Genomic DNA, 57,671 nt, shown 5'->3' on the forward strand with positions numbered 1-57,671 from the left:
TACTATTCATATAAACAAACGTCGTATTTTGGAAAAAACCGTCATGCAAACATAGGTAAAACCAAATCGCGGAGTGCCGAAAAAGGGAACCGGGTACATACCAATTTACGACAATACCCAGTTATATAGACAGTCTCAGCCGGCCGAACTTATCCATAAGTGTAAACTTTTATACACTAATGAATAGGCTCGCCGGACCTCTTTCTATAAAATGTTATTTTCTGTTTTTTATTTCTTCACTGCTAAACTATTCAGTTCTTTCAGCACTTCCAGTACCTCAGGTCTCACTACCTGATTATTCATATCTACAAGTTCAAAATCCAGACATTTATAATTCCACATAGCATGGCCTATTTTCAGTCTGTTGCAAATAGTTATAAAATCCCGGATCCATTTAACAGCCTCTTCCTCCGGTGCAGAATCAATTACTCCGAATTCCCCGCAGTATAGTTCACAGCCGGAATATTCCATAAATTTCTCTGCGTCTGAAAGAAGTTTCTGCATCAGTTTTTTATCATTACAGACTGTATCTTTTGACATCAAAGGATGTTCCTTTTTGAATTCTTTATGTGTATCCAGAAAAGTAATATAGTCCGTCATATCACCAGGATAAGCAAGTGTCTGATTCCATGTGCGAAATTCCTCAGAAAAATGTGCTTTCTGATGGGTAAATACATTAGGTTCATAATAATGGAAATTGTAAAACACATAAGGTTCTTCCAGCAGATCAAGACGATCAAGATATCCCACACTATTAACAAAATTCGTACCCACCAATATCCAGCGTTCGGGATCTGCCTTATGGATCTCTTTAACAGCCTGCTTATATAGTTTATTCCACATGTATCCTGTGGAATCCGTAATTTCATTAAACAGCTCAAACATAAGCTCAATTTTATGACAGTCTTTAAAATGATCTGCCATCTTTCCCCAAAATCTGCAGAAATCATCTCTAAGTTCTGCTTCTGTCATAAGAGGTGTAGGGCGGTCCATTTCACCAAAGATATGTCCTTTTATATTATGCAGATCAATTACCGCATTCACACCATGCACTGCGCACCACTCCACACAGCGATCCAGATATTCCAATGGTTCTGTATTCAAATTCTTTTTCTCAGAATTATAAAACAAATAACCATCCATGGGGATTCTGACATGATCAAATCCCCATGAAGCAATTCGTCTGATATCGTCTTCCGTAATAAATGTTTCAAAATGATTATGCAGTGATTCTTCCGAACCGGCATCCGCTATTAATTCGTATTGTGACAGAAACCCTCCCAGATTAATACCTTGTTTAAAGCTTTCAAAAAGCATAATTATTTCCTCCTCTCTTCTTTTATTATTAGCCTTTTACGGATCCTACTACGATACCTCCGGAAAGGTATTGGGAAATAAACGGGAAAATTATCAACACCGGAATCGCTCCCAGAACGGCAATAGCCATTTTAAGTGTTGCAGTCGGCATGGAAGCGCCGATACTGCTGTTAACCGTCTTTGCCAGACCTTGCTGCATGTATAAAGTATCCAACAGCATTCTGTTCAGTAATACCTGTATCGTATACCTTTTATCATTGCTGATATAATACAGTCCATTCTGCCAGTCATTCCAATAATTCAGAGACACAAACAGGCCCAGGGTTGCCAGAATGGGTTTTGACATCGGCAGCACAATATCCCGCAGTATACGGAATTCCCCGGCACCATCTATTTTTGCTGATTCCAGCAATGCCACAGGTATGTTGGCGGTAAAAAAATTTCTGGCCATGATGACAAAAAAACCATTCATCAGCAGATTGGGTAAAATATAAGCCAAATAAGAATTCTTTATATGAAATGTATTCGTCCACATCATATATGTGGGAATAAGCCCTCCATTAAATAAGATTGTGAGAAACAGGAAAAAAGAAAAGAAGGTTCGCCCTTTTAAATCTCCCCGGGAAATAGGATATGCGTAAAGAATTGTAAGGAACAGATTACCCAGTGTCCCTACAATTGTAATTATGGCAGAAATGCCATAAGAACGTAATATCCCGCTTGAACCATTTAAAATGTACTTATAAGCTGTTAAGTCAAATTCTCTTGGAAGAATATGATACCCTTCGTGAAGAATCGCCGTTTCATTACTGAATGACGATGAAAAAAGCAATAGTAATGGCAGAATACAAAACAATGCCAATAAAAATAATATAATATGATCGGTTATCTGAAATACTTTATCTCTTTTTACCATTTTAACCTCTCTGAAAATAACAGACCTTTCCTGCAAATCAGAATATAGCACTGTCCTTGTCAATTTTTCTTACAATGCCGTTAGCCACTAATATCAATACAAAACCAACTACGGACTGGTACAGGCCTGCAGCTGATGACATTCCCAACGTACCTACGCTTTTGATTCCCCTGTAAACATATGTATCTATTGTATTTGTCACATTCATCAGTGCACTGCTGTCCATCGGCACCTGATAAAACAGACCGAAATCCGAACGGAATATGCTTCCCAACTGCAAAAGGGTCATTGTAATGATAGTAGACCGTATTAACGGGACAGTTATGTATCTGATTCGCTGAAATCTCGTCGCACCATCTATAGTTGCCGCTTCATAATAGCTTGAATCGATACCTATGACAGATGAATAATAAATTATGGAATTATATCCAAGCCATTTCCACTGATTCACAGCTACAAGAATAAATGGCCAGTAATTGGGCCGGGCATACCAGGAAATTCCTTTCTTCCCTAATGGTATAAGAATACTGTTATTTATAAATCCGGTATCTGTACTCAACAGCGCATAGACAATATAACTCACCACAGTTATGGATATCATATAAGGAATAAGATATGTCATCTGATAAAGGCGTTTCCCCTTTTTAGAGCTGAGTTCATCCAGCAAAATAGCAACAGCTAACCCCATAAACAAACTGACAGCAATAAAAATCAGATTATAGCCCACTGTATTACGCAGTATAATCCAGGAATCTCTTGTAGAAAAAAGAGACTTGAAATTATCCAGACCAATAAAATCACTTCCCCATATACCTTTCTGAAAATTAAATTTTTTAAAGGCAATCACAGTAAATGTCATTGGTATATAGTTATTAAACAGCAGATAAACAAACCCTGGTATCAGCATACAATATAATGCCAAATTCAAATGAATCCTTTTTTTCTTTTTTTTCATACTTACTCCGTTTACATTCACAATAAATATTCTGTATCTGGCATTACGTCATACCTACCAAAACATAGTGCCGTAATACCAGATACTAAATATATGGATTATTTATTATCAGCTAACCAGTTATCCAACTGTTTTTGCTTTTCCGTCAGGATTTTTTGAATACCAGCTTCCTCAAACTCCTGTTTCATCTGTTCCCACACAGTGTCAGGATCCACATCTCCTGTTTCCAGCCCTTTTTTATATTTATTTAGTACTGTTGTACATGCCACCACCTCATTGGTTACATCCATACTGTCCCATACAAATCCTTTAGCAGTCGACGGCTGGCAGTCTTTATTGAACTGAATGGTATCCGCCCATATATCAGGACCATCCGTAACCCACTTATGTGCAATTAACTCATTGGGGAAATGCCATGCAGCAACAGTCCAGCCAAGATCATCGGAGGTCACTCCTTCCGGATAACCAATAACACCATTTTCTTCATCTACGAATTCATAGTACTTACCTTCGATACCATAAATGAGAAGATTAGCCACATCCGGATTGGAATACATTTCGTTTAAAATCTGCATTGCTCTTTCCGGTTGTTCACTGGTATAAGGAATATACCAATAATTATTCAGATTACTTGTTGTTGTATAATATGGAACAATATTGATTATAGTTATATCTATTCCTGTATTTCTTTCCCATTGAGATTCTATGCCGGGTTTCGTTTCAGTAGTTGCACAAAAAGCTTTTCCTGCTCCGACAAGACTAGTAACCTGTTCCGTATTGATGCTTGCATCAGGCATAATCAGCCCATTTTGGGACCATTCATGTCTGCGTTTACACAGTTCATAGTATTCGTCCGATGTAAAAAAATTGACTACTGTAGTATCATCGCTGAATGAATCTATTAATACACCGAAGTCCCTTCCCAGCCAGTCTATTGCATACATATAATCACCCATAGAACCACTGTCGGAAGCAAGAGGGTATACATCCGGATATTTTTCTTTTACTGCCTGAAGAATAGGTTCCATATCAGCTTCTGTCATAATATTACTGTAATCAATGCCAAGAGATTCCAGCATTTCTGTATTACATGCAAACCCAAGCCCCAGTCCCAATTCTTTATTATTACGGACTGCATAAACCTGTCCATCGATAGATGTTGAAGCCAAATCCTCATCACTGATATCTGCAAGGATATCCTGCCCGTCTGATTCCAGCAGTTCATTCAGTGCAATAACCTGCCCCTGGCTTGCAGCACTGGGGATTGGAATTTGAGAGACACCACCCAGCAAATCAATTTTTTCACCGGAAGCCAACTCTGTCTGTACTTTATCCACATAGGTTGCAAAATCATAACGTACAATTTCAACCTCCGTATTAAACTTCGCTTTTGTAATCTCCGAAACAGCCGCCCCGATTTCCGCACAGGCTTCTTCCGAACCAAAGCCATCCGCTACAATTCTTACCGTATAAGGCTCCTGCCCTGATAAATCTGTTTCTTCTGCCTGTTCCCCTGAATCCCCGGCACTTTCTTCCCCAATCTGTTTTTCCGTACTCTCTCCGGCCATACTGCTTTCCACCGGATTCTTCTCTGCTGAACCACAGCCTGCCATAAGCCCGGTCAGCATTGCCGCTGTCAATAAGATACTAATCTTTTTCCGTAACATAATTCCCTCCTTGGTTTTTTGTGCGATTTATTTTACAACTAAAGTGTAATAAAAAAGCCGGCTTTGTCTCAACAACAAAACCGACCAAAGACTAGAACAATTTCGACTTTTGCTTTACCTGGAATCTATACTGTTATAATATTCATTGGGAGTCATATTCGTCCATTTTTTAAATACTTTTGCAAAATAGGAAGGCGTATCAAAACCCACCTTAGTCCCCGCCTCTGTAATCGTACACTTCTGTTCTGCCAGAAGGCGTTTGGAAACCAGTATCCGGTAATATTGGATATATTGAACCAGTGAATAGCCGGTTGCTTTTTTAAAAATACGGTTTAGATAATCACCGTTCAGATGGACGGAGGACTCAATATCCTGTCTGCTGATATCTTCCGCATAATGCTCATGAACATAATCCTTAACGTTTTCTACAACGGCCCATGCGGATGGATGCTGCTCTCCGTTTTCCGTGTCCATTACCGATTCAATTAAATCATCTACATCGTATATGAACTGCCCCACATTCCGATACTGCATGGCTGCATGTTTTAAGTCCTTCGATCGTTCCGATAATGTTTCCAGACTGATATGATAGATAAAATATGCGAAAATCTCTCCCGGAAACCGATCCTTCAGTTTGGACATAAATAATTCGCACATTTCGTACAGCTGTGTTCTGTCATGTTCCGTTTTTACGATCCAGAATATATTATCCCACAAATGCACTTCTGTTATATCGGGAAAAAGTTCTTCTGCAATATTGCTTAACGCAAACAATAAAATGCTGTTATTTTTCATTTCTACCTGAGCACCCGCAAGACGGATGTATACCAGCCCCTTCGGCTCCAGTTCCTCTCTGTTAAGACATCCCATCTTCAGAGCTTTGTCAATAAATTCCGGAAAGGGCAGAATATCTCCGGTAAGCAGATTGGTATAAAATATCTTTTCTTCTCTTTTAGGTTCCTGCTGCCGGCCGGAGGATATCTGAAGCTTTTCATTTTTCCTTTTATTAATTTCATCAGCAGCGAGCCTGACAGTCTCCGAAAGTTCTTCAAAACCGACAGGCTTTAATAAGTATTTTACAACGCCAATATTGATAGCATCCTGAGCATATTTAAAATCCGGATATCCCGTCAATATAATCTTCACGATATCAGGAAAGGATTCTCTCACCCATGCCAGAAAAAAAAGTCCGTTTTCCTGAGGCATTTCAATATCACAGACAATAATATCTATCTTATTTCCGGATACAATCTCTCTGGCATCCATCGCCGTATAAGCAGTAAACACCTCGTTCATACCCAGGCTCTGCCAGTCGATATGTTTTTTCAGCAGGTTAACCACTATCACTTCATCGTCAACAATTAATATATTCATAGCTCTGCATTTTCATCCTTCCTGAATCTCGGAATACTGATATCAACGCGGCAACCTTTCGATTCATTTTGTATTACGACTTCAGCATGTCTCGGGTACAGCACCTGAAGACGGTTTTTCACATTGACAATTCCGATATGGCTGCCATCCTCTTCAATATCTTCATCCCGGCTCAGCCTGTCCAGTATTTCCCCGGGAAATCCAAGACCATTATCTTTAACTGTGATATGGAGCAGATCTTCTGATTCTTCAATCAGCAAGGTAATTTCCAAATCATGCACCAGCATAATATTGTGCTTGATACTGTTTTCAACAAAGGTCTGGATCAGGAGCGGCGGTATTTTTTCCATATCTGCATCCACATTACAAGTTATTTTCAGCTGGAAATTATCCTGATATCTGATTTTCTGCACCTGCGCATATCGGGCTATGCACTGCAGTTCATCCTCCAGATATACAAAATCATCCTTTAAGGATAACAGGTACCGGAAATACTCTGCCATCTTTTTTGTAAGATCCTTTATCGTACTATAATCCTTAATGCTTGCCAGCGTGTAAATCAAATTCAATATGTTTGTATAAAAATGAGGCTGTATCTGTACTCGTAAAAACTGATTATATATCTTTTCTTTTTCAAGACTTGTCTTATATACATCGATTTTCAAATTGATAATCTGTTCCGCCATATGGTTGAAGGTATTATATAAAACGGTTATTTCATGATTTGATGTGCGATCCTTCAGTCTGACTTCCGTGTTGCCGCCGCTGAATTCTTCCATTGCATTTTTAAGCTTGGTCAAAGGCCTGAAAACCGACTGCTGCTGATAAAATAATGCAATACATATTAAAAGAATGGAAGCAATAATTGCGATAATAATGATGATAAACAGATAAGAACCACTGCTGACGAAATTGACATGAGGTATTTCAATACATATTTTCTTATTAATCATCCTTATTGCCCTTGAAAAAACGAAACAATTTTTATACTCTATCGCTACATTCGGCTCATAGAACACTGAGCCATCCATGTTTAAAAGGTAAACATTACTTTCCTGATCCTGAGGCATGATATCCCGCAGAACATTTTCACAGCTGATGTAACAGCCTCCGAATCCTCCCTTTCGCTCATAGAGATGAAGGAAATAATAATTGTCTCCCAATCTGATATCCTTCCATTCAGCTGAATTATTAACTTGTGTATTTAAAATGTATCTTTTTAATTCTTCATTTTCTTCTTCCTGAAAATAATCCAGATAGGAAATAGAAGACAGCATGATATCCTTATCCGGTATAAAGACAAAATAAACGATCTGATTATCATTGAGGATAGACAGATTGGTTAAATCCCTCTGTAAATCGGAACTTCTTTCTGCAATCACTGCAGCATCCTCAGAATCACAGATCAGGTTATAATCCGTATTGTCATTTTTATTGATCAGGGAAGTCAGCTCTCTGTTAGCCACATAAAATTGATCCGCCCAATAATTACTGGAATAATTCAGTGAATTTTTATAAATCTCTTCGATTCTCTGATTGAAACGTTTGATAGTAAAAATATTGAATACTGCAAATAAAAAGACTACGAAAAAAGAAGTTAACAAGATGAAATATCCCGATTGCATAAACTGCAGTTTTTTCATTTTACACCCGATTCCTTATCACTGAAAATTCTTACCTGGCATGTTATGTATTATTGGTTACAATCTATATACCAGTAGTAGCATATCTTCATTATAACATAAAAACAGATCCTGACAATGTAACTTGCCGATTGTTATGACATATCTGATTACCCGATATTTTTATCCGACAATCTGTAAAAGGCAATAAATAACGGCCCCTGCCATGGCAGAGGGCCGCACTATATAAATCAGCACTATATGAGTTAACCGTACTTTCATCGGAAATATCTTCTACTTATCAAACCACAAATGTCCATACCCCGCAAGGAGCTGTTCCGCTTCCTTCGGTCCGCTGCATCCCTGTTCATAGGAAAAGACGGGCTGTCCGTTTCGTCGGTACGCATCCTTCAATGCATCCACATATTTCCAGCTTAACCCCACCTGATCCCACTGGGAAAACCAGGAACGTTCTCCTTTAAAGCAGGCCCCTATCAGTCTTTCATAGGCTTCCGGGGTATTCAGATGGTGTTCCACGGAACAGCTCTGGCAGAAGTCCATTTTTGCCTGAATGATTTCCTCCGTTTCTCCCGGTCTCTTGATATTGAACTGCAGATATACTCCTTCCGTAGGCTGTATCCTGATGTTCAGGATATTGGATTCCGCCTCCGGTGACGGACTTTTGAACACAATTGCCACCTGCATTTCCCTTTCCCCGAGCTTCTTTCCTGTCCGGATATAAAAAGGCATCCCCTTCCATCTTTCGTTGTCCAACAAAAGGCGTACTGCCGCATAGGTTTCGGTATGGGAATCCGCCGCTACAGATGGCTCCCCGCGATAGCCTTCATACTGGCCCAGAACCATACTGCCGGAAATATCCTCCGGCATAACCAGCGCCGCAAGCACCTTCATCTGTTCCTGATGCATATCCTCCACTGCAGGGCTCCGGGGCTGTTCCATGGCAACAATGGAGAGGATTTGGAATAAATGGTTCTGCATCATGTCCTTCAAGGCTCCGCTGTGGTCATAATAGCCGCCGCGGGTTTCCACACCCACTTCTTCCAGCGCGGAAATCTGGATGCACTCAATATGCTCCGCATCCCATACGTTGCTGAAAATAGGGTTGGCAAAGCGGATTGTCTGGATATTGCGCACCATTTCTTTTCCCAGATAGTGGTCGATACGGTAAATATGATCCGGAGAAAAGAAAGCTTCCATTTTTTCATTCAGTGCTGCCGCCGCCTCCAGACTTTCTCCGAAAGGTTTCTCAAGAACGACCTTTCCGCCCTGAGCGTCTTCCACCTTTTTCAGTCCCTGTACGATCACCGGGAAAAACCTGGGTGCGACCGCGAAATAAAAGATATGATTCCCAGCGTTTATTTCATGGTAAAAATCATTGAGTTCTCCATAGGCTTCTTCTTTCGTGAAATCCATACGGTAATACACAATCCGTTCAGCCATTCGCTGGTACACATCTTCCCTGAAATGAAGCCTTGCGAATTTTTCCACCCAGTCCCTGGCCAGTTCCCGATAGGCTGTGCTGGTATAATCCCGCCGGCCTATTATCACGATTTGAGTATCAAATGGATTGCTGCCTGTCATTTCCATGTTATAGAGGGCCGGAAGCAGCTTACGGAAAGTCAGATCTCCGGTTCCTCCGAATATTGTAAATGTATTTTTATCACGCATCCGTCAGCCTCCATTCATGATGGAAATTTCCTTCCCGGTCAATCCGTTCATAGGTATGCGCCCCGAAGCAGTCCCTCTGGGCCTGAATCAGATTGGCTCCCACCGGCATTCCGCGGGAGGCATCCAGGTATGCTGCCGCCTGACTCATAGCAGGAACCGGAATACCGTTTATAATAGCCATAGTCAGAATGTGACGCAGACTTTCCTGTCCTGCATTGATTTTTTCCAGGAAAAATGGATCCAGCATCAGGTTTGTCAGGCCGGGATTTTTTTCATATGCACGGGTAATATCATCCAGGAAATCAGCCTGAATAATACAGCCTGCCCTGAAAATAGCCGCTATCCTGCCATAATCCAGATTCCACCCGTATTCCCCGGAAGCATGGGCAAGCAGCTCAAAGCCCTGTGCATAGGCGATTATTTTTGCTGTATACAGTCCGTTTCGCACCTGTTCGCCAAATGCTTTTTTATCTGCGGGCTTTTTCTTTTCAGGAGATACAAAAAGTGACTGCGCCGCTTTCCTTGCGTCCACGCGGTTTGACATGATTCTGGCGTTGCAGGCAGCCGTTATCATCGAAACATTAACTCCCTGCTTCAGGGATTCCAGGCTGGTCCAGCGGCCGGTGCCCTTCTGTCCGGCGCTGTCCAGAATCATATCCAGCAGTTCCTGATCGCTTAAGTCATCCTTCTCCCGGAAAATCCCTGCGGTAATCCCAATCAGATAGCTTTTCAGCTCCATCCGGTTCCATTCGTCAAAAATATCCGCCATTTCACGGTTGCTGTAGCCGCCCACATATTTAAGAAGAAGATAGGCCTCGGCAATCAGCTGCATATCCGCATATTCGATACCGTTATGCACCATTTTCACATAATGTCCGGCTCCGTCCGGTCCCATATAGGCACAGCATGGCTCTCCCTGGGCCTTTGCCGCAATGGCTTCCAGAACAGGCGCAACATGGCCGTAGGCCTCCCTGTCTCCGCCGGGCATAATAGACGGACCGAATCTGGCTCCTTTTTCTCCGCCCGACACCCCTGTACCGAAAAAATAAATCCCCTTTTCTTTCAGGCTTTTCTCCCTGCGGATGGTATCCTCGAAGAAAGAATTCCCTCCGTCCAGGATCATATCTCCCTCATCCAGCAGGGGAACCAGCTGATCAATAACCAAATCCACAGGTTTTCCGGCCTTTACCATGATCAGGAATTTTCTCGGACGTTCCTGGGAGCTCACCAGTTCTTCTAGTTCATAGAAGGGGATGAAATTCTCATGGGGATGCTCTTTCACCAAATCCTCCGTCACCATACGGCTCCGGTTATATCCTCCTACTTTAAATCCGTGATCCGCCATATTAAGCGCAAGGCTTCTGCCCATTACGGCCAGCCCTATAACACCAAAATCTGTTCTCTGCATTTGATATTCCTCCTCGTTTTTTCTATTACAAAACGTAATGTTACGTCTCATTCTCTTTTTTGGGAACATGGATAGCCAGCAGTACGCGGCATCCGCTGTTTATTCTTCCAGTATGACAGATACGGCTTCCGGCATAGTAATACGGCTTCTGACTTCTTTCACCCTGCCGCTCTCCGGCTCTGTTTCCCGGCAGACAATACCGCCTTCCTGCCGGTTGGCTATAAGCAGGAAACGACCATCCGGGCTTATGATAAAATCACGGGGATGTACGCCTGCGCTGGATACGGAATCGGCTACAGCCGCCTTTTCCTGTGTTAAGTCCACTGTTATCAGCTGATTTAAACCCCGTACAGATATATAGAGGAAATGTTCATCCCGGGACAGCCTTATCGCCGCAGCTGCTGCCCCTGTTACATTTCCCGGCAAAAGGGGCAGCGACTGAATCAGGCTGAAGATTCTGCCGTCAGCCCTAAAAACAAAAAGCTCATTGCTCCACTCGCTCACTACATACAGCTTTTTATGCGCCTTATCAAATACGCCATGCCTGGGTCCGCTTCCCTCCGGGAACATAATCTCTCCGGCCGGCGCATAATCGTCCTCTGTATCAAACAGCCTTATCCGGTTCTGTTCCAGGCACGGCACCAGCAGCAGGGAATCATGAAGAAGGATCTGATGGCAGCCGGCCTTTTCCCCGCAGGCGATCCTTTTAAGAATATGCATATTTTCATCATCCCGGCCGTATATCATAACCGTGCCGTCATGATAGTTGGCTGTATACACGAGCCCGCCGTCCTGCAGGATATAGCAGGGAGTATGTCTTTCCTCCAGAATTTTTATTTCATCTTTAATCTCTCCATTTTCAAGCCGGAGAAAGCAGGTTCCCGCTTTTCCCTCTTCTTCCATGGGAAAACAAAGACGGCCTTCGCTGCAGGAAACCCACTTGGCATCCTTTGCTTCATAGAACAGCTCCGGTTCTGCCAGTTCCCCGCTCTCCGGGTAAAAAGCAAAGCGGTACACACCCTTGCTGCTTTCCGAAAAATAGGTGCCTATATAACCATTAATCATCTGCTTCTTTTTATTCTCTGCTTTCCTGCATTTTTCCATCTGCTTGCTCCCTTTCAAATCTCACGTTTTTCTTCACCGGGTTCGGATTCACCAGTTCACGGACACCGTTTCCGGTACCAATGATAATCCTGCTGCAGATCCGATCGAAAATGCCCGTTTCCAGGACTCCCGGGATCTGCCGGATTTCTTTTGCCGCTTCCCGCAAGTCCGTATCCTCTTTCATTACCACATCCAATATCATATTGCCGTTATCTGTAAAAAATGTCCTTCCATCCTTCATCCGGCAGACCGCTTTACCTCCCATAGTCCGGATGGCTTCCGCCGCCCATTCGGCTCCGAATGGAAGCACCTCCACAGGGAGAGGGAATGTCCCCAGCCGTTTTACCGGTTTGCTTTCATCCATGATCCAGATTACCTGTTCTGCCTTTTGGGCTACAATCTTTTCCCGGAGAAGGGCTCCGCCTCCTCCCTTGACAGCACAGAAGGAGCCGTCAATTTCATCCACGCCGTCAATGGCCAGATCCACCCTTTCTGTTTCCTCCGGATGGATGACGGGAATTCCCAGGGATACGGCAAGCGTTTCCGCAGCCTCTGATGTTGCGACAGCCTGAAACCTTCTTCCTTCCCGGATCATGGAACCTGCTTCGTGGATAAGATACAACGCTGTTGAACCGGTCCCCAGACCAATGGTCATCTGATCCTGTATATATGATGCCGCCGCCATAGCTGCGGCTTTCTTCTGTTTTTCTTTATTCTCCATCCCGCTTCCGCCTTTCATGAATCTCTTTTGCATTACTGTAATTATAATTATTACAGTTAGTAATGTCAATCTCTTTTCTGATATTTCCCAAAATAGTTTTACCATTTAACCGGATTCTTAACAAAAAGACTGATATTATCAGGCAGTCTGTGAACTGCTTGACAATATCAGCCGTTAACTTTAGAGTATAAGAATAACTAATTAACCGGGAGTATTTAAACCCATTTTCACAAAAAGGAAATAGGAATGGAAGTGTACAACACAGACAAGCTATCTGAAGAATTTATATGGCAGGATTCCATGGGATTAATCACAACATCACTGGGTGCTGCCGCCGGTAGCCGGAAAATATATGTCAACGTGGATTCCGTTCCCCCGAATGCATACAGTACCAAATATCACAGCCACTCTCAGCAGGAAGAATTTTTTCTCATAATCTCCGGAACGGGCATGCTGCGGCTGAATGACGAGGAAATTCCGGTAAAACAGGGAGATTTCTTCGCCAAACCTGCCGCTCAGAATATAGCACATACTTTTTATAATTCAGGAACTGAGAATCTGCTTATTTTAGATGTGGGAACCATAGAAAAAGAAGATACCTGTTATTATCCGGATGAAGATATATATATGCAGAAGTCAAATGGAGAACGCCGCATTTTCCGTGGTTCGGCTCTGGATTCTTCCTGGTCTTCGGAACCGAACGAAAGTCTTTGACCGTTCCTGTTCACAGAGAATTTTCGTTTATTTACCATCGCTTCATATTTCTTTCATGCTTTTCCCGATATATTTGCGCAAGTTCTTCCGGTGAAATGGAATAGCAAAGCATAACATCGTTCAGATACATCAATACATCGCACAGTTCTTCTATAAAATGATTTCTGACCTGCTCATCACCTGTTATTTTGGCGTCTCCCTGCTTCTTGATGATATCGGCCACTTCTCCTGCTTCTATCATCATCCAAAGCAGGCTGTCACGTCCCTTCTCAGGAGAAAGCCCGCCCCATCGCTCTTTATATTTTTCCTGAAGTTCTTTCTGAATGTCCTGCATTTCCTGAAATCCAAATTCACTCATTTTTTTCTTTTTCTCCCTTTTGTTAATCAGCGGCTGTCTGAAAATTCATTTAGCATAAGACCATTTACCGCCTTATGAGAATCCCCTTCATATACTCTGTTTCATTATGTGTCTGACAGACGATTTCCTTTTCTTCTTCCGTACATCCAATCAATATTTTTATCTCCGAGTCACGTTTCATCAAATCCACAATGCACATTATAGCATCAATCTGTTTTCTCGAATCAGTCCCAACCCATACGTCAATTCCTCCCTGATCCATTGACGATGTATTCTCAAGATAACCGTAATCAATTTTATAAATAAAATCCGGGAATCTCGGGTGAGCCGTTCCCTTTGGCCTGTCAATTACAATATTTGAATCCCTTACCAGTTTTTCTATTGCTTTCCAGAATGCTTCCCTCTCCTCCATATATGTCCCTCCTCCATTTGAACCTACTTATTATTTTATACGAATTATATCATAACTGCAGTTTGATTTGCTGTTGATTAAAATAATTTTTTCATTTGATCTACAAACGATAGAAATATCACTCAATGAAATAAATTTTAAATACGACAGCTATATGTCATACCTGATGTGTTATAATTTCTTGTACAGGCACAGGAATAATATAAAAATCTGAAACGAGGTTACACATGGATATTAATTTTGTGAATTTAACTGCTGAAAATCTTGCCGACGAGCATTTAAGCTGCATTATCCGCAGCAAAAAGCCTCATCCGGGTGTTGAAGCGAAGCGTCTGTGGCTTTCCGACCGGCTGAAGGAAGGGCATGTATTCCGGAAACTGAATGTGAAGGCCCCGGTTTTTATTGAATACGCGCCTCTTGAAACAGCCTGGGTTCCCATAAATGGGGATAACTATTACTATATATACTGCCTGTGGGTTTCCGGCGGTTACAATGGGAAAGGTTACGGAAAAATGCTGATGGATTATTGCCTGGCTGATGCCAGAGAAAAGGGGAAATCCGGTATTTGTATGCTGGGATCAACGAAGCAGAAATCCTGGCTTTCCGACCAGTCCTTTGCGAAGAAATTCGGCTTTGAGGCTGTTGATGCCACTGATTACGGCTATGAGCTGCTCGCCCTTTCTTTTGACGGAACAAAGCCGGAATTTGCCCCCAATGTAAAAACCCCTAAAATAGAAAACAAAGAGCTGACAATTTATTATGATATGCAATGTCCATATATCTGTCAAAAAATCGGGATAATAAAACAATATTGTGAAGAGAAGAATATTCCCGTATCCTTAATTCAGGTGGATACGCTGCAGAAAGCGAAGGAGCTTCCCTGTGTTTTCAATAATTGGGGTGTATTTTACAAAGGTAACTTCGAAACAGTGAATTTAATAATGGATGTGTCCCATTTAGAGCGTATCCTTAAGAAATGAACATGAAAACTGCCATTATGGAAGGAGCCTGACCTGTTATGAACCTTGTACTCAATCAAAATAAATCCAGCTGGGATGCCATGGCCGATACCTGGTTCGGATCAACCGCATTGCCCGTTTATGGGTGTCTGGCGCCGACAGAGGATGAACTGCATCTGTTTCCTGATCTGTCCGGCAAAAAAGTTCTGGATATCGGCTGCGGCAGCGGCCATTCCCTGCGCTGGTGCGGACAAAAGGGGGCCGCAGAGCTTTGGGGGCTGGATCTGTCGGAGAAGCAAATCTCCAATGCACAAAGCTATCTGACAGAAAAAGGATATCATCCCAGGCTGTATAATGCCCCCATGGAACAGGAATGCGGTCTGCCAAAAGAATATTTTGATGTTGTTTATTCCATCTATGCAATCGGATGGACTACGGATTTAAAAGCCGCTTTCTGCAATATCGCTTCCTATCTGAAGCCGGGCGGTGTATTTATTTTTTCATGGGATCATCCGCTGATGTCCTGTGTTGATGTGATTGACGATAAGCTTGTTTTTTCCGGTTCGTATATAAAGGATGAGGCTTTTTCTTACATACAGAGGGGGCAGCCTGTTACTGTACAGAATCGCCGCATGTCTGCATATATTAATGAACTGGCAGACGCCGGATTTGTCACAGAACGTCTCATTGAAGAAACCGACAGCGATACCCTTTCCCGTGCGGCTGAATTCTCTTCCGGCTATTATTCTCCCTGGAGAGCGCAAAAACTTCCTCTTTCCTTCATTATCAAAGCCAGAAAATTATGATTTTCCATAAAAGGGCACAAACGGAAAAATTCCGCCCGTGCCCTTTATTATTATTTCCGTGTTTTCCTTCTTTTTCCATTCTTTGCCATGCTTTTTTTCCTGAAAAGAATTACCGCTCCTGCAAAGATACACACCGCTATTACTGCTGCGGCAGCCGTAACCATTGTCCTGGAGCCTGCCGTAAGCAGGCTGCCTTGCTTCTGCCCCTGCACGCCTCCGTGTTCCTTATCCAAAAGGATTTCATCGGAAACAGAACCGTCTTCGTTCCCATTCTCTCCTGTCCCTGCTTTACCGGTACCATCCGCCTGTCCGTTTTCCCCGGCAGCTGTATTCTCACCTGATACCAGAATGCTGGAGGGTCCGTCTTCCGGATCCACTATAGTTACTTTATTGCCTGACTGCGATGTCTGCGAGCCGTTTTTAGAGTTCAGCTTCACCGGAGTTGTACTGAATATACCGTTCTTTCCCAAATCAGGCAGGCCATTTATGTTTCCCATATCCTTAATGATGTAGGAAGGTATCTTCTCCGCAGCCTTGGGATCGTTGACTAACTGAGTTGTCTCATCGTACAGTCCTGAATTTATATTGTCACCGGAATCCTGATTGCCGTGATCCTGACTGCCGGGATTCTGTTCCTGGCTGTTATCCGGCTGGCCTTGACTGCCTCCGGGTTTTTCTTCTGCCTTCCCATCTACTATAACAGGTTCCAGTTCCTCGTAGGCGATATCCGGTATCTTGGATCCATAGGCCTTGTTTACGGTCTGGATAGAATTCTCTACAACACTCACCTCAGCCTTCAGGCTGTCCGCCGAGTCCGCCTTCTGAAATCTTACGGCGCCCAGATTCAGATTATCATTTTCATCAAATAAGCTGCTGCCGGATGCCACATAAATGCTCAGGACTCCTCTGTCCTTATCGTATCGGTAATCCTTTACGGCCTCTTCCAGTGCCTGTGAAAAAAGGAAGGAAACGTCCTCCTTGTTTCCGTCCTGAACCTCCACATTCAATGACATGGATATGGCCGTTATCTTTTCTTTGTTTGCATTGGCCATATTTACGGAAACAGCCACCTGCTCTCCCTGATTTTCCAGGGTTACGGTATCTGTCTGCGCCGCGTATATACGCTGGGGAAAAGCCAGGCTGAGCACCAGGCCTGCGGCCAATCCTAACATACTATATAATCGTTTCACTGCTGCTCCTATCTGCGCACTTGCGGTACGCATATGTATATCGGTTTCTTTTCCTGCGGGCGCAGATCCGGACTGTCTGGATCTGCTTCTCCATTTGCTGCCTGCATTCTATATCTCTTATTCCGTCTCTTGATCATTCTTCAAATAAATAGTATCCAGCTTCTCCGGTATTTCCAGAGGCAGGGTATCGCTGACAAGTCTCTGGCCTTCATTGGTCAGCGCATTGTCCACACGGTAAAGCTCCGCACGTATCTTTCCTTTTATGGAAGCCGCCAGATCAGGCTCTATCCAGTAAATCCAGATGCCGTCGCTCACTTCACCCAGCAGGCCGTTTTCCGGTACCCTGGCGAGGATAATCTGTTCGGCCTTCAGTGCGCCGTCCGTATCGGTGCCGCCGGCCACATTGCCCTGTTCGTCATAAAGAACCACCACGTTATAGGCAGGATTTCCTTTATAGCTTCCGGTAAATATCAGGGAACCTTCGGGGATGGATTTCTTTTCCTCTCCCTTTTGTTCATAAACATATTCTTCCCCTAATATCCCTACTGCCCCCGCGGTACTGTCCGCTTTGGTTCCGAAGGAAATGTTGTCACCGGCAGGCCCCAGAAGATCCAGCTCTGTCACCGTCATTTCCGGGCTGCTTGTTTTGAGGCGTACATAAGCCGCATCATACGTACAGATCCAGGGATCCTTCTGTTCATTCTCAAAATATACGGTCTGGCTTCCGGATTTATTTTCAAAGGCTCCTGTCTTTACGGTCGTCCAGGTGCTTCCGTCCGTGCTGATTTCAATGACATAATCCCGGATGGGCGTTCCTTCCGCCACAGTCATCTTCAGGCCGCTCACCTGCAGGACTTCATGGAGATTCAGCAGGATCGCCGCTCCGCCGGATGTGGTTTTTCCGGTATAGGTATTCTTTTTATAATCATTATCTATGACAAACTGTATGGCAGGCACCGCCTCCGGTTCACAGGGAAGCTCTTCCGTTGCCGTCTCTTTTTTATCCATATCGGAGGTCATATTCGTGGTGACCGTCCAGTCGGATTTATCATGGCTGCCATCGTGGGATATTTTGACCGTTCCCACTTTTTGGGGACTGGAACGGTAGCCGAACTGATCCACAGCAATTACTTCATAGGTCATCACTCTGTTATTGATGGTAGTGACATGATCCACAAACTGCGTATCCGTTGTGAATCCGATTACCCTGCGTATCGCTTTGCCTCCCGCATATTCATAACGAGCGATTTCATAACCGAGAATCACGCTTTGGTCGGAAGCCTTATTTTGTATGGCAATGGTCACTTCGTTAGGTATCTTGCTGCTGACTGCTGCGCTGCTTTCTCCGCTGATGATATCTTTTCCGCGGATTGTATTCTCCGTTCCATGCTCGATCTCATACACTCTGGCATCATCCGTAAGATAATAAACGGCTCTTTCTTCCCTGTCAAACTGTCCCGCATAGCTGATTGTGCCTTCATCAGGCTGCATTCCCCATCGTTCGAAGAATTCAAGCAGATTCTTTCCGGCAGCCGCACAGGCCAGCCTCATCAGCTTCTGATCCGTATCCCCATCCAGCTTCAGGGCGATTCCCTTCGGAGCGGGCGCACGGGATGTATTGCGGGCGTAAGAATCCACTCTTGCAAAAAAGAGATTCTTCTGCTGTTCTTCATAGGTATCGTAGGTCTTATAATTATAGCCTCTGTCATAAGCCAGGTGGAGCTGCCAGTACAGCGCCAGCTGCGTGAATACATCGGAGGATCTTCCCACCGTATTGGAGGTCACCTTCTGATAGACCTTATCGTATTGGAAACGGATGGAGTCATTGGTATCCTTCGCACTGCTAAGGAGCGCAAAATAGTTGTTGGTTATTTCCGCGATGGCATAGGTACCCTGGTTGATATTATGCCCGATTTCATGGGCAATTCCCCAGCCAAACAGGCTGCCGCTCTCATATTTCCCGTTGTCGGCACTCACCGGCACACCTTTGGCAAGCCCGGATACAGAACCCCATTCAATTCCCACATGATTACCGGAGGCATACATAAATGCGCCGGCAAACATTCTCATGTATCTGATATTCAGATGCTGAACCGGCATGCGGTCGGATGCAGGCGCACCGTCATCCGTACTCAGCCCCTTGTGCTGGTAGAACAGATGAAGCATCTGTTCCATGGCTTTCAGCGATTGATCCAGCCTCTCAGCCTTTTCCTCAGAGCTGCCTTTTCCAAGCCCTTTCAGAATCTGTTCTCCGGCCACGGAATACATCATCTGATCCAGCATAATATCCGTCGCGCCAAGAATACAGTTCTGTCTGTCGAAATCCCGGTTGACCTTATTGTCTTCCTCCACAGCATCCTGGTGAAGCTCTTTATGAAGCTTTTCCAGGTTCTCCGTCTGCTCTTCCAGCTCCTGCACATAGGTATTGATTCTTGCTTTCCGTTCTTCCTCGTCCGTAATGCCATACAGATTGAGGACGGGTTCTTTGGCTCCTCCGCTGACTCTCACGGCATAACGGTCGGAACTGTCATTTCCCGTATACTGAATATAAAGCGCTCCTCCGCCTTCAAAGGACAGGCTCTGTATGGGAGGCACTGTGATTTCGTTTCTTCCCACCTTCAGCGTCGCCACATTTACAGCCATGGCGCTCGCTTCCGCATGATACTGCGTGGCAACCAGCCTCAGGCTGGCATTGGATCCGGTCTTCAGCTTATTGTGTCCGACATAAATGACAAGCTGTTCTCCTTCATAGGCGGTTACTCCCAGAGGCTGCCATGCATTCAGGCCTCCGAAGCCAAGATGGCCGTCCTTCGCCGCCGTAATCGCAGGGTTAATCTGTACCACCTCGCGCAGCTCGGTATTCAGCAGACCCTTCGCATTGTCCAGTTCCTTCTGAAGAGCCGTTCTTTCGGGATGGTATTCCCCGCTTTTTTCATCTTTTGTATCCAGACGTTTCTGCAGCTGATCTATGGTATCTTCCGTTACATCAGCCTTCAGCACCGTATGCAGATCATCTGCATACAACGCCAGAATGTCGTCCTCCAGACTGTCATAATAATAGAAATTGACCTCTGCAATAACGATATTATGATAGTTTCCCGACCGGGTGAAGCCCAGACGGATTTTGTTGGCGGTTATGGCCTGGGACAGTTTAATTGCATAATATCTTCTTCCTTCAGGATCGGTTTTCTGCAGAAGGCTTACCCCCTTAGCCGCCGTACCGTCAGGATGAGCTTCGTCATAATAATAGACATATACTCCATTGTAATATCCCAGATCCTCTGCTTCGGCGAAGGTAATATAGTTCATTTTGTAGTAATCATCCAGCTTAAACAGCAGTCCTTTATCCGGACTGGGGTAGGACGCGCCGTCATCCCAGTCAAAAACCTGGTAATAGGAGCCGTAGTCTTTATCCGCCACGCCCAAAGCGCTGTTTTTGCTGCCTTCGTCCAGACTGCTTCCCACCATGCTTCCGCGTCCATGGGTAACCGATAAAATGTGTGTGCTCAGCTGACCCTTTCCGTCTGATTCATTCAGCAGCTTATAGCCCGGCATCTGTGCCGGCGTCAGTGTGGTAGTCCGCGCCTCCGAATGAATGGATGGACCGCTTTCCCCGAGTTCATTCACACCGGTCAGATATACTTCATATGTGGTTTTGTCCTTCAGTTCCGTAATCGTATATTCACTGCTCTGCACGCCTTCTATTTTCTGATAGGATGCCGCGCCTTTTTCCTTATAGAAAATATTATAGCTGTCGGTATCAGGCATGTTTTTCCAGGTGAGCCGGATTTTCCGGTACTCTCCTGTGGCTTTTATATTATCTGGCGGATCCGGTTTTTTGGTGGCCTTAGGTATGGCATCGATCCCCGGCTCGGTATATGGGCTGGCCCATGTCCCGTTCACAGAACGTACTTTTACATGATAAACCTGGTTGTTCACCAGCTTGTTATTCATGAAATTTTTTACCTGCAGTTCATTTCCGGCCACACGGATATTCTGTGTTTTGCCGTCATAAGTGATTTCCACCTCATATCCGGTGACATTCACACAGGCATTCCAGGTTAAGGTAAAGGACTTGTCCCCGGATTCTGCCTGCAGGTTCTCAGGGGTATCCCACTGCGTATCCGGAATACGTTTTTCCATATCATTTACAAATTCCACTTTGGAAATTTCCGCGAGGTATCCCTGGTTTGATGTACCGGTGATACGCAGAGTCACTTTCTTCACCGCTATCTGGCCTCCCAGGTTAATAACAATACTGCCTTCACCAGTCTGATCCGCTTCAGCCGCATACAGCCGCATCCGGCTTCTTGTCTGAGGCTGTTCCTTGCCTATCGGATAAACTTTATCACCATCCGTGGTTTCTACCACCACTTCACCGGAGGTAATCTGATGTTCTCCCATAGTGATGCGAATTTCTTCAAGCGGCACGCTCTTATCCTTTTCCTGCTGCTCACGGGTCAGAAGATTAAAGCCGATCTCCACAGGATTCTCTTCGGAAATAACCTCTCCGTCTTCCCGTGCCAGCTTTACATTGCCGCCGTCTTCCTGCAGCAGTTCCTCCGGATTTCCCTCTTCCACTTTGGTTCCGCCGGCCTCATTCAGATTGACGGCAACCGCATTGGGCGAAACCACGCTGCTTATGGAGGACAGCGTATCCCTGTCCGCTTTCAGATTGGCAAGGCTGTTTACAAAATACTGTAAATCCTTCAGCGAGGAAATTTCCTTTCCCGTCTGTCCGCCGCCACTCTTCTCCGCCTCATTGATGTTATCAATAATTATATTTTTATCCTCTTCATCCAGCTTCCCGTCACCGTTCATATCACCGAACAGAAGCACGCCCGGGTGAAGCTTTCCTGATTCGTAGGTACGGTCAGGAAGGGCCAGAAAATCTGTATATACTTCAACAGACTTAATCTCCCCGTCCATTTCCATGGTCTGCACATATTCCCGGAATCCTTTGGCAGAAATGTGAAGCTCCCAGGTGCCGGGTTCTATATCGTCGAAGGATATTGGTTGTCTGTCATCATATCCTGTTTTATCCCTCTCAAAAACCTTTGTCCTTTCCTGCTTTGTTTCCCCATCCTTTACCAGCCATACCTGCATGGTTACTCCATTTTCCAGGGGAAGGACATTGCCAATCGTTACATCAATTCTGCCGCTGCCGTTCTCTGAAGCATGGTTATTCCAATCGTCACTGATTTTTTTCTGCCTGCTGCCTTTTAAAAGCAGTTCAGTTTCGGTCTCGGTCTCGGTTTCTGACTCCGTTTCCGTCCCGGTTTCAAATTCTGTATCCGTGCCGGTTTCCGTCTCCGTTTCCGTCCCGGTTTCTGACTCCTTTTCAGATTCCGATTCCTTCTCTGATTCTGATTTTGTCTCTGTTTCCGAATTTGCCTCTGTTTCCGTTTCGGTACCCGCCCCCGCTTCGGTTTCTGTCCCGGATTCCGTACCCGCTGCAGTTCCGTCCATATTTCCGGTCAGCGGCTCCGACGGATTCTCCGCTGGCGTTTCCGGCATACTCTCTGTTTCCTTTTTTGTACCGGAATCAGGCAAAGCAGATGCTTCCGTATGGGAATCCGCCGTTCCCATCCCGGACGCCTGGGACGGCAATACGGTGGTTACCGCCAGGAATAAGGCCATCAGGCAGGCCAATGTTCGTTTCATATGTATCCTCCTCATATCGTACTTTATCTTTTCATTTGGGAAAAAGAATCTGCTCCGGCAGCTTTCCTTTTCAAACACGCTCTGGTATGTAATCTCCGGGGAGCAAAAAAATAAGCGCTGTTCAATGGATAAAAACCATCGCACAGTCGCTCAAAAAAACAGCCCTTACCTGCTGCTCTCTATCTTTTGCAACTGGCTGCCACATACCGAATAACGGATACAAGGCCCTCTAGCTTTGCGTCACCGGCTTTCGCCGGCTTTGCCAAATGAAATCATGTCAGTGAAAAAATTATAACATCATTTTCCATCATTTACAAGTTCCAATGAGTTTTAAAAGTATTTTATCTTACGTGTATTATTATCATAAATCCTGCGGGCGGCACAGCAACGGCATACGCAGACAGCATCTGTTTATTTTACAACATAACAACAATATTTGTTTGACTTTTACGTAAACAGATCATACAATTTTAAATAACTGACAACGCAAAAAGCTCCAGCCTGATGAATTCGGGAGAGGGAGACGGCCAACTGCAGAATGGGAGATTTACGCTGATGGGAATTTTATTATTACTGCCTTTTTTTCTGATACGTTTCGGACTATTATCCTTGCTGAATAAAGAGGCGGTCGGACGCGCCGCCTATTTTGCTCCGTTACAGGGAAACGAAAAGACGGCCTGCATATTCTATCAGATTTCAAATATAGCAATTTTTGTATACATACTTTTTCTTAAAGTAAGCTGCACACCTGCGTGGCTCTTCTTCACAGGCTTAGCCATCTATATCGCAGGAGTTATCTTGCTTCTTATTTCGGTGGTGAACTTTGCCTCTCCTTCCGAAAACGGAATTAACAAAAACGGGCTTTACCGCGTGTCGCGCAATCCGATGTATGTGGCCTATTTTGTCTTTTTCATGGGATATGTGCTGCTGACACAGTCCTTGATATTATTGGCTCTGGTAATCATATTTCAGATATCGGCCCACTGGATTATTCTTTCTGAAGAAAGATGGTGTATGGAAAAGTTCGGTGACGAGTATGTTCAATATCTGAAAAGGGTACGGCGCTATATTTAACAACTGTCCGTTTTCAGCTATCTGCGGATGAACAGGCGCCCGCCGTTACCATTATTTTGAGGGCATATTATATTTCATACTTTTTTAATGGGATTTTGATTCTTTTTTTGTTATAGTAAAAGGACAGGCAGATGTTCTCATCTGTAAACAGAAATGCAAGATAGAATATTGATACAGGAGGTATTATAAATGAAAAAGAAATTTTCACTTTTAGCTTTGGCTCTGGCAAGCTGTGTGACCGCACTTGCCGGCAGTCCCCTGACTTCCCAGGCGGCTGAAATCCCTCAGCTTGGGCCATCCAGGATATGGGGCACCATGACAAAATCCGGAAATGATACAATCATATTTGATAACCAGAGCGGTGAATCCTACCAGGGAGATATTGTCATCCATATATCAGAGGACACCAAAATCCTGGACGCACAGAACGGGTTCCCCGTATCCCCTGATAGCATTCAGGATGGGCAGACGGCTTATGCTTATGTCGGCCCTGCCATGACAATGAGCATTCCGCCCCAGACAAATTCCCCGATGATTCTCACCGAAATCCCTGCGGACTATAAGGTGCCTGATTATGTGATCGTTAAGTCCATGGAGGACAAAGGGGCCGCCTATCTGCTGACCGCAGCGGACGGCTCGGAATTTACGGTTCCGAAGGACTGTACTATCATACCTTATTTAACAAGAAATATGGTCTTTCTCACCGATCTGACCGAGGGGCGCACCTGCCTTATTTGGTCCGATGCAGCTTCCTCTGCATACAAAATCGTACTTTTTGCCCAAAATGCGGATGACGGAGACAAGCCTGCAGATGGGGCTGAAACGGTTCTGCCCGCTTACGGATGGTTTGAAGAAGACGGCCGGATTTATTTCCGAAATGAGGACGGGAGCCTTGTAAAAGGTTTTATCCAGGTAGGAGATCAGATTTTCTTTTTAAATACGGAAACCGGAGCGATGCAGACCGGCCTGATCACTATCGGGGATACTACTTTTAATATGTTTGCGGACGGGACCTTCCGTATCGAAACAGATTAACGAAGAAATCCTTTCTTATGTAAAATAAGCACCGGCCCGGGGCTGTCCATTTCGTGACAGCATCAGGCCGGTTTTTTTGATTCTCTTTTTCATTTCCTTCAGATTCCCGTTCACTCTCTTTGTAATCTTCCCTCGGTAAATATCATCTTTATTCCTTCAGCCTCCACACAGGGATTGACATAGGATGCACGGGTTTTTACTTCTTCCGGCTTAAACAGAAGAAGATCCGCATAGTAACCCTCCCGGAGCAGACCGCGTTTTTCCAGCTGAAAACGCTGCGCCGGTTTTCCTGACATTTTATGTACCGCCTCCTGCAGGGTCAAAAGCTTCCTTCGGCAGACATACTCTTCGATTATTTTCGGAAAAGCACCATAAAGCCTGGGATGCGGATGGCTCCCGCCTCCATAGAGCGCGTCTGATATAACAGAGGTAAAAGGCAGGGAAATCACATAATCCACATCCTCCGAACACATGCTTAAAACGATAATCCCCACCTTTCCTTCCTCCGCATACATGAGGGCGGCTATAGCCTCTGCTTCCGAATCAAACCCGCCGTCTTTTACCACTTCCTCCAGAGTCCTGCCAATCATCCACTGATTCTCTTCCCGTTCCAGGGAGCTGATAAGAATTCTGCCGCTGCCGACAGCACTGAGCATATCGTCCCAGCCTTCCCATTTTTCCTTCAGCGCTTTCTTAAGGGCCTTTACACCCTCCGGCGTGCCCAGCGCGCTGCTGAGCCTTTCTCCATATTCTGCGCTCAGGACTGGAGGAATCAGGGAGCCCAGAATGGTGGAACCGCCGTCATAGGGATATACATCGGCGGTAATATCCAGTCCCGACTTTTCAATCAGAGATACCGCATCATAAATATCTTTTTTCCAATTTGCCAGCCCTACGGATTTAAAATGGCTGATATTGATCCTGACTCCGGTCTTCCGGGCGAAATCGATCACCTCCTGCACGGAAGGAATCAGGCCGTCACCTTCTCCTCTGATATGGATGGTCAGGAGCTTATCATGCTTTGCCGCCTCCCGGCAGAAAGCATACCACTCTTCTCTTGTATTAAAACATTCAGGCACATACATGATTCCCGCAGAGACTGCCTGGGCTCCCTGTTCAAAGGCTTCCCCAAGCAGCCCGCAGGCGGTATCCAGCTCTTTTTCAGAAAAACTGCTCTGTCCGAATCCCTTTACCGCAATCCGTACCGCGCCGGTTCCCACCATTGCCCCCATATGCAGCGGCAGCTTCTTCGCATGCAATGCGTTCAGGTAAGAGGCAAAATCCGGAAAGCTTCCGTCCGCAGGAGGCTTTCCGAGGCAGGGTTCCAGGAAACGGTACATTGCCGCTCTTGAGCTGCCGTCTGACGGGGCAGGGCTCATGCCGCAGTTTCCTGCAAGCACTGTTGTTATCCCCTGTTTTCGTTCCAAATGCCCAAAATCAGGGTCTGTGAGCGCTGCAAAATCACAGTGTCTGTGCACATCCACAAATCCCGGCGTCACCGCAAGGCCTTCCGCATGGATAAGCGGGCCTTCCGTACCGGTGAACCGATCTGTTCTGTGAGGCAGCACTTCTTCTATTTTACCACCATTTATCACGATATCCCCGAAGAACGGGTCTCCGCCCGTTCCGTCATATATCATACCGCCGCTGATATATGTTCTGTTCATTGTTTCTCCTTCTAATTCGCATAATAATCAGCCTGGATCCGATAAAGCCTCTTATATTCTCCATCCATCCCGATTAATTCCTCATGGCTTCCCTGTTCACATAACCGTCCGTCTTTGAACACCAAAATCACATCACAATAACGCGCGCTTGCTAATCTGTGAGATATGTAAATAGCTGTTTTTCCCCTTGTTAACATTTCAAAACCTTCGTAAATCTTTTTCTCTGCGTCCGGATCCAATGCTGCAGTAGGTTCATCAAGTATCATAATCTCAGACTGCTTGAACAGCGCTCTCAATATCGCTATCTTCTGCCCCTCACCCCCGGAAAGATTCACACCGCTCACATCATAATCTTTAAACAATAACGTATCCAGTCCTTCAGGCAGTTTACTGATTATACTGTCCGCTCCCAGCAGCTTTGCTTTGCCATAGATTTCCTCATCCTTAATTTTTCCTTCATTTGAAAACAATATGTTCTCCCTGACAGAAAAAGAGAAAAGCTTATAATCCTGAAAAACTACAGCCAGAATCTTCTGGTATTCTTTATAATCATAAGTGCGTATATCTTTTCCATTTAATGTAATTATCCCTTCATCAGGTTCATACAGCCTGCATAATAATTTTATGAAAGTAGTTTTTCCGGCGCCATTATCACCGATTACAGCAGCCCTTGTAAAAGGTGAAAGCTTAACATTAATATCTTTCAATGCATATTCTTTTTGATTCGGATATCGAAAGGAAACATGAGAAAACTCTATTTCGGCTCCCTGCACGGGATTGATTGTCACAGGAACGTCTCCTTTGCTGCTGTTGCCCTCCAGCTCCATAAATTCTAAATACTTGGAAAAGTATCTTCCTCTGTTCAATACTTCAATAACTCCATCAATTATACCGCTGCAGGCATCCTTAAAGGAGGCTATTGCACTGAAGGTCATCGTGAAATCACCTACTGTCAGTGTTTTTTCAACCAATATCTTATAGCCAAGGACTAAATAGGCCATGTTCTCCTGCAGCATAGATAAAAACAAGCCGATATGTTTTACCGCTCCTTCCGAATTCGTTATCTGATCGAGTAATTTATAATAAGTATCTGATAGTTTCCGATATTTATCAAATATAAATTTCTGCAGCTGATTTACACGGATTTCTTTCGCATATTCAATGTTCGCACTAAACTGCATATACCATTCCATCTTCCGATCAATTGGCCACAGCTCATTATCTATTTTATACCTGTATTTTTTTAATCGTGAGTTTGCATATGCATTAACTACGATAACAAAGGAAACTATTATCAAAAGCCAAACATCAACAGATGCAATAATTCCCAAAACTCCCAGCAGAATCAATATACTGGAAAAAAAGGTCCTGACCGATAAAATGAGTTCGTAAAAATTCAGAGCCATAACACATTTAGTCGCTTTTCCGAACTTATCTTTTGTATCCGCATCGTCCAGCAGAACATAATCCAAAACAGACATTTTATAAAAAAGCCTTTGAATTGCCTCGTACTCCAAACGTTTTACTTTTTTATCCAATTCTGTATTAATAAACTGATTCATCGTTTTAATCAGCCAGCCGGATACTGCCATAATGACTATAATTTTAACAGTTGCCGAATAATCAGCACCATTCGCAAAAGAATCTATTACCTTTCTGGATAATAGTATATAGGGAAAGGGTATCAGCGCTGATATGCAAACGGATATACCCAGCCATATAAATATTTTTTTGTCGATTCCGGCTATAAAACGAAATAATAAAATTATATTAGACCAAAAACTTTTCGGCTCAGATTTGTCCATTGCTTTTTCCTTTACTTTATCATACATATACTATTTTTTGTATATCGGCGAAATATAAAATATTTTAACCACTGTACAAATCAGGAATCAAAGTATACTGCATACTCAGTAAAAGAAATAATAATATAGATAGGAAAATGATATGTTGCCAGAATAAATCACCAAAAGAATAAAGAGGGAATAACATACCGCAATTTTATACAATTCAACCCCCCGAAGCATAAAGTACCATACTCTCAGGCAGGCAATCTGCTAATAAAATCTCAAAGGAGTGATAAAAATGGAATTTAAAAACCTGTTTGACAAGTTCAGTACCTGCGGAAAGCTGCTTCTGCCGGATTCAGCGTTTTCCTTCGATGATATTCCCTGGTCTGTTCACCCGGCGTTTGACGGTGTGGAACTAAAGAATATCATTACTTCCGATCAGACCGGCGGGCAATTCAGCTTTCATCTGGTAAAAATCGCGCCGGGCAAGAAAATCGGCAGTCACATTCATAAGGAACAGCTCGAAACCCACGAGGTAATTGCAGGGACAGGGATCTGCATCAATGATGGAGTGGAATTAAAATACGAGCCCGGCGTTATTTCCATTTTCCAAAAGGCCTCTCCCCACGAAGTACAGGCAGGGGCAGACGGCCTGTACCTGTTTGCCAAATTCATGCCTGCATCAAACTAGTGTTCCAGCCGGCCGGGTGGAGCCCTGACCCTCAGAATCAGGCGCAAACACATTACAGGACATTTTATAAGCTGTGGGCGTCAGTCCCACCATTTTTTCAAATTGCTTTATAAAGTGGCTTTGATCGCAGAAACCTGTGTTCAAGGCCACTTCTGTAATCGTTTTTGTCCTATTCATGAGCCGCTGCGCTTTACGTATGCGGTTTTGTATTTGAAACTGGTGGGGCGTCAGGCCTACTTCCTTCTTAAAGCTTCGGATAAAATGGTACTTACTTGTAAATGCGGCACGTGCCATTTCCTCAACACTGAATTTGCTTTCGGGGCACTTCTCAATCCGCTGCTTCAAACCGCTGACCAGAGATGTATCTGTATTTTCCCCGCCCCAAAAGCCACTCTCATTAACAGAATAAAGATAACTCAGGAAATGAATCATCTGGCTCCGGCTTATTTTTCTGAAATCCTCGGCTTCTGTCAGTATCTTCACAATTTCCGATTTGATCTTTTCCCATCTGCAGTCATCACGGCTTACTATATCTTTCCGGATGCACAGGCTCAATAATGAATAATTCTCTTTTGCCGTAATACTATGCGGTACATACGGAAGGATGGCAAAAATCTGGTCCTTGCCGTAAATTTTTGAACTTTGTCCAGCACGCAATAAAACAGACCCTTCCAATACCATGCCGACCGTAAAGACAGAAACATGGTTATGGAGAGGATACGAAATTGCAGAATTATCGCAGAAAATAAGTTCCGCACCACTATGTATGTCATGCATATAATGAATTTTTGTTTCAGCCATTCCTTCCCTCTCTTCTATCTGAAAAAAAGTATATCACAGGCACTGACAAATAAGAAACAGAATCATCTATAAAACTGCATATATTTGCGTCTATTAATTATCGGTTTATACTCCCCTTAAACTTTCGTTATGTTTTTCGTTAAATGAACTTGACAACCATTTTATTTGTGCTATGATATGGTTATGAAACTCGTTAAACGAATTTTACAACGAAAGGAGCTATTTATGCAAAACGTAATCGAAGAATTAAAAAGAATCCAGGCAGCCGTCACAAATCTGATTGAGGTATTGGAATCCTCCCCGGAAAACAAAACCGTCAGCGCAACGGTGGGCGAAATCCGTTCCGTTGCCATACTGGAAGAAATCTATCGCTGCAGCGGATCCGTAACGCCTGAACAAATCTCTGAATTTGCAGTAAAATACGGAAAAACTCCCAGCTCCTGCGCCGGATACTACTCCGGGAAAAAACCTTCCTTAAAAGCAAGCGATGACAGAAAGCGCCGTCTTTTAACAAAACAAGGCGAAGAAACCGTGCTCGCAGCAAGACACCGCTGGGGTGATGACTGGCTCGATCGTGTTCCGCAGTCAATCATTGCCAATGATGCGACTTCTTACAAAATGGTAATAGATTTTTAAAAAATCGTTATTACCAGCCCTGCATTCCAAGCAATAACGCTGCCCGCTTTGCAGCTGCAACCGGTCATGCAGCTGCAAAGCGACAGAAATGGTAAGAACATTTGATAGTTACAACCGTTCCTCCATGTTATAATACTAACACAACAAGGAGGAGCCTGAATGAATTTAGCAGAAAAAATTCTGGAATTAAGGAAAGCAAACGGCATGTCGAAGGAACAGCTCGCGGAAAAAATGAATGTATCCCGGCAGTCTATATCAAAGTGGGAGTCAGGGGTTCTACATAGTTAAGGATATGAAACCACAACTCACACTTACCTTGTCTGTGACTATTTTTTTTGCCATTTATCTTGCCTGTATTGATAATGTCAATACAAAGTGATATACTAAATATAATTAGAACATAATCACTGCCTGACTATATAGGGAGGTAATATCATTATGGAAAAGACATTTTTACAGGTACGTACTGAAACTAAGGATAAGGAGCAGGCCAGCATTATTCTTGAAGAGCTTGGAACGAATTTGTCATCTGTTGTCAATATGCTTCTGAAACAAATTATATTGACAAAAAGTATTCCATTTGAAATCAAAATTCCACAGATTTATACGACTGAAGAGCAAATAGCTGAAGTTAGTGCCTCTATGGCCATGGAGCAAATGCCATTAGACACAAACGATATAAATCTTTTGAAAAAATATCAGGAAAGCGGGGACAAAGATAATATCAGGAAGCAACTTTTAGAGAATTACAAGGAGAGCTAAATGAGTGATAGAATCTACTGTTATCCTGATTCAGATGTCTTAATGAATAAGCTGAACATTCATGACGCAGAAAAACTTCAAGAAGCCGAACGAAAATTGACAATGCTTCGATTAATAGATTTACTGGATAGGCCGGTAGTAGGAAAATTTGATTTTAAACATCTGCAAACTATTCATAAATATATCTTTCAAGATATATATCCCTGGGCTGGCAAGGTTCGTTCAGTTGATATTGCAAAGTCAAACATGTTTTGCAAAGTGCAATTTATCGAAACACAGGCAGACGAAATATTTGGAAAACTAAAAAATGACTGTTATTTAGAAGGACTCCCAAAAGAAAAATTTGCCAAAAAGCTGCTTATTATTTTTCGGAAATAAATGCACTCCACCCATTTAGAGAAGGAAACGGAAGAACACAAAGAGAATTTATCAGGCAGTTGGCATACCAGTCCGGTTATATTCTTCATTTTTCCGCTATTAGTGAGCAGGAAATGGTGCAGGCAAGTATTGATTCATTTGTTTGCAATTACAAAAAAATGGAGACTTTATTTATAAAAATTATAAAAGAGCGATAGGTATATTTTTCTAAATGGGAAACCGGGGAATCCTTACCTTGGAAACGAATCATTTACCCATGCAGATGATATGCCCCTCAGCTGGCTGTCAGCCCTGCTGCTGATCGCTACCGCTGTCGTGATTCAAATCAACTTAAGAATCACCAAAAAATATCTCAGCGGTTACGGCAATGCAAAGGAAGGAGAAACAAAAAATGAACGGAAATGAGGGTACAAAGAATAACAGCCATGTAAAAGCGGCTTATATCGTAACAGCCATATGCCTGATAACAGCCGGAATTCTGTTCTATTTTCTGTTTACGGCCATTTTTGCGGACTGGAGATTCAAAGGGAACAGCGGACAGGGAACGCGTCTTGAATTCAATACGGACGATCCGGATGAGGCCGGGTTTAACCGTGAAATGACAATCTATACGGAAGACGGCATTACAAAGGCTGTTTTTTCAGGGAAAATAACTGTCGACGGCACATCAGAAATCATCGTTGCCGCCAATGAGGATGGCAGGATAGTCTACAGCGGAACCTATTCTGATCTAAAAGACGAATCCATTAAATTAGAAATAAATGATCTGGAGCCTTATGCCTACTACACTATCAGCTTCTGCAGCGACAATGCAAATAAAGGCCATCTGCTGCTTACCTCTAATGATTCTCTGGCAAAACGTCCCGAAACACCGGAGCATCCCGATCACACGGCTCCGGCTCGTAACTGATATGGCAAAATGAAAGCGCTGCCGGAAAACTTCTGAAAATCTCATGGCAGAATGCACAATATATAACAGCTTAATTTTTGTAACTTATTGTTCTTACATCCATAAAATTTTTAAGCTATAATTTATAAGCAATGAAAAAACAGGCAGTAACTTGAATGTGAAGGCCACACATTTAAGCTGCTGCTTTTTTGTTTGCAATAAGTATAAAAAACAGGCTGCCGGTCAGCTGTGCATTTGAAAGGAGATTTTTATGAACAGTAACTCAAACCAATATCTGGAGGAGGCTCCGATTGGAAAGCTTATGATGAAGTTTGCCGTCCCCTGTATCTTGTCTCTTCTGGTTTCTTCCCTTTATAATATCGTTGACCAGATTTTTATCGGCCGGGGTGTCGGTTATCTGGGGAACGGAGCTACAAACGTAGTATTTCCCATTACTGTTATCGCTTTGGCAATCGCATTAATGACAGGTGACGGCTGTGCCGCATTCCTGAGCATCTGTCAGGGAATGAAAGACAACGAGCGCGCAAGGAAAAGTGTGGGGAATGCGGTCTCTTTGCTTATCCTGAGCAGTATCGTGCTTGTTGTTCTTTTTGCCTTCGGCAAGGAAGCCATTCTGTCTGTTTTCGGCGCAACTGAGAATAACATTTCTTACGCGAGGGATTATTTTAATATCATTATTATAGGAATTCCTTTTTTCGTATTCACGAACGGCATGAACTCCATTATCCGTGCGGACGGAAGCCCTCAGTTCGCTATGATAAGTACGCTGATCGGATGCGTAATCAATATCATTTTAGACCCAATAGCAATCTTTGTCCTGCATTGGGGCGTGACGGGCGCGGCGCTTGCAACCATCGCCGGACAGTTTGTTTCCGCGGTGCTGGCCGCATACTATCTCTTTCATGCCAAGAGCTTCCGACTGGATCCGGGCAGCATGCTTATCCGGTTCAAATATCTTGCAAAAATACTGCCGCTGGGGATCAGCAGTTTCCTGACCCAGCTCTCCATCGTAGTGATCATGGGGGTGATGAACAGCACTTTGGTAAAATACGGCGCCATGTCAAAGTATGGGGCGGATATCCCTATGACAGTCATGGGAATCGTCATGAAGGTATTCCAGATTGTGATCGCCGTTGTGGTGGGTATTGCCGCAGGAAGCCAGCCTATCGTCGGTTACAATTACGGGGCGGGACATATGGATCGCGTGAAAAAAATATATAAAACCATGATTGCGGCCGAAGTCATAATCGGCGCTGCGGCTACCTTTTTATTTGAATGTTTTCCCGTACCGATCATCAGCCTGTTCGGAAGTGAAAATGAACTGTACAATGAATTTGCCGCATTATCCTTCCGTATTTTCCTCTCCACCGTTATTCTTTGCTGTGTGACAAAGGCGACCAGCATTTTCCTGCAGTCTTTGGGAAAGCCGGTAATGTCCATGTCGCTTTCGCTGCTGCGTGATTTTATTTTAAGTGTTCCGCTTGTTTTATGTCTGCCAGCCGTTTTTGGCGTTACAGGCCCACTTTACTCCGGGCCGATCGCTGATATTGTTTCCTTTGCGGCCGCGCTGATTATGATGAGCTCCGTATTTAAAAAGCTGGATACAAAAGTGACGGCTTCAGGCGAAAACACCAGCCTTTCTGTCCATGGCGTCCGTCACAGCGCGCTGTAGCTCTTCCACATCATAGGGCTTTGTGAGAAATGCAAAGCCTCCTGCCTCCATCCCTTCCTTCGCCGTCTGCGCATCGGAGTGGGCGGTGAGGAACACTACCGGGATGTCCGCCCTGCTGCACCTCTCCCTGCAGAATGCAAGGCCGCTGCCGTCCGGCAGATCAATATCCAGGACAATCACATCCGGAGTAACCTCCTCCAGAACCCTCCCTGCTTCCCTCAGTGTCCCTGCACTCAGTATGGTATAGCCCTGAGGGCGCAGGATCCGTTCGTTCAGATATAACAGTTCCCGGCTGTCGTCCACCAGCAGGATTGTTTTTCCGTTATGCCCGGACAGCTCCGGGTTCGGCTTCTGGCTGTCGGCGCGGAGCTTGCGGAGCATTAACAGATCTCTCTGGCCGACCAGCGAACAGACGAAATAAGCCAGTACTTCAAAAAGGATTGAAATATGCTCCATTTTTTCCGGCGGCGGATTATCCGCCCCTAAAAGGCCATGTATCTTTCCCTGTGCCATCATAGGGCTTAAAATAACGGAACGGATATTCTGGCGCTGTAAAAATTCATAAATCAGCGGATCACTCTTTTGCAGGCTTTCCACATCCGGTTCAATGATATTTTCACCGTCCGCCAGCCGCTCATACCAGGGATACAGATCCTTTTTCGCCACATAGGGAAGCTCCTGTATGCCGGATGAAACATGGCTGCGGCACCATTCATAGGTATTATGGATATGCTGCCTGTCCATTTCTTCAAATACATATACCCTGTCGCATTCCAGCCGCTCCCCCAGGAAACGCAGAAGCTGGTTCAGCCCCTCCTCCGCATCCGGGGCCTTTCTTATTTTTTTCAGACATTCTCCCACAAATTGTTCGTTATATGCCGCATTTTCCTTCACGAAGGCACCTCACCTTCTCCATACATAAGCGTATCCATCGCTAACAGCAGTTCCGTTTCACTTTTGAATTCCAGCACCTTCTCCTCTGCTGTCAGCTTACCCTGCCAGGTATAATTGCAGCATTCCTCTATACACACCTCAAACGTCATCTGAGCCTGTTCCTCTCTCATACGCGCCTCCTTTTTTGTATCAGAATAGCAGAAAAAAATAAGAAAAACGCGAACCTTACCAATTTGTCAGGTTCGCGTTTTTATCTTCCGTAATTCCCGCTCTGATTCGGGATTATTTTTCCATAACCTCCAGCATATACCCTTCTTTCCGGAAGCTCATCAGAGAGATTTCATCCGAAACAGCCAGCTTATTTTTCAGCCGGGACATACATTTCCAAAGGGCTCCTGCATTCCCGGACATGGGCTGCTTCCATACTCCCTCATAGATCTCATCCGCACTCAAGATTCTGCCTTCGTTCCTTAACAGAAACAGAAGGACAGAAAACTCACGCGCGGTCAGCCGCATATCCTTTCCGTCCAGAAAAGCACGAAGCGCCACGGTATCCAGCGACAGCGGGCCGCGGGCCAGGACTTCCGCCTGCTCCGCATCCCTTCGGTTCATCCTTGCCAGACGGAGCTGGGCATTGACACGGGCAACAAATTCATCCACATCATAGGGTTTTGTAATATAGTCATTGCCGCCTGCCACAAGCCCTTCAATGATTTCACTCTTTTCATCCAGAGCCGTCAGAAACAGCACCGGAGCGGATGTGGCAGGACGGATTTTTTCACAAAAGGCAAGACCGTTTCCGTCAGGCAGCATAATATCCAGCACCAGAGCGTCCGGCGTATGTTCCCGGAGCAGCTCCTGCGTCTCTTTAAGGGTGGAGGCGCACAGCACCATGAAGCCCTCTCTCTCAAGAATACGCCTGTTGATGCGCTGAATATTCTTATCATCCTCCACCAGCAGGATTGTTCCCTTTTCATTCATGTTCCGCGCCCTCCTTTACCGGCAGAGTAAACCAAATCCGCGTTCCTTCGCCTTCCGCGCTCTCAGCGCCAATCATGCCGCCATGCTCTTCTATGATTGTTCTGCAGATAGTGAGTCCCAGGCCTGCGCCGCCTTCCCCGCCCCGTCTGAAACGCTCGAATACATGAGGAAGAAACTCAGGGCTGATACCATCGCCGTTGTCCGCAACACTCACCCTGAGCTGCTTCCCCAGATTTTCCACCCGGACGGAAACCCTGCCCTTTCCCGTATGTTTGTTGGCATTGCTCAGCAGATTGATGAGCACCTGAACCAGCTGTCCGGCATCCCCCTCCACGGAGGGCAGATCCGGATCCACCTCCGCCGTCAGTATATTTTCTTTCTGCTTAAACATAGACTGATAAATCCGGACAGTCTCCAGCACAAGGGAATCCAGAGCCAGAACCCCTCTGCCTTCCGCCGCTCCCTGTATCCGCCCAAGCCCCACAAGGCTTGTTACCATCCCGGCCAGCCGCCTGGCCTCGGCGGAAATGGCGGTCAGATCCATAACCGTTTCCTCATCCACCATACCTGCCCTGATGTTCTGTGCCGCAAACTGCGCATTGACGGAAATAACTGTCAGGGGTGTTTTCATCTCGTGGGAGACATCCGTATAAAACTGATTCTTCAGCCGGTTCATCTCCTCCAGCATTTCCTTTTCCGCCGCCATGCTCTCTTCCCTCTCCCTCGCCTGGCGCACTTCCTGCATGGTTCCGAAAAACATTGCCGTCATGGCAAACAGAACAAAAACGGCCATCGCCATTTCCGATATCGAAAACCGCAGCGCAGGCAGAAGAAGGATATCCCGGTGATACAGCGTATCCCAAAGGGCCGCCGCCAGCAGGAAGGCAAAGCCAAGCAGCACAGCGAGCTGTGCCGCCCCCGGTTTCTTCCAGCACAGGAACAGCCGTATAAAAAAATACAGGGCAATTCCCGCCAGCAGCACGATCCGCCATACCGCAGTATAGGATATCAGCAGCGTGGAACCGAACAAATCGATTCCGGCGAAGCCCGCACAAACAAGACTGGCGGCAGGCGGGAACCATTTGGGCAGCACCCCGGGAAACAGCAGATAAAGAAGCCACACAAGCAGAATTCCGCTCAATGGCATGGTCAGATATTCCAGCCGGAACACCGCCGTCCAGGGCAGTCCCGGCAGAACGGAGTCCAGTATCCGCTGTCCCGTAACTCCGGTCCGGAGGAACCAGGTAAGACAGAACAGGGCAAACAGCAGATTCGGCTTATACCCCTTCATCATCAGATAAAGGATAAAATGGACAAGAAACAGCACCAGATAGCACCCCATCAATATCACTTCCGGCCACAGGTTCCGGAACGTATACCGGTTAATCCATTCCGGCATACCTATGTAGAGAGTGCCATGCGTGCCTCCGTCCTTATGCGTAAAATTGGATGCCTGCTGTACAATGACAATCTCACCGTCGGCATCCGGCGATACCGGAAGCTGATAATATTTTACACCGGGCACCGTTGTCTCCCGGCTGTCCCCGGGCACCCCGGCTTCAAAAAGCAGCTTCCCGTTCACGTACATTCTGCTGGCAAAGTCCACACTATAACCGCAGATGAGATAGCTTCCGGGAAGTATCCTGATCCGCATCCGGCTGGTAGCATACTGGATTTCATTTCCCGGCTGTCCTACGCGGATATCCGTCCGCCCTTCAAATTCCTGCGGGGTCAGCAGCGCATTCGGCACATATTCCACATCCCCGGTAAGCCGCACCGCCGTCTGCATAAGTTCCGTATCCTCCAGAACCCATATGCCGTCTGCGGAAACAGCCGTCCTGATATCATCCGTACGGGGCTTGATTCCCCATACCAAAAACATCACTAATACGATCAGCGGCAGGACGGCAGCCAATGTCCATCTTTCTTTTTTTTCCAATATATCACCGCCCCTCCCTCTGTTTATAACCAACCGTTATATTCTTTCCTTTTTTCCTTCCGAAGGAACTGTCACTTCCTTTTACGGTACTTCTTTTCTATAATCCGGGTATAGAAAGCCATGGCTATTATAGTCTCTATTATTATCCCTACAGTGGAAAACAGAATGAATGGAGCAGTCTGTCTGCTTAACAGCGGAAATCCCAGAATTATAAAAACAACGCCAAATATGCACAGCATTTTCCCTACCGCATAATTATATTTCTTATAATCCGTCACTTCAAACATCTCTATATTGGCCCATACACCTACCGCCTTTTTCGAAAAAAAGGCAAAGATACCTATGGCAATAACCGCAATTCCCACGAAAGCCCAAATTATAAATCCCAACATGACTGCTTCCTCCTGATTCTTAAAATAAACACCCTGGTAAAGCTGTTCATCAGATATTTAATCACATCTCATCCCTATCCTTTATTAAGGCTGAAAACCGTTCCGCTATCGCGGCGGCATTTATATGCCAATCCACCGTCCCGTCCACATACATGACCGGACAGGTAAGAGTTTCCGCCCATTCCCCGATCCCTGACAGGGAACGTGCGGCGGCAAAATCAAAAAACTGCTGTTCCTGTTCATACATATCACCGCCCTTGCAGACGCGATCCCCGTATTTTTCACGGGAACGTTGTTTTATCCGCGACATACGCACCTCATGCGGAGCCGTGATCCCTACGGCAAGCTCGTACAGCCGCTGTATCTCGTCCCCAAAATCTCCTGTGACGGCGGTGATGACAAACGAACCATATTTTTCGATATCGGAAAGCATCAGCTCCAGGCAATCCTTTCGTGACCTTTTAACCGTATACGGGATCTCCGATTTTTCAAAATAATAATCCTCTATATCCATGTGCCTGAACCCCAGCAGCCCCGCCAGTTCCCGTCCAAGCGTAGTCTTTCCGCTCCCATTTGCCCCGAAAATAATTATACCATGTGTTTTATCCAAGGAATCGTCCCCTCTCTTATTCTACTTGATTATATCAAAGAACGGTTAAAAAGAATATATCCCATTCTGCATACTTTTTTGTAACAATATGCATACGGTACAAAGTTGATTAATGTGGAAAAATGTGCTACGATTGATACGTTGATATAATAACATTTACATAACGTAATGCGAAGTCAGGAGGTGCTGAAATGAAAGTTGTAATAGTATGGTCAAGTCCCAATGAAAATGGTTTAACCGCCTCAGCAAAAGAAAGTTTCCTGTCCGGACTAAAAAAAGCGGGAACGGAATATGAGGAAGTACATCTGAACAAATTTAAAACCGAACACTGCCTCGCCTGCGGGAATGGCTGGGGGACCTGTCGTTCCGAAGGACGCTGCATCATAAAAGATGATTTCGAATCCATTTACCGAAAGCTCATGGAAGCCGATGGGATCGTCTTTATTTCAGCCGTATACTGGCACGATGTAACCGAACATATGAAAGCATTTATCGACCGGCTCCGCAGGTGTGAAACAGGCCATAATGGATTTTTGGCCCAGAAACGCTGTATCTTAATCGCCTGCGCAGGAGGCACCGGCTTAGGTGCTGTTGAGTGTCTGTATAATATGGAAGAGGCGTTAAAGCACATGGGGATGAGAGCCTATGATCGGATTCCTGTTATCCGTTATAACAGGGATTATATGCTTCCGGCGCTGGAGCAGGCCGGTGAGGTGTACGTTGAACGGTTAAAAGACGGGTTTGATATGCGGTATTGATTCTGCATAATTAATAGCCTTTATCATTTGATATTTCTATATGTAAGATTGTTTCTCCTTTGCCGGAAATACGACATCCGCGCTGCCCCTGATAAGCAGCGGCGGTTGCCGTATTCCGGCTTCTTTTGCGGTTTCCAATCTATTAATATCCCCTTCTCCGATTCCATGAAACTATAATGTATAATGATAATTAGAAACGGATAAAATTTATCAGAAGAACTATTTAAAATTTGAATAGATACAAGGAGTTAGTGATAATGGAAACTAGCTGGAAATCTGTCGCCAAAGATGGCAATCCGGTAACAGACGGAGAATATTTGGTAACAGCCATTACAGAATCAGGAAAGTACGACACAAAAATAGGGGAATGGCAAAGAGGTTATTGGAACTTTGATACAAGCATCGTTATAGCTTATGCCGCAAAACCAAAACCATACCAATGGTCCTTATTTAAAAGTGATATGGAAGGAATTAAATATATCTTGTGATTATTCAAAGCTTTCAGTCTTTCCCAATGCATTTTCTATTGCCTTTAGTACCGTATTGCTGGTAAGTGCAGCGCCGGATATGGCATCAACCTTCAGGGATTGTTCATCACAGACAGCTTCAGCAATTTGCTTTGCCTGCGCCATGTAGGCGGTCTTATGCTCAATCACTTCAATATTAACGATTGGAACCCCCTAACCACGCCGTCCCTTATAAATGTCCAGTTTTCCCTCATCTATCGCATAGATATGAGTGCAAAGTGTTTCCAAATCATCATAATTGTGGGAAGTCATGAGAATTGTCCGTCCCTCCGCCTGGAGGATGCGGATAATTTCTTTTATATCATTGCAGGTCTTATAATCGAGTGCATTAAATGGTTCGTCCAAAATCAATATATCCTGGTTTTCCATAATGGCCTGTGCGATGCCAAGCTTTTGCTTCATACCCAGGGAGTAATGCTCCACCTTTGTTTTATCCTCCGGATCGAGTCCCACCTTCTGCATGGCGGAACGAATTTCTTTATCGCCGGCCACACCGCGGATTCCAGCCAGATACCGCAGATTCTGCAGTCCTGTATTAAGACCGATAAAACCGGGGGAGTTTATCAGAACACCCATGTTTTCAGGAAAATCACGTCCTTTGCCCAGGACCTGACCTCTCACACAGACCTGTCCGCTGTCCGGGATCAGGAAGCCGCAGATAAGGTTGAACAGGACCGACTTCCCACTCCCGTTAGCCCCGACTATGCCAACAGTGCTCCCCTTTTCCACATTCAGGGAAATGCCGGACAGAACGCGCCGTCCGGAAAAGCTCTTGCTTACTTGTTTTAATGAAATAATGGGTTCCATAGATTATCCTCCTTAATGATTGAACAGACGCTTAATACCCCGGCCGGAAAGCCAGAGGAGCAGGGCCAGGGAACAAGTCCCCAGCAGCACGGCTGCAGCCGCTCCCGGCATGGTTCCGCCCGTCTGCGGAAGGTTCAGCCGCGCCAGACTGGAAAGCCCTGCCGGGAGCCATGAAACGGGCAGCACACAAAGAAAATGCAGCAGTACAACGGTCACAAACCCTGCCGTCGCCTGCCCCGTCACGCATAAGACCGACAGGATCAGCAGGAATTGAAACCCAACGTCCAAAAGCTTCAGCCCCACTGCGGTTACGCTCAGGCCTATATCCGGTGAAAAGCCCAACAGCAGGGGCGGAACGGCAGCCGCAAGAATAAGCAGACATCCATATAGAAGTATCCAGAGAAGCCCGATACAGAGGATCGCCTCCAGAAGCTCCTTTCTCCGCCGCAGGCGGATTGTCAGAAAAACGGAGCGTTCCCCAATAGCCTGCGTGCAGAATACCCCCAGCGGCCACAGGGGAAGTACTTCAATGGCCAGCAGTGCCATAAAGCCCATCGGATAAAAAGATCCGGTGCCGTGCCCCGCAAACAGGCGGATCAGCCAATCCGTACTATCCTCCGGCACTCCGCCGGAAATCCAGGTCCAGGCCGTCACAAGAAAAATCAGGCCAGTCAGAAGCAGTCCGTTTTTTCCGGTAAACAGGACACGTCGGTAATAGGGCCCCAGTCCCTTTTTACCACGGACGGACACTGAAAACCGCAAGTACCACCTTCGGGTGACAAGCCACACCATTCCCATCGTCACAATTGCCGTGGTCACAGCAGTCAGCGGCAGGCGCCATGGCTCCGCCAGATTGTGAAGCAGAAACACCCAGTGGTTCCATCCTGTCAAAAACACAAAGGGCGGGCGGGACATAACCGGCAGCTTAATCCAGAGTGCTGCGAATAAATAGAGCGCCAAGAGCAGCTTGACTGCCAGGGAACGGCTGCAAAAGTGGCCCAGGCAAAGGGCCGTCAGGGCAATCAGCCAGTATCCCAAAAGCATCTGTCCGGCACAGCAGAGGACTGCGGCCCATGGCGACGGAAAATACCCCTGCAGAAGTGTAAATACTTCCTTCCACTGTCCTGCCGGTGATTCCGGCCAGCTTCCGTCGATGGGAAGCCCCAGACCGGAGCATAGAAGCGCTGCCATCTGCACAAGCCAGAAGAATACCGCAATCACAGACAGAGCCCGCCATTTGCGGAAAAAGTACCGTCCATACGTCCCATACCGCACCAGTACAAAAAGCATATCGTCCTCCATCACACCGGTACAGAGAAACAGGAAAACAGGAAGTACGGCGAAAACGAAATAATACTGATCATTCAGGACGGCCAGTAAATGAAACTGAAGCAAGCCTTGCGCACTTCCCCTCTCACTCAGCCCGAACAAAAGGGATAACCCAAAAATCAGGAAAAACTTCCCCCGGCCGACCATCATCCACATACGGTTCATCATAGGCCTACACCTGATAAATGGAGCGCTTTTTCACCTTTTGATAATAGAACGCCGCCGCTCCCATCACAATACACATCAAAACCGGCCCCGCCGCAAAGGATGAGGCATGAACAGCCGAAGCGCTTAAGCTGCCGGGCTCAAAGGCTGTTACAAAACGAAGTCCCGGCATACCAAGGACTGCCCAAAAGAAATTCTCCAAAATGACATAGATAAATGGACCTGTCAGGATTACGAATATATTGCTGCCATAAAGAGCCAGCACAAAACCCAGCGTCATTGTCAGTATGCCCATCAGCCCCTTCCATATAGAAAGCAATAACGCATAGAGAACCGGCGTTTCGGCATACAAGTCCAGGAAAACATGGGCGTAGCCCACGGGGAGCGGCCAAAGCTTCTGCGGCGCCCTGACATACAGCGCAAACAGTGCGGAGACGAAATAGGGTATCATAATAATGCTAAATGCAGCTGCCGCACATGCCCCCCACTTTGCTGTCAGATAACGATGCCTGCTGATCCGGGGCAGGGTGTAGGTCAGAAAACGATCCCGGCGTTCATAGTAAAGCTGCCAGCAAATCGGGACGGTAACAAACAGGGGAAACAAAAGGCTTAAAAACTCGGTGCCGATTTCCCATGGGTCAAGTTCAAAATGGATTGTATACTCACGATACAGGGTACAGGATAGAATACAGGTCAGCAGGGTAAGGAGACACGTTGTGAACAGGACCGGCCTGGCTATTTTCTTTCCCTCTAAAATAAAATTTCGCATGTCAGCACTTCCTTTCCATTGAATTTATGTGTTTGCTCCTTTATATTAGCATCCTCCTTCATAAAGACAAGACTTTGGGAACAAACAGGGGTTTTATGGGAACGAAACGGCCCGCCCCATAAAACCCCTGCTATGGTATTCTTCAATTTTCAGGGAACCAATACCCCGATGGTTATATAGGGTATTCCGTTCAGCTGTTCATTGCCGGTAATAATCCTTCCTCCATGCCGTTCCGCAATCCGGCGGACATTATACAGGCCGTAGCCATGTCCGGCTTCCTCCTTCGTCGACCAGCCCCGCCGGAACATCTGTATAAACTCCACGTTGGATAAAGCACCGTGGGGATTCAGAACAGAAAACCGGAGACCGTCCGTTTCCTCTGCCGCTCTGGCGTACACCACATCTCCGGGCCCGGCAGCCTCGATGGCATTGTCCAGCAAAATGGCGATCACCTCCACCCAGTCGGCTTCCGATAAGGCATGGCGGAGAAACGCGCCTGCAACCGTCACCTCCACACAAACCTGTTTTAGTTCCGCCTGCTTCATTTTTCCAAACAGCAGCCCGCTGATAACTTTGCTGTCACACTTTAATAACTCCTTATCAGCGCCGTCCAGCCTCACATTCTGAAGCAGAGATGTCACCGCTTCCTGTGCATCCTGCAAATCCTGTGCGGCAGAAACCGCTGCTGCTACCGCCATCATCTGGTTGTTAAAATCATGCTGACGCGCCCGCACCTGTTCAATCAGTTCTTCCACCAGAGGAAGATACTGCTCCAGCATCGCTGTTTTCTGGCGGGCCTGAATACGGTGCTGCCGAAGGAGCATGACAATCCCGTCGCAAACCGCCAACAGCCCCACCGCACCCACAGGTACCGGCAGCCGGAGAAGCATTGCGGAAAGGTCAAACCGAAACAGAAGGAGCAGCAGCAAAAGAAGCAGCGCCGTATTGCTGCACACCATACAAATGACAGGATCCCCGTCAGCCAGCTTCTCCCTCAGCCACCGGAGCACCCCTGTGCTCCAAAGCACCAGCAGGAGGAAAAAGGACAGAGTCCGGCCCACATAAACATACCATACAGGCTCCGTCAGGCCGCACAGGGCCAGGAACAGTAAACTGAATTCCCTCAGCAGAAGATACAGCGCAAAGACGGCAATCGTGCCGAAGAGCGTATGCCCCTCGCTCTTTTGAAACCACAGGCTGTTTAATAACAGCACTCCGAGGAAAAGAAACAGAAATGCGACGATATGATCCACCGGGAGCACAGCATATGCCATTTCCGTCTCCTGCTCCCCAAGCCCCAGGCGGGAGAGCAGACAGACACCGGCAAACAACAGCGGCAGCAGCCGATCCGGCTTTCCCCTGGATCTGCCCAGCAGCCCGAAGCCGGAAAGCGACAGGAGAAGCCCGTCCAATACGCTCTGGAAAAAGATAGAAATTGTCATGGCTTTTCACGCTCAAACACTGCTTTCTGATATTTCTCACCAATCGGGATTGCTGTTTCGCATTCCTTCAGGTAAAGCAGGCGGTTTGCCTTGTCTATTTTACAAATATGAACCGGATTGATCAAAAAGCTTTTATGGCATTGCAGCAAACGATCCTTCGGCACCATATTCAGAAGCTTTGAAAGGCTGTAACCGGAAATCCGGTCTGTTACTTCACTTCCGCCGATCTGTGCCGTATGGATCAAAAGCCTTTTTCCAAAAGATTCAATGTAGAGAATATTCCGTATCTCGTATTCAAACAGGAACTGCTTCTGCTCAATCCGAAGGATTTCAGGCACCGCCTGCATCTGCGCCCCCATCTCAAGAGCCGCATGGAATGTCTTTTGAAATTCCTCCTCCGTGAAAGGCTTTACCAGAAAATCGTAGCACTTAATTTCCCTGTAGGCAGACAGCTCCTCCCCGGCCAGTTCCGTGGTAAAAAGGATCGGGGTAAACCGGTATTCCGGCAGAGCCCGCAGCTGCCTTGCCAGCTCGGTCCCCCTGTAATCCAAAAGCTGTATATCTAATATGAATAGATCAACCTTGTTTTGTGCCGCAAAGGAAAGGGCCTCTGCCGCCTTTCCGAATACTGCAAGCCTGTGTCCATCTGAGCTGTTTTCAATGTACCGGCGCAGAAGTGCCGCTGCGCCCGGCTCGTCTTCAACCAATAAAATAAGTCCCATAGCAGGCTCCCTTCACACATCCTTCAATGCAGTGATAATTATATCATAACTTTATGAGAACACCTACTTTATTTTATTGGACGCTTCTCCGTTACCAGCAGGTACACAGCCATTCGCAACGGTTCTGCTTCTTCCTCATTTACACCTGCCGGGGCTGCTCTTTACTAAGTACTCATAAACAGGAATGCAGCCTCCGCAAATGTAAAAATAATGCTGAGCACCAGGGCCGCCCGGCACAGAATCAGAGAAGCCTTAAGCGCATTTTTACCCCTGCTGCTCTTTTGAATATGACGTAATCCCATAATGCTCAGGACAAGCCCGACGGGAGGGAATATGATACTGAAAACAATGCCAAAGGTTCCCAGAACAGAAGCTTTGCGTGCACTGTTCTCCCTTGCATGGACCTGCGCCTGCAGTTCCTCATTACCCCGGTTGATCCGGGCAGCTATTTCGCCTGTTAACCGGCCGAACCGGGCACATTCCTCCTCCTGAATGATATTCACATGGTGGTAGCTGTCCTTTCTGGTGTTGTTCACCTCCACAACACAGTCCAGTAAGGACGCGCCGCCCTTATCATACAGGGCACAGTCCACACGCCGTATCCTGCCTTCCCTGTCTTTTTTAATGCTGACGTCGGCGACGCCTAATATATCTTCGGTGATCAGGATTGGCTCTCCCGGCAGGATAAGCTCCTTATCAAAGGACAGGGGTATGACCCAGATACGGCCTGCGTCACAGGCAAGGGCATAGGAATAGTAGGTGACATAGGTCCTGCGTCCATAGTGCACCTCTTTTTCAAAATGACCATAGGCCACCTGATACCCGCTCTCTCCCGGCAGAGCCCGGGCCACGGCTTTCCTGAGCCGTTCCTTGTCCTCCCCGCCGGCTGCTTTGCGCAGGTTTATCTTCTCCCGCATAAAAACATAGACTGCAGCTGCAGCCGCAATAACAACAATAATCCATATCAGCTTGCTATCCATATGTAATGGTATCCTCCGTTTTTCATCATCTTCAGGGTCAGCTGACTCTTACCAACAGGTAAAAAACAGTATACCATCCCAACATATATTTTTCTTGTAAGATATGACACCTAAAGCGGTGAGACAAACGGAGAAAGCGGCGGGACAAACGGACAGCACCTCATACCGTCTTTTAAGCCGGATAGAAACAACGCCGGAACACCCTGCCTGTCACCATCCTTTTTTATGGACTGCCCTCTTTTCCTTTCTTCTCTTCTCCGCAGTTTCTTCCCTGGGTTTTATAAACAAAAATACAATCCCGGCAAGCAGCATGACGGATACACTCAGTGCGCAAAGCGGTATATTCCACTGAACCCCTTCCTCATACCCCCGGTAATTAATCAGCCCTAATACCGCCGAAACCGGATAAATATACTGTAATTCCCCACCGGCGAACATTCCTATAAAGCCATAAACAAACGCAGCAATGACACCCGCAAAAAAATTGCTTCCCTCCCTGCCTGTCAATACAATAATCGGTATTATTACCATATATTCAAATAACGCCAGCAGAGGCATCTGAACCATGCCTGCCAAAACATGTTTAAAAAGAATCCCATCATATCCCATGATGAAAGCGCCGGCAACGGTAAAAAAGAAACAGACCATTCCCATAATAAGAGACAAAACAGAGGAAACCGCCAGCTTGCCTGCCATAAGTTTTCGAAAGGATATCGGAATCACAACAATATTTTTCAGCGTATCATCGGTGTATTCCCTTGAAATCATATAACCTGTTATCAGCGTGATGCACATAGGAAAAATAAGGGTGGCAAAGTTTTTAATCACCTGCTCATACAGAAACAGGAAATCCCAAACCATGCCGTCCTCGGCCATGGAAGTGAACAGCGTCACCAGCACGGTAAGGAGCATTAGTGACACGCCAATCCACAAAATAAAGTATCTTCTCAATTTCAGAAATTCTGTTTTGATAACCCGGAACATATTACTCACTCCTTTCCTTATATAAATAAATAGCCAGCAGAACGGAGACTATCCCAATCGCTCCCAATGTGAAAAACAATTGTGCGGTTGACGGGATCAACCCCAGTTCAACAAAATTCTGCAGATCAGCCGCATCCTCCATGCTCATATGTTCTGCAATCTGAACGCTGCTCCACAGCATAATACTCGGTGTAGGAAGAAGGAACACTAAAATTTTAGGCAGGGAAGCTATTGTAAAAGTGGAAAGCAGATTAAATACACTGTAAAAAACACACAGCATAACCGAAAAAATATAAGATTTACTGAAAAATACGATCAGCAAAACCAGCGGCAATGCGCTGAGGGCAATCATAATGCCGTCCAGGACAGAAAACAGCAGTTTGTAGATAATATTTGTCACATCAAAGCAAATACTCCCGCATAAAATACTTGCCGCCGTCGAAGATATACAAAACAGGATGCTCAATAGCAGCAGCACGGCATACTTGGCCGCCACCATTTCCGTACTTGTCACAGGAATGGTCCTCAGATTCTTATAGGTGTCGTTATCCCGTTCCATAAAAAAGAGCTGCGCCGCAAGAATCCCTAATACACATGGAAGCAGCAGAAGCATGCCGAAGCCCATAACAGACTGCCACAATGCATCAAAAGCTGCCGCCTTCGTCGAATATTTTCCCTGTGCCGAATTCAGGCGGTAAACGATAAGGGTAAGAGGCGCCGGGAAAAGAAAAGACGCCATTAAAACCAGCTGTACAAATCTCTTTCTTTTCAGCTTCCAAAATTCACATTTGATCAGCTTAAGCAATGCCTTCACCCCCAGTCACCTTTTTAAAGTAATCCTCCAGCGTGTCTTCACATAAATGGACTTCCGAAATATCCACCCCCTGCCGCACGAAGGTCCGGTTCACCGCGGCAGCCGGCAGATCAACATCCAAAAGCCGGATACTGTTTTCCTCACAGATCTCGTAATTTCCGGTACCGAAATCTTTTTCCAGTATCTCTGCGGCCTTACGGCTGTCCGAAACGATAAACCGGATATAGCGGCGGTTTTTCCTCTCCATTTCTTCCAGACTCTCCTCTTCCAGCAGCACCCCTTTGTCAATAATGCCGATATCATCAGCCAGAAGCGCAATCTCCGACAGAATGTGGCTGGAGATCAGAATGGTCTTTCCGCCGATATCACAAAGCTCCCGGATAAAGGAACGGACTTCCGCAATACCGATCGGATCCAGTCCGTTAATCGGCTCGTCCAGAATCAGAAGCTCGGGATTGTGCATGACCGCCAGCGCAATGGCAAGCCGCTGTTTCATTCCCAGGGAATACTGGGAAAATATTTTTTTATCCCGGTAAGGCAGATTCACAAGCTCCAACGCCGTCTTTATATCCTTGGAATTCTTTAATCCTCTGAGCTCCGCAAATATCCTGAGATTCTCCTCAGCCGTCAGATTAGGATAGAAACCCGGCGATTCAATCAGACTTCCAATCCGCGGCAGCGTCTTGTTCTCGTTTCCGGCAAGAGGCTCACCGAATATCCTGATTTGTCCCGAATTGGGTCTGCTCAGCCCCAGAAGCATGCGCATGGCAGTCGTTTTCCCTGCTCCGTTGCGGCCCAGCAGACCATAAATCCTTCCCTTTTTTACATGAAGGCTGATGTGGGAAACACATACCTGGTTCCCGTATTTTTTAGTCAGATCATTGGTTTCAATAATATAGTCGTTCATAATTTTGAACCTCCTTTTTTCATCTCCTGACCAGATTAACATGCCAATCCTGAGATAACTCTGAGCCTGCCTTAAATTTACTCTGAGATTTACGGGATCAAATAGGAAAACCGGATGACTTGCCATATAATAAAGACATGACAGAAAGGAGGGCCATATGAAGGACAGAGCAATTCTTCTTGTGGATGATGAAACCGATTTGCTGGAAATGCTTCAATCTATTTTCGAACGGGCCGGATATACCCGGATTTTAACTGCTGCCTCCGGGAAAGCCGCTCTGAAAATATGGAAGGAAGCAAAGCCTTCTATGATAATTCTTGATGTGATGATGCCCGGCATGGATGGAATAGCCGTACTGAAGGAGATCCGCCGGACAAGCCGGATACCCGTCCTCATGCTGACGGCCCGCGGCGAGGCGGAGGATAGAATTGCAGGCTTTGAAGGCGGCGCGGATGACTATCTGCCGAAGCCTTTTTTACCAAAAGAATTATTGCTCCGGGTACAGGCAATTATGAGCAGGGCCTACCCGGAAAAGGAGCGCAGGATTTATCTGGAGGCTGCGACCATTGATTTAGACAAGGCGGAAGGCTGGCGCGGCGAGAAACCATTTTCCCTGACGGCAAAGGAACTGCAGCTGATTGAAAAGCTATATGAAAATGCAGGACGTATAGTCACAACCGGCTCATTATGCGAGACTGTCTGCGGGGAATTCTGGCAGGGCTATGAAACCACTCTCTCCACCCATATCCGGCATCTGAGGGAAAAAATAGAACAGAATCCCTCAAAGCCCGTTTCCCTTATTACGGTGAAGGGCCTGGGATACCGGCTCTATCTCAAAGGAGTGAAAAGATGAATGCTGTTGAACGTTTTTTCCGCCGCTATATCCTTTCTACGGTCGGCATACTGGTCCTTTTTTTTACCGTTAATCTCTTATTGTTGGGAACCTTTGCCCTGATTCTTTATCTGAACGGCGCCGCAGATTCCAGCTTCCCGACAGAAGAATTTTCCGGCCATATTGTTTTACAGAACGGAGAACTCATAGCCGACACCAGTGCACAGGAATTGCTGCAGCATGCAAAAGCCTGGGCCATGATACTGCGTGACGACGGGAAGGTTATCTGGGAAGAGGGCCTTCCGGAGGAGCTTCCGCGCCAATATTCCGTAACGGATGTCGCCCTCTTCAGCCGGTGGTACCTTAATGATTACCCCATCCATATCTGGAAACGGACAGACGGGCTTCTGGTCATAGGCTTTCCTCCCGGAAGTGTCATCCAGTTTTATTCTTCCACGCAGAGCCGGTATGCCCTGCCCTCCTTAACCGGGATAGCGGTCATTTTCGTTATTAACATCCTTTTAATGATATATCTGTTTTTACGGAATGTCCGCCGGATAGAACGAGCAATCGAGCCCATTTTAGAAGGCATTCATTCTCTCTCGCAGGGAAAGGCCTTCCGGCTGGAGGAAAAAGGCGATCTGGCGGAAATCAACGCCAGCCTGAACCGGACAGGGGAATATCTGATAAAAAAAGACAATACCCGGGCAGAGTGGATACGTGGAGTGTCCCATGATATCCGGACACCCCTTTCCATGATCCTGGGTTATGCCAGTGAAATGGAAGATACTCCGTCCCTGCCGCAGACAACAAGAAAACAGGCCGGAATAATCCGGACGCAGGGTGAAAAGCTGACCGAATTAGTGACCGACCTGAATCTGACAACGAAATTAGAGTATTCCCTGCAGCCAATCAAAAAGCAGCCGGTTAACCCGGTGGAATTGGCAAGGCAGGTCGTAAGCGAGTTTCTTAACAACGGCCTCGGAGAGGCCTGTGAACTGGAGATCTCTGAAGAACATCCCGGAAAAGCGATTCTTCTGTATGCGGACGATGCCTTACTGCGCCGCATGCTAAGCAATCTGATACGCAACAGTATCCTGCACAATGCGGAGGGCTGCAGAATAACTGTTTTGATCGGATCGACAGATAACTGCTGCATCTTTACTGTCTCCGACACCGGAACAGGACTGTCCGAATCTCAATTACAGTCCCTGAACAGCGGCCATGCAATACCAAGCACCTGTAAGGAAACGAATAATGCCGATCACGGGCTGGGCCTGAAGATAGTCAGGCAAATCGTGAAGGTGCATCAGGGGGAAATCCATTTTTCCAACAATGCTCCTCATGGGCTATGTGTTGAAATCAGGATCATGCGATATGCATAACCTCAATCAAAAGGAACCACACCAAACCATAATAAGTAATGACCGCAACCAGGTCGTTCAGGGTTGTGATCAACGGACCGGAGGCCACCGCCGGATCGATTTTGATTTTCTTGAAGAAAATAGGTACCACTGTTCCGATCAGGCTGGAAATAACAAGCGCAAGAACCAGCGCCAGCCCGATACATACGGATATTCCAAAAGAGAACTGCCATGTTGCATGCTGCGAAAAATGGATATAGAAACCAATAAACACCACCGACAGGCTCCCGAGAAGCAAACCATTGGTTAAGCCGATACGCCCTTCCTTAAAAACTAACCGGGCCTTCTGCTTTCCGGTCAGGTTTTCGTCCATCAGGACACGAATCGTAACCGCCAGAGACTGTGTTCCCACATTACCGGACATATCCAGAATCAGCGACTGGAAAAAGACAGCGATTGTGATCTGCGCCATAACCGCCTCAAACAGACCCACCACCGATGAAACCACCAGGCCAAGACCAAGCAGAATAACGAGCCAGGGAAGTCTCTTTTTAACACTCTCCTTCAGAGGCTCCGCCAGATCCTCCTCCGCCGACAGACCTGCTAATTTGGCGTAATCCTCGCCCATCTCGTCATCAACCACCTTGATGATATCCTGGGCCGTAATGATACCAAGAAGCTTGTTTTCTTCATCCAACGCAGGGATAGAGTCCTCTGAATAATCCTTAATCCGCTCAATACAGTCATCGATCTCCTCTTTGGCGTAAACAAAGGGATAGGATGTAATGATCAGATCCTCCAGCGGGCTGCCTTCCCGCGCGACAATCAGATCCTTGAGTACAATGGCCCCGCGAAATATATTGTTATCATCCACAACATACAGCGTTGCGATATTATCGTGATCGGCCGCCTGCCGTATCAGTTCCTTCATAGCCTGTTTTATGGATAAATCTGCATGAAGGGCAATGAAATTGGTGGTCATTTTACTGCCGATCTGATCCTCATCAAAAGACGAAATCAGCGCGATGTCTTTTTTTACATCATCGCCGAGCAGCTCAATCAGAGTCTCCCGTTCTTTTTTATCCAGCTGTTCCAGAAGCAAGACAGCCTTATCCGCATCCATTTTGGTAAGAACGGCTACTTTCTTTTTAATATCCATCTCTTCCAGGTAGCCCGAAACGGCGCTTTCTTCGGCATACTCGATAACATCAGACAGATCGTCAACATCAAGAATCCGATAAAGGCGCTGCCTTTCGGAAACACTCATATCTGAAAGGGCCGCCGCAATGCTGTTCTCATGGTAAGCCATAAGCTTATCCTTCATGACCGGCGGCGTATCATTTCCCCTGATAATCCGGATGATCTCCCTTTCGTAATTCGGCATTTCCCCTGTTTGCACATTGGTCAACATTTCCGTATTTGGCATCATATTTTCCTCCTTGTTGAAAAATTACCCGCTTCACTCCCAACACAGGCGGACGCTCCAAAATGCCAGCCGGAACTGTCATAATACTTCGGTGCCGCTATTCAGTGTTGGGGCTGCGACTGTTATCATCCGACGTACTTCGTCCAGGATCCATGCTGCCCACCTCTTTTCTACATTAAAATAACAGTATCTGCCGCCGCCCGTCATACTATGCAGGCCGCTCATACGATTCCAAACAGCAGCCCAATCAGACGGACAACTCCTGCCGCAAGCCATGCGATTGCACACTGCCCGACCACAACGACAACAGCCCATTTTCCGCCCAGCTCTCTCTTAATCGATGCTACAGCCGCAACACACGGCGTATAAAGCAGGCAGAACACCAGCAATGCCATAGCTGTGAGCGGCGTTAAAAGCCCCATGAGCATTTCCTGGGACGGGATTAAAATGGACAGAGTGGAAACAACGCTTTCCTTTGCCATAAACCCGGTGATCAATGCGGTGGAAATCCTCCAGTCTCCAAAGCCCAGGGGCCTGAATATCGGCGCGATAACGCCTGCTGCCGAGGCAAGCATACTGTTTTGGGAATCCGTCACCATATTAAATCGGAAATCAAAGGTCTGCAGGAACCAGATGATAATAGTGGCGATAAATATCACCGTAAAAGCCCTCTGCAGGAAATCCTTCGCCTTTTCCCACAAAAGCTGCACCACATTCTTCGCTCCGGGCATGCGGTAATTAGGCAGCTCCATGACAAACGGCACGGCCTCGCCTTTAAAGAGACTCCCCTTCAGCACAAAAGCCGTCAGGATGCTGACCAGGATCCCGATAAAATACAGACCGACCATGACCAAAGCCCCGTGCTTCGGAAAGAACGCGGCGGTAAAAAACGCGTAGATGGGAAGCTTTGCGGAACAGCTCATAAAGGGTGTCAGCAAAATCGTCATTTTACGATCCCGTTCCGAGGCGAGCGTCCGGCAGGCCATGACGCTGGGTACCGTGCACCCGAACCCGATCAGCATCGGCACGATACTGCGGCCGGACAGGCCGATTTTCCGCAGAAGCTTATCCATAACGAAGGCCACTCTCGCCATATAGCCGCTGTCTTCCAGAATCGAGAGGAAGAAGAACAGTGTGACAATGATCGGCAGAAAGCTGAGCACACTGCCCACACCCGTAAAAATTCCGTCCACAATGAGCGACTGCAGTGCAGCGTTCACATGGCCTGCTGTCAGTGCCGCGTCGGTGACATCCGTCAGCCAGGTTATTCCCATATCCAGCAGATCGGAAAGCCATGCGCCGATCACATTGAAGGTCAGCCAGAATACAAGCCCCATAATTGCGATAAATACCGGGATTGCCGTATACTTTCCGGTAAGAATCCTGTCTATCCTTGTGCTTCTGGCATGCTCCCTGCTCTCCTGCGGCTTTACCACTGTTTGCCCGCAAACCTCCTGGATAAAATGAAACCTCATATCCGCGATGGCCGCCGCCCGGTCCAGACTGCACTCCAATTCCATCTGAAGAATGATATGTTCCAGCATCTCTTTTTCATTATCCTGCAGTTCAAGGGCTTCCAGAATCACCTGATCACCCTCCGCCAGCTTGGAGGCCGCGAAACGGATAGGAATACCCGCGCGCTGCGCATGATCCTCAATCAGATGCATGATAGCGTGGATACATCTATGTACTGCGCTTCTTTCATCATCTGCACTGCAGAAATCCACCTGTCGGGGACGTTCCTGATATTTCGCCAGATGCAGGGCATGGTCAATCAGCTCATCAATCCCTTCGTTTTTTGCCGCGGAAATCGGAACCACCGGCACCCCCAGCAATTCTTCCATTTCATTGATTCGGATGGAACCGCCATTCTCCCGCACCTCATCCATCATATTCAGCGCGACCACCATCGGAACATCCAGCTCCATCAGCTGCATCGTCAGGTACAGATTCCGTTCAATGTTGGACGCATCCACGATGTTGATAATTCCCTTCGGTTTTTCCCGCAGGATAAATTCCCTTGTCACCATTTCCTCACTGCTGTAAGGGGACATGGAATAAATACCCGGCAGATCGGTGATCAGTGTGTTGGAATGTCCCTTAATCGCACCGTCCTTCCGATCCACGGTGACACCCGGGAAATTACCCACATGCTGGTTCGATCCCGTAAGCCGGTTAAACAACGTTGTCTTTCCGCTGTTTTGATTTCCCGCTAAAGCAAAGGTCAGTATTTCTCCCTCCGGCAGCGGATGCTCCTCTTTTTTCTCATGATATTTGCCGCCTTCTCCCAGACCCGGATGGGAAATATCACGCTTTGGCTTATGCGCGCCGCCTTCTCCGGAATGAATCGCAGCCTCCTTTATTTCTATCTTTTCCGCGTCCGCGACCCGGAGCGTCAGCTCATACCCATGGATTTTCAGTTCCAGCGGATCCCCCATCGGCGCAAATTTTACCATGGTCACTTCCGCGCCCGGGATCAGTCCCATATCCAAAAAGTGCTGCCGCAGCGCGCCCTCTCCGCCTACGGAAAGAATAACCGCATTTTTTCCAATTCCCAATTCTTTTAATGTCATTGTAACCACTTCCTCTCATTTTAGTGGAAAACACGTATCCTGCTTCTGATATCAGATAAACTGAAACAGATATCTTTGTACGTTAGCAAAAGCTAACCAATGGTGAAAAAAACAGATGCCGCGCTCTGCGGGCATTCTTTCTTTTTTCATAAACAGGGGATTATCCTCCCCCCCCCCCGGCACCCGGCCGGTCAGCACATACTCACCTGCGCTCCGAATCAGGACGTCCAGCGCCAAATCGTACTGCCTGCCGCAATCCTCTTTATGTATCAGCGAGTAAGCAAGGATGTGGATCAGAGATGACAGCACATCATCCGGCACTTTGATTTCTATCCCCGATCCCTTGAGTGCATTTCGTATATGGACATCGTGGCTGTGATAGTGCTTATCCAGAATTTCCTGCGGCATTTTCATCAGGATGACAGGGACATCCTCCTGGAAAAAACGCATCAGTTCAATCTCATCCATATAACGGATAGCGCTTCGCATAGCCTGTACCAGACGCTCCTGCGGCGGCAGGCCGCTTGACTCCAGAAGAGACTTATTCATATTTTCCGCGAGATCCGAGTGCATATCCTCCATGATCTCGAAAAAGAGCAGCTCCTTGGAATCGTAAAACTTATAAAAGGCGCTCTGTGAAATCCCGGCCGCCTTCGCCAGGTCGCCGATAGTGATTTTCTGCATGGAGGTATGTACGACGGTCCGGCGGGCGTAGTCCTTCAGTTTTCGGCGTATCCCGATCATCTCACGCTCTGTAAATTTAATGGCCATGATTCATCCTCGTGAAAATAAAAAAATAAAATGTTTTTACGTTCTTTATATTGTCACACTTTGATTTGGTTGTCAAGGTGGTACGGAAGATTTTACATTAGGGCCCACAGACGAATCCTGCAGATAACAAAAGCGGAAGAAAAGTATAAACCTTTCCTCCGCCCAGACATTATTTTTTATTTCTTATACATCCATGAGTTCAATAATTGTATAAATTCCTGCATTTTTTACTTCCAGTGTCTGCTGTCTGTATGAAACCTCCAACAGTGGATTTTCCGGGAAAGTACTGACACATCCCAGCCTCCACGTTTTTCCCAGACGGAAACAGAGTTTCGGCAGATTCCTTATCCTGTGGCTGTCACTATCATAACTGTAATTGATGATATGCAGTGCCCTTCCATTTCCTGTGTCATGCCAGGCAATCCCATATCCATCTTCCTCCGGCGCAGTGATTTCCTGTTCACGGCATTCCAGCATTTTAATCAGCGCATCCATATTTTCTTCCTCAAAATGTCTGTCCGCCCTGAATCCATTCTCAGGCTCTTGCCCCACTGTAATCACTTGTCCCCCACCGTTCTGGTAGTTTCTGAGCAATTTTATATCCTCCCGACGCATGGCAAAGGCATCCGGCAGGAGCACCATGCCGAAAGAACTGAGCCGCTCATAACACAGCGGTTCATCAGGGCTTTCATAGATCACCCGGTATAGAATATGTCTGTCGCTCAGCTTCTGCAGCAGCCGGAAAAAGCTGTCAAATTCCCCATCCCCCGCAAAAGCGCCTTCATCTCCCAATTCCTCGGGCAGTCCCCCGTTTCCATAGACTCCCTGCCATCCTGCCGGAGGCTTTGTCCACTGATTTTCACTGGCGGACTGCCAATCATAAATAACAGCCAAATCCGCTGCAGGATTCATGGGAAAAGCCGCTTCATGTTCATCCAGCCATGGCCCAAGCCTCTTCAGCATACGAAGATCCGGCCACAGCGCATCCTTTACCTGATTCTGCAGCCAGGAACCATAGGGGAAAGCCAGATGGAACCCATGTGCCAGAGGCTCAAGGAGAAAAAGGATAAACCTGTCATTGATACCATTCTTCATATCTTCTGCCATATCCCGTACATACTGATTGGGATCCTCCACAAAACAGCATTCCTTTCCGTTCAGCCATCCAAATGCAAACTGATACCAGCCATCCTGGCGCAGAGAGATGTTGGTCTTTTCCCCAGCCAGGATATCCAGATGCTTCTTGCAGTCCCAGCTATGGGGATAACAATTGAACAGGTTGGCGCTCACGGGGAACTCCTCGTCCCGCTGTCTGCGCGCATAGGCTTTTGCATGCTTCGCCACTTCCCGTACCACATATTCTATGGAGTCCATCTGCATCCGGGCATATTCC

The 57,671-nt window shown here is 46.2% G+C and carries 54 protein-coding genes, 1 pseudogene and 1 riboswitch (1 of these 56 cut by a window edge); of the genes and pseudogenes, 18 read left to right on the forward strand and 37 right to left on the reverse strand.

All coding sequences use genetic code 11. The features are described 5' to 3' along the window. Positions 1–228: 228 nt before the first annotated feature. The 10 genes from BLA28_RS10335 to rpiA form a co-directional block, all read right to left on the reverse strand. Positions 229–1,317 carry a glycoside hydrolase family 5 protein gene (locus tag BLA28_RS10335; RefSeq protein WP_069156661.1) on the reverse strand — a complete coding sequence of 363 codons (1,089 nt, stop codon included), beginning with the start codon at positions 1,315–1,317 and terminating at the stop codon, positions 229–231. A 28-nt stretch (positions 1,318–1,345) separates the two neighbouring features. After that, complete coding sequence (locus BLA28_RS34405; RefSeq protein WP_069156662.1) at positions 1,346–2,233, reverse strand: carbohydrate ABC transporter permease; 888 nt, start codon at positions 2,231–2,233, stop codon at positions 1,346–1,348. 37 nt (positions 2,234–2,270) lie between these two features. Next, on the reverse strand, positions 2,271–3,188 hold the full coding sequence (locus BLA28_RS10345) for an ABC transporter permease (protein WP_069156663.1): 918 nt from the start codon (positions 3,186–3,188) through the stop codon (positions 2,271–2,273). Between the two features lie 98 nt (positions 3,189–3,286). Then, complete coding sequence (locus BLA28_RS10350) at positions 3,287–4,855, reverse strand: ABC transporter substrate-binding protein (protein WP_069156664.1); 1,569 nt, start codon at positions 4,853–4,855, stop codon at positions 3,287–3,289. Between the two features lie 114 nt (positions 4,856–4,969). After that, entirely contained in the window at positions 4,970–6,229 is a 1,260-nt protein-coding gene (locus BLA28_RS10355; protein ID WP_069156665.1) for a response regulator, read from the reverse strand. Next, complete coding sequence (locus BLA28_RS10360; RefSeq protein ID WP_069156666.1) at positions 6,226–7,872, reverse strand: sensor histidine kinase; 1,647 nt, start codon at positions 7,870–7,872, stop codon at positions 6,226–6,228. The genes BLA28_RS10355 and BLA28_RS10360 overlap by 4 nt, the downstream gene beginning before the upstream one ends. Positions 7,873–8,145: 273 nt before the next feature. Further along, a complete protein-coding gene (zwf, locus tag BLA28_RS10365; protein ID WP_069156667.1) occupies positions 8,146–9,540 on the reverse strand; it encodes a glucose-6-phosphate dehydrogenase in 1,395 nt (464 codons plus the stop codon). Beyond that, the gene (gene gndA / locus BLA28_RS10370; RefSeq protein WP_069156668.1) at positions 9,533–10,948 is read right to left on the reverse strand and encodes an NADP-dependent phosphogluconate dehydrogenase; all 1,416 of its coding nucleotides are present in this window, start codon (positions 10,946–10,948) and stop codon (positions 9,533–9,535) included. The genes zwf and gndA overlap by 8 nt, the downstream gene beginning before the upstream one ends. Positions 10,949–11,047: 99 nt before the next feature. Further along, on the reverse strand, positions 11,048–12,052 hold the full coding sequence (locus BLA28_RS10375) for a beta-propeller fold lactonase family protein (RefSeq protein ID WP_069156669.1): 1,005 nt from the start codon (positions 12,050–12,052) through the stop codon (positions 11,048–11,050). Continuing rightward, positions 12,024–12,773, reverse strand: coding sequence for a ribose-5-phosphate isomerase RpiA (gene rpiA, locus BLA28_RS10380; protein WP_069157335.1), 750 nt, complete (start codon positions 12,771–12,773; stop codon positions 12,024–12,026). Before rpiA ends, BLA28_RS10375 begins: the two co-directional genes overlap by 29 nt. A 246-nt stretch (positions 12,774–13,019) precedes the next feature. On the opposite strand from rpiA, the gene BLA28_RS10385 reads away from it, so the two are divergent. Next, positions 13,020–13,487 (forward strand): cupin domain-containing protein, encoded by a 468-nt coding sequence (locus tag BLA28_RS10385; RefSeq protein ID WP_069156670.1) that lies wholly within the window; start codon positions 13,020–13,022, stop codon positions 13,485–13,487. A gap of 31 nt (positions 13,488–13,518) precedes the next feature. Here BLA28_RS10385 and BLA28_RS10390 read toward each other — a convergent pair whose 3' ends face one another. Both BLA28_RS10390 and BLA28_RS10395 read right to left on the reverse strand, forming a co-directional pair. Continuing rightward, on the reverse strand, positions 13,519–13,845 hold the full coding sequence (locus tag BLA28_RS10390; RefSeq protein ID WP_044965027.1) for a MazG nucleotide pyrophosphohydrolase domain-containing protein: 327 nt from the start codon (positions 13,843–13,845) through the stop codon (positions 13,519–13,521). 64 nt (positions 13,846–13,909) lie between these two features. Further along, positions 13,910–14,257: a hypothetical protein gene (locus BLA28_RS10395; protein WP_044965024.1), complete on the reverse strand. Its 348-nt coding sequence runs from the start codon at positions 14,255–14,257 to the stop codon at positions 13,910–13,912. A 227-nt stretch (positions 14,258–14,484) separates the two neighbouring features. Here BLA28_RS10395 and BLA28_RS10400 point away from each other — a divergent pair, with 227 nt between their 5' ends. After that, positions 14,485–15,237, forward strand: coding sequence for a GNAT family N-acetyltransferase (locus BLA28_RS10400; RefSeq protein WP_069156671.1), 753 nt, complete (start codon positions 14,485–14,487; stop codon positions 15,235–15,237). Positions 15,238–15,275: 38 nt separating this feature from the next. Beyond that, positions 15,276–16,022 carry a class I SAM-dependent methyltransferase gene (locus tag BLA28_RS10405; protein ID WP_069156672.1) on the forward strand — a complete coding sequence of 249 codons (747 nt, stop codon included), beginning with the start codon at positions 15,276–15,278 and terminating at the stop codon, positions 16,020–16,022. Positions 16,023–16,072: 50 nt separating this feature from the next. On the opposite strand, the gene BLA28_RS10410 is transcribed toward BLA28_RS10405, so the two are convergent. Continuing rightward, positions 16,073–17,212 carry a hypothetical protein gene (locus BLA28_RS10410; protein WP_141702894.1) on the reverse strand — a complete coding sequence of 380 codons (1,140 nt, stop codon included), beginning with the start codon at positions 17,210–17,212 and terminating at the stop codon, positions 16,073–16,075. A gap of 117 nt (positions 17,213–17,329) precedes the next feature. Then, positions 17,330–22,876, reverse strand: coding sequence for a fibronectin type III domain-containing protein (locus tag BLA28_RS10415; protein ID WP_081329907.1), 5,547 nt, complete (start codon positions 22,874–22,876; stop codon positions 17,330–17,332). 184 nt (positions 22,877–23,060) lie between these two features. After that, a riboswitch (cyclic di-GMP riboswitch) is annotated at positions 23,061–23,150 on the reverse strand. Positions 23,151–23,431: 281 nt separating this feature from the next. On the opposite strand from BLA28_RS10415, the gene BLA28_RS10420 reads away from it, so the two are divergent. Together BLA28_RS10420 and BLA28_RS10425 are read left to right on the forward strand one after the other, a co-directional pair. After that, on the forward strand, positions 23,432–23,950 hold the full coding sequence (locus BLA28_RS10420) for a methyltransferase family protein (RefSeq protein ID WP_069157337.1): 519 nt from the start codon (positions 23,432–23,434) through the stop codon (positions 23,948–23,950). 189 nt (positions 23,951–24,139) lie between these two features. Continuing rightward, on the forward strand, positions 24,140–24,985 hold the full coding sequence (locus BLA28_RS10425) for a hypothetical protein (RefSeq protein ID WP_069156674.1): 846 nt from the start codon (positions 24,140–24,142) through the stop codon (positions 24,983–24,985). 110 nt (positions 24,986–25,095) lie between these two features. On the opposite strand, the gene BLA28_RS10430 is transcribed toward BLA28_RS10425, so the two are convergent. Together BLA28_RS10430 and BLA28_RS10435 are read right to left on the reverse strand one after the other, a co-directional pair. Continuing rightward, complete coding sequence (locus BLA28_RS10430) at positions 25,096–26,652, reverse strand: N-acyl-D-amino-acid deacylase family protein (RefSeq protein ID WP_069156675.1); 1,557 nt, start codon at positions 26,650–26,652, stop codon at positions 25,096–25,098. Between the two features lie 11 nt (positions 26,653–26,663). Then, positions 26,664–28,457, reverse strand: coding sequence for an ABC transporter ATP-binding protein (locus BLA28_RS10435; protein WP_069156676.1), 1,794 nt, complete (start codon positions 28,455–28,457; stop codon positions 26,664–26,666). 280 nt (positions 28,458–28,737) lie between these two features. Here BLA28_RS10435 and BLA28_RS10440 point away from each other — a divergent pair, with 280 nt between their 5' ends. Continuing rightward, a complete protein-coding gene (locus BLA28_RS10440; RefSeq protein ID WP_069156677.1) occupies positions 28,738–29,133 on the forward strand; it encodes a cupin domain-containing protein in 396 nt (131 codons plus the stop codon). On the opposite strand, the gene BLA28_RS10445 is transcribed toward BLA28_RS10440, so the two are convergent. Further along, a complete protein-coding gene (locus BLA28_RS10445) occupies positions 29,125–29,934 on the reverse strand; it encodes a helix-turn-helix domain-containing protein (protein ID WP_069156678.1) in 810 nt (269 codons plus the stop codon). The genes BLA28_RS10440 and BLA28_RS10445 overlap by 9 nt on opposite strands. Positions 29,935–30,159: 225 nt before the next feature. On the opposite strand from BLA28_RS10445, the gene BLA28_RS10450 reads away from it, so the two are divergent. From BLA28_RS10450 to BLA28_RS10475, 8 genes and pseudogenes are all read left to right on the forward strand, one after another. After that, a complete protein-coding gene (locus BLA28_RS10450) occupies positions 30,160–30,570 on the forward strand; it encodes a hypothetical protein (protein WP_044964996.1) in 411 nt (136 codons plus the stop codon). Between the two features lie 159 nt (positions 30,571–30,729). Further along, positions 30,730–30,837, forward strand: a pseudogene (locus tag BLA28_RS10455) (helix-turn-helix transcriptional regulator); the annotation flags it as partial. Positions 30,838–31,008: 171 nt separating this feature from the next. After that, the gene (locus tag BLA28_RS10460; RefSeq protein WP_044964994.1) at positions 31,009–31,332 is read left to right on the forward strand and encodes a type II toxin-antitoxin system RelB/DinJ family antitoxin; all 324 of its coding nucleotides are present in this window, start codon (positions 31,009–31,011) and stop codon (positions 31,330–31,332) included. Next, positions 31,333–31,710: a Fic/DOC family protein gene (locus BLA28_RS10465; protein WP_242880570.1), complete on the forward strand. Its 378-nt coding sequence runs from the start codon at positions 31,333–31,335 to the stop codon at positions 31,708–31,710. Then, positions 31,707–31,907, forward strand: coding sequence for a Fic family protein (locus tag BLA28_RS34140; RefSeq protein ID WP_242880588.1), 201 nt, complete (start codon positions 31,707–31,709; stop codon positions 31,905–31,907). Before BLA28_RS10465 ends, BLA28_RS34140 begins: the two co-directional genes overlap by 4 nt. A gap of 70 nt (positions 31,908–31,977) precedes the next feature. Then, positions 31,978–32,115, forward strand: coding sequence for a hypothetical protein (locus BLA28_RS33710; RefSeq protein WP_159463971.1), 138 nt, complete (start codon positions 31,978–31,980; stop codon positions 32,113–32,115). Beyond that, positions 32,102–32,620, forward strand: a complete 519-nt coding sequence (locus BLA28_RS10470) for a hypothetical protein (RefSeq protein ID WP_069156679.1) — start codon at positions 32,102–32,104, stop codon at positions 32,618–32,620. Before BLA28_RS33710 ends, BLA28_RS10470 begins: the two co-directional genes overlap by 14 nt. Before the next feature lie 250 nt (positions 32,621–32,870). Further along, on the forward strand, positions 32,871–34,292 hold the full coding sequence (locus tag BLA28_RS10475) for an MATE family efflux transporter (RefSeq protein ID WP_069156680.1): 1,422 nt from the start codon (positions 32,871–32,873) through the stop codon (positions 34,290–34,292). Here BLA28_RS10475 and BLA28_RS10480 read toward each other — a convergent pair. From BLA28_RS10480 to BLA28_RS10500, 6 genes are all read right to left on the reverse strand, one after another. After that, positions 34,239–35,186: a response regulator gene (locus tag BLA28_RS10480; protein WP_069156681.1), complete on the reverse strand. Its 948-nt coding sequence runs from the start codon at positions 35,184–35,186 to the stop codon at positions 34,239–34,241. The genes BLA28_RS10475 and BLA28_RS10480 overlap by 54 nt on opposite strands. Then, positions 35,183–35,356: a hypothetical protein gene (locus BLA28_RS33715; protein ID WP_169897231.1), complete on the reverse strand. Its 174-nt coding sequence runs from the start codon at positions 35,354–35,356 to the stop codon at positions 35,183–35,185. The genes BLA28_RS10480 and BLA28_RS33715 overlap by 4 nt, the downstream gene beginning before the upstream one ends. Before the next feature lie 112 nt (positions 35,357–35,468). Next, the gene (locus BLA28_RS10485) at positions 35,469–36,167 is read right to left on the reverse strand and encodes a response regulator transcription factor (RefSeq protein WP_069156682.1); all 699 of its coding nucleotides are present in this window, start codon (positions 36,165–36,167) and stop codon (positions 35,469–35,471) included. Beyond that, positions 36,160–38,106, reverse strand: a complete 1,947-nt coding sequence (locus BLA28_RS10490) for a sensor histidine kinase (protein WP_081329909.1) — start codon at positions 38,104–38,106, stop codon at positions 36,160–36,162. The genes BLA28_RS10485 and BLA28_RS10490 overlap by 8 nt, the downstream gene beginning before the upstream one ends. Positions 38,107–38,177: 71 nt before the next feature. Next, a complete protein-coding gene (locus BLA28_RS10495; protein WP_069156683.1) occupies positions 38,178–38,498 on the reverse strand; it encodes a hypothetical protein in 321 nt (106 codons plus the stop codon). 61 nt (positions 38,499–38,559) lie between these two features. Further along, on the reverse strand, positions 38,560–39,108 hold the full coding sequence (locus tag BLA28_RS10500) for an AAA family ATPase (protein WP_069156684.1): 549 nt from the start codon (positions 39,106–39,108) through the stop codon (positions 38,560–38,562). A 191-nt stretch (positions 39,109–39,299) separates the two neighbouring features. Here BLA28_RS10500 and BLA28_RS10505 point away from each other — a divergent pair, with 191 nt between their 5' ends. Both BLA28_RS10505 and BLA28_RS10510 read left to right on the forward strand, forming a co-directional pair. Beyond that, the gene (locus tag BLA28_RS10505) at positions 39,300–39,866 is read left to right on the forward strand and encodes a flavodoxin family protein (protein ID WP_044964973.1); all 567 of its coding nucleotides are present in this window, start codon (positions 39,300–39,302) and stop codon (positions 39,864–39,866) included. Positions 39,867–40,123: 257 nt separating this feature from the next. Continuing rightward, a complete protein-coding gene (locus BLA28_RS10510; RefSeq protein WP_069156685.1) occupies positions 40,124–40,354 on the forward strand; it encodes a hypothetical protein in 231 nt (76 codons plus the stop codon). Here BLA28_RS10510 and BLA28_RS10515 read toward each other — a convergent pair whose 3' ends face one another. The 10 genes from BLA28_RS10515 to BLA28_RS10560 form a co-directional block, all read right to left on the reverse strand. After that, positions 40,355–40,537, reverse strand: coding sequence for an FMN-binding protein (locus tag BLA28_RS10515; protein WP_330388795.1), 183 nt, complete (start codon positions 40,535–40,537; stop codon positions 40,355–40,357). Between the two features lie 9 nt (positions 40,538–40,546). Next, positions 40,547–41,200: an ABC transporter ATP-binding protein gene (locus BLA28_RS10520; RefSeq protein WP_069156686.1), complete on the reverse strand. Its 654-nt coding sequence runs from the start codon at positions 41,198–41,200 to the stop codon at positions 40,547–40,549. 12 nt (positions 41,201–41,212) lie between these two features. Beyond that, positions 41,213–42,697 carry a hypothetical protein gene (locus BLA28_RS10525; RefSeq protein WP_069156687.1) on the reverse strand — a complete coding sequence of 495 codons (1,485 nt, stop codon included), beginning with the start codon at positions 42,695–42,697 and terminating at the stop codon, positions 41,213–41,215. A 4-nt stretch (positions 42,698–42,701) separates the two neighbouring features. Next, positions 42,702–43,463 (reverse strand): hypothetical protein, encoded by a 762-nt coding sequence (locus BLA28_RS10530; RefSeq protein ID WP_069156688.1) that lies wholly within the window; start codon positions 43,461–43,463, stop codon positions 42,702–42,704. A 149-nt stretch (positions 43,464–43,612) separates the two neighbouring features. Continuing rightward, on the reverse strand, positions 43,613–44,905 hold the full coding sequence (locus BLA28_RS10535) for a sensor histidine kinase (RefSeq protein WP_069156689.1): 1,293 nt from the start codon (positions 44,903–44,905) through the stop codon (positions 43,613–43,615). After that, a complete protein-coding gene (locus BLA28_RS10540) occupies positions 44,902–45,627 on the reverse strand; it encodes a LytR/AlgR family response regulator transcription factor (protein ID WP_069156690.1) in 726 nt (241 codons plus the stop codon). The genes BLA28_RS10535 and BLA28_RS10540 overlap by 4 nt, the downstream gene beginning before the upstream one ends. A 164-nt stretch (positions 45,628–45,791) precedes the next feature. Further along, positions 45,792–46,607, reverse strand: coding sequence for a DUF4190 domain-containing protein (locus BLA28_RS10545; RefSeq protein WP_069156691.1), 816 nt, complete (start codon positions 46,605–46,607; stop codon positions 45,792–45,794). A 210-nt stretch (positions 46,608–46,817) separates the two neighbouring features. Beyond that, positions 46,818–47,591, reverse strand: coding sequence for an ABC transporter permease (locus tag BLA28_RS10550; protein ID WP_071699093.1), 774 nt, complete (start codon positions 47,589–47,591; stop codon positions 46,818–46,820). 1 nt (position 47,592) lies between these two features. Further along, complete coding sequence (locus BLA28_RS10555; RefSeq protein WP_242955436.1) at positions 47,593–48,405, reverse strand: ABC transporter permease; 813 nt, start codon at positions 48,403–48,405, stop codon at positions 47,593–47,595. Further along, positions 48,389–49,312, reverse strand: a complete 924-nt coding sequence (locus tag BLA28_RS10560; protein WP_071699094.1) for an ABC transporter ATP-binding protein — start codon at positions 49,310–49,312, stop codon at positions 48,389–48,391. Before BLA28_RS10560 ends, BLA28_RS10555 begins: the two co-directional genes overlap by 17 nt. Before the next feature lie 157 nt (positions 49,313–49,469). Here BLA28_RS10560 and BLA28_RS10565 point away from each other — a divergent pair, with 157 nt between their 5' ends. Both BLA28_RS10565 and BLA28_RS10570 read left to right on the forward strand, forming a co-directional pair. Then, complete coding sequence (locus tag BLA28_RS10565; protein WP_044967779.1) at positions 49,470–50,165, forward strand: response regulator transcription factor; 696 nt, start codon at positions 49,470–49,472, stop codon at positions 50,163–50,165. After that, complete coding sequence (locus tag BLA28_RS10570; RefSeq protein WP_071699095.1) at positions 50,162–51,529, forward strand: sensor histidine kinase; 1,368 nt, start codon at positions 50,162–50,164, stop codon at positions 51,527–51,529. Before BLA28_RS10565 ends, BLA28_RS10570 begins: the two co-directional genes overlap by 4 nt. Here the strand turns inward: BLA28_RS10570 and mgtE are convergent. The 4 genes from mgtE to BLA28_RS10590 form a co-directional block, all read right to left on the reverse strand. After that, positions 51,513–52,937 (reverse strand): magnesium transporter, encoded by a 1,425-nt coding sequence (mgtE, locus tag BLA28_RS10575; protein ID WP_242879968.1) that lies wholly within the window; start codon positions 52,935–52,937, stop codon positions 51,513–51,515. The two genes, BLA28_RS10570 and mgtE, sit on opposite strands and share 17 nt — an antisense overlap. Positions 52,938–53,155: 218 nt before the next feature. Further along, on the reverse strand, positions 53,156–55,507 hold the full coding sequence (feoB, locus tag BLA28_RS10580) for a ferrous iron transport protein B (RefSeq protein ID WP_071699096.1): 2,352 nt from the start codon (positions 55,505–55,507) through the stop codon (positions 53,156–53,158). 51 nt (positions 55,508–55,558) lie between these two features. Next, positions 55,559–56,278, reverse strand: coding sequence for a TetR/AcrR family transcriptional regulator (locus BLA28_RS10585; RefSeq protein ID WP_071699097.1), 720 nt, complete (start codon positions 56,276–56,278; stop codon positions 55,559–55,561). A gap of 183 nt (positions 56,279–56,461) precedes the next feature. Beyond that, positions 56,462–57,671, reverse strand: the 3' portion of a protein-coding gene (locus tag BLA28_RS10590; protein ID WP_071699098.1) for a hypothetical protein. Its footprint extends 896 nt past the window's final position; only the last 1,210 of its 2,106 coding nucleotides appear in the window; the start codon falls outside the window, past its right edge; it ends in the stop codon at positions 56,462–56,464.

The organism is Eisenbergiella tayi, from assembly GCF_001881565.1.
GTDB lineage: Bacteria > Bacillota > Clostridia > Lachnospirales > Lachnospiraceae > Eisenbergiella > Eisenbergiella tayi.

Bases quoted from the DNA above. Each gene is read 5' to 3' on its own strand.
- BLA28_RS10465 (WP_242880570.1), top strand. From the start codon at position 31,333: ATGAGTGATAGAATCTACTGTTATCCTGATTCAGATGTCTTAATGAAT.
- BLA28_RS10535 (WP_069156689.1), bottom strand. From the start codon at position 44,905: ATGACAATTTCTATCTTTTTCCAGAGCGTATTGGACGGGCTTCTCCTG.
- BLA28_RS33710 (WP_159463971.1), top strand. From the start codon at position 31,978: ATGCCCCTCAGCTGGCTGTCAGCCCTGCTGCTGATCGCTACCGCTGTC.
- BLA28_RS10420 (WP_069157337.1), top strand. From the start codon at position 23,432: ATGGGAATTTTATTATTACTGCCTTTTTTTCTGATACGTTTCGGACTA.
- mgtE (WP_242879968.1), bottom strand. From the start codon at position 52,937: ATGATGCCAAATACGGAAATGTTGACCAATGTGCAAACAGGGGAAATG.
- BLA28_RS10545 (WP_069156691.1), bottom strand. From the start codon at position 46,607: ATGGATAGCAAGCTGATATGGATTATTGTTGTTATTGCGGCTGCAGCT.
- BLA28_RS10355 (WP_069156665.1), bottom strand. From the start codon at position 6,229: ATGAATATATTAATTGTTGACGATGAAGTGATAGTGGTTAACCTGCTG.
- BLA28_RS10435 (WP_069156676.1), bottom strand. From the start codon at position 28,457: ATGGACAAATCTGAGCCGAAAAGTTTTTGGTCTAATATAATTTTATTA.
- BLA28_RS10505 (WP_044964973.1), top strand. From the start codon at position 39,300: ATGAAAGTTGTAATAGTATGGTCAAGTCCCAATGAAAATGGTTTAACC.
- BLA28_RS10495 (WP_069156683.1), bottom strand. From the start codon at position 38,498: ATGTTGGGATTTATAATTTGGGCTTTCGTGGGAATTGCGGTTATTGCC.
- BLA28_RS10445 (WP_069156678.1), bottom strand. From the start codon at position 29,934: ATGGCTGAAACAAAAATTCATTATATGCATGACATACATAGTGGTGCG.
- BLA28_RS10415 (WP_081329907.1), bottom strand. From the start codon at position 22,876: ATGAAACGAACATTGGCCTGCCTGATGGCCTTATTCCTGGCGGTAACC.
- BLA28_RS10440 (WP_069156677.1), top strand. From the start codon at position 28,738: ATGGAATTTAAAAACCTGTTTGACAAGTTCAGTACCTGCGGAAAGCTG.
- BLA28_RS10335 (WP_069156661.1), bottom strand. From the start codon at position 1,317: ATGCTTTTTGAAAGCTTTAAACAAGGTATTAATCTGGGAGGGTTTCTG.
- BLA28_RS10345 (WP_069156663.1), bottom strand. From the start codon at position 3,188: ATGAAAAAAAAGAAAAAAAGGATTCATTTGAATTTGGCATTATATTGT.
- BLA28_RS34405 (WP_069156662.1), bottom strand. From the start codon at position 2,233: ATGGTAAAAAGAGATAAAGTATTTCAGATAACCGATCATATTATATTA.
- BLA28_RS10540 (WP_069156690.1), bottom strand. From the start codon at position 45,627: ATGGGACTTATTTTATTGGTTGAAGACGAGCCGGGCGCAGCGGCACTT.
- BLA28_RS10385 (WP_069156670.1), top strand. From the start codon at position 13,020: ATGGAAGTGTACAACACAGACAAGCTATCTGAAGAATTTATATGGCAG.
- BLA28_RS10390 (WP_044965027.1), bottom strand. From the start codon at position 13,845: ATGAGTGAATTTGGATTTCAGGAAATGCAGGACATTCAGAAAGAACTT.
- gndA (WP_069156668.1), bottom strand. From the start codon at position 10,948: ATGCAGAGAACAGATTTTGGTGTTATAGGGCTGGCCGTAATGGGCAGA.
- BLA28_RS10430 (WP_069156675.1), bottom strand. From the start codon at position 26,652: ATGAACAGAACATATATCAGCGGCGGTATGATATATGACGGAACGGGC.
- BLA28_RS10485 (WP_069156682.1), bottom strand. From the start codon at position 36,167: ATGAATGAAAAGGGAACAATCCTGCTGGTGGAGGATGATAAGAATATT.
- BLA28_RS10450 (WP_044964996.1), top strand. From the start codon at position 30,160: ATGCAAAACGTAATCGAAGAATTAAAAAGAATCCAGGCAGCCGTCACA.
- BLA28_RS10560 (WP_071699094.1), bottom strand. From the start codon at position 49,312: ATGAACGACTATATTATTGAAACCAATGATCTGACTAAAAAATACGGG.
- BLA28_RS10475 (WP_069156680.1), top strand. From the start codon at position 32,871: ATGAACAGTAACTCAAACCAATATCTGGAGGAGGCTCCGATTGGAAAG.
- BLA28_RS10350 (WP_069156664.1), bottom strand. From the start codon at position 4,855: ATGTTACGGAAAAAGATTAGTATCTTATTGACAGCGGCAATGCTGACC.
- BLA28_RS10510 (WP_069156685.1), top strand. From the start codon at position 40,124: ATGGAAACTAGCTGGAAATCTGTCGCCAAAGATGGCAATCCGGTAACA.
- BLA28_RS10400 (WP_069156671.1), top strand. From the start codon at position 14,485: ATGGATATTAATTTTGTGAATTTAACTGCTGAAAATCTTGCCGACGAG.
- BLA28_RS10550 (WP_071699093.1), bottom strand. From the start codon at position 47,591: ATGTTCCGGGTTATCAAAACAGAATTTCTGAAATTGAGAAGATACTTT.
- BLA28_RS10395 (WP_044965024.1), bottom strand. From the start codon at position 14,257: ATGGAGGAGAGGGAAGCATTCTGGAAAGCAATAGAAAAACTGGTAAGG.
- BLA28_RS33715 (WP_169897231.1), bottom strand. From the start codon at position 35,356: ATGAGAGAGGAACAGGCTCAGATGACGTTTGAGGTGTGTATAGAGGAA.
- BLA28_RS10425 (WP_069156674.1), top strand. From the start codon at position 24,140: ATGAAAAAGAAATTTTCACTTTTAGCTTTGGCTCTGGCAAGCTGTGTG.
- BLA28_RS10565 (WP_044967779.1), top strand. From the start codon at position 49,470: ATGAAGGACAGAGCAATTCTTCTTGTGGATGATGAAACCGATTTGCTG.
- BLA28_RS10360 (WP_069156666.1), bottom strand. From the start codon at position 7,872: ATGAAAAAACTGCAGTTTATGCAATCGGGATATTTCATCTTGTTAACT.
- BLA28_RS10375 (WP_069156669.1), bottom strand. From the start codon at position 12,052: ATGGAAAAATGCAGGAAAGCAGAGAATAAAAAGAAGCAGATGATTAAT.
- BLA28_RS10585 (WP_071699097.1), bottom strand. From the start codon at position 56,278: ATGGCCATTAAATTTACAGAGCGTGAGATGATCGGGATACGCCGAAAA.
- BLA28_RS10460 (WP_044964994.1), top strand. From the start codon at position 31,009: ATGGAAAAGACATTTTTACAGGTACGTACTGAAACTAAGGATAAGGAG.
- BLA28_RS10520 (WP_069156686.1), bottom strand. From the start codon at position 41,200: ATGGAACCCATTATTTCATTAAAACAAGTAAGCAAGAGCTTTTCCGGA.
- BLA28_RS10570 (WP_071699095.1), top strand. From the start codon at position 50,162: ATGAATGCTGTTGAACGTTTTTTCCGCCGCTATATCCTTTCTACGGTC.
- rpiA (WP_069157335.1), bottom strand. From the start codon at position 12,773: ATGGAGAATAAAGAAAAACAGAAGAAAGCCGCAGCTATGGCGGCGGCA.
- BLA28_RS10530 (WP_069156688.1), bottom strand. From the start codon at position 43,463: ATGCGAAATTTTATTTTAGAGGGAAAGAAAATAGCCAGGCCGGTCCTG.
- BLA28_RS10470 (WP_069156679.1), top strand. From the start codon at position 32,102: ATGAACGGAAATGAGGGTACAAAGAATAACAGCCATGTAAAAGCGGCT.
- feoB (WP_071699096.1), bottom strand. From the start codon at position 55,507: ATGACATTAAAAGAATTGGGAATTGGAAAAAATGCGGTTATTCTTTCC.
- BLA28_RS10525 (WP_069156687.1), bottom strand. From the start codon at position 42,697: ATGATGAACCGTATGTGGATGATGGTCGGCCGGGGGAAGTTTTTCCTG.
- BLA28_RS10405 (WP_069156672.1), top strand. From the start codon at position 15,276: ATGAACCTTGTACTCAATCAAAATAAATCCAGCTGGGATGCCATGGCC.
- zwf (WP_069156667.1), bottom strand. From the start codon at position 9,540: ATGCGTGATAAAAATACATTTACAATATTCGGAGGAACCGGAGATCTG.